The sequence below is a fragment of the Streptomyces clavifer genome (assembly GCF_036345975.1).
In the GTDB taxonomy this organism is placed as follows: Bacteria; Actinomycetota; Actinomycetes; order Streptomycetales; family Streptomycetaceae; genus Streptomyces; species Streptomyces clavifer.
The window spans coordinates 2289130-2345503 of sequence record NZ_CP107793.1; the positions used below are offsets into that span (position 1 = coordinate 2289130).

The 56374-nt window shown below is 70.7% G+C and carries 55 protein-coding genes and 2 pseudogenes (2 of these 57 running past the window's edge); 33 read left to right on the top strand and 24 right to left on the bottom strand.

The window, feature by feature from the left end; genetic code table 11:
* The 3 genes in view from OG927_RS09860 to OG927_RS09870 are tightly spaced (at most 8 nt apart) and all read right to left on the bottom strand, a layout consistent with a single transcriptional unit that may run on beyond the window.
* On the bottom strand, positions 1-665 hold the 5' portion of the coding sequence (locus OG927_RS09860; protein ID WP_330321308.1) for an HAD family hydrolase. Its footprint begins 193 nt before the window's first position; 665 of the gene's 858 nt are visible here — the first part of the coding sequence; it begins with the start codon at positions 663-665; its stop codon lies off the left edge, out of view.
* A gap of 8 nt (positions 666-673) precedes the next feature.
* Positions 674-3169 carry a phosphoribosyltransferase gene (locus tag OG927_RS09865; RefSeq protein ID WP_206431826.1) on the bottom strand — a complete coding sequence of 832 codons (2496 nt, stop codon included), beginning with the start codon at positions 3167-3169 and terminating at the stop codon, positions 674-676.
* Between the two features lie 7 nt (positions 3170-3176).
* Positions 3177-4337, bottom strand: a complete 1161-nt coding sequence (locus OG927_RS09870) for an HpcH/HpaI aldolase/citrate lyase family protein (RefSeq protein WP_056784943.1) — start codon at positions 4335-4337, stop codon at positions 3177-3179.
* Positions 4338-4548: 211 nt separating this feature from the next.
* Here OG927_RS09870 and OG927_RS09875 point away from each other — a divergent pair, with 211 nt between their 5' ends.
* Positions 4549-5445, top strand: coding sequence for a TerD family protein (locus tag OG927_RS09875; RefSeq protein ID WP_056784947.1), 897 nt, complete (start codon positions 4549-4551; stop codon positions 5443-5445).
* Between the two features lie 33 nt (positions 5446-5478).
* Here the strand turns inward: OG927_RS09875 and OG927_RS09880 are convergent, their stop codons facing one another.
* From OG927_RS09880 to OG927_RS09905, 6 genes are all read right to left on the bottom strand, one after another.
* Positions 5479-6213, bottom strand: coding sequence for a TerD family protein (locus OG927_RS09880; RefSeq protein ID WP_056784950.1), 735 nt, complete (start codon positions 6211-6213; stop codon positions 5479-5481).
* A gap of 150 nt (positions 6214-6363) precedes the next feature.
* A complete protein-coding gene (locus OG927_RS09885; protein ID WP_056784955.1) occupies positions 6364-7512 on the bottom strand; it encodes a DUF475 domain-containing protein in 1149 nt (382 codons plus the stop codon).
* A 70-nt stretch (positions 7513-7582) separates the two neighbouring features.
* Positions 7583-8158 (bottom strand): TerD family protein, encoded by a 576-nt coding sequence (locus OG927_RS09890; RefSeq protein ID WP_330320009.1) that lies wholly within the window; start codon positions 8156-8158, stop codon positions 7583-7585.
* A gap of 126 nt (positions 8159-8284) precedes the next feature.
* Positions 8285-8860 (bottom strand): TerD family protein, encoded by a 576-nt coding sequence (locus OG927_RS09895; RefSeq protein WP_056784961.1) that lies wholly within the window; start codon positions 8858-8860, stop codon positions 8285-8287.
* Between the two features lie 139 nt (positions 8861-8999).
* Positions 9000-9458: a peroxiredoxin gene (locus OG927_RS09900; RefSeq protein ID WP_056784964.1), complete on the bottom strand. Its 459-nt coding sequence runs from the start codon at positions 9456-9458 to the stop codon at positions 9000-9002.
* Between the two features lie 166 nt (positions 9459-9624).
* The gene (locus OG927_RS09905) at positions 9625-10062 is read right to left on the bottom strand and encodes a DUF3052 domain-containing protein (RefSeq protein WP_056784969.1); all 438 of its coding nucleotides are present in this window, start codon (positions 10060-10062) and stop codon (positions 9625-9627) included.
* A gap of 480 nt (positions 10063-10542) precedes the next feature.
* On the opposite strand from OG927_RS09905, the gene aceE reads away from it, so the two are divergent.
* Positions 10543-13284: a pyruvate dehydrogenase (acetyl-transferring), homodimeric type gene (gene aceE / locus OG927_RS09910; RefSeq protein ID WP_209470595.1), complete on the top strand. Its 2742-nt coding sequence runs from the start codon at positions 10543-10545 to the stop codon at positions 13282-13284.
* A gap of 115 nt (positions 13285-13399) precedes the next feature.
* Here aceE and OG927_RS09915 read toward each other — a convergent pair whose 3' ends face one another.
* Both OG927_RS09915 and OG927_RS09920 read right to left on the bottom strand, forming a co-directional pair.
* Positions 13400-13810: a peptidase inhibitor family I36 protein gene (locus OG927_RS09915; RefSeq protein WP_056784977.1), complete on the bottom strand. Its 411-nt coding sequence runs from the start codon at positions 13808-13810 to the stop codon at positions 13400-13402.
* 175 nt (positions 13811-13985) lie between these two features.
* Entirely contained in the window at positions 13986-15596 is a 1611-nt protein-coding gene (locus tag OG927_RS09920) for an MFS transporter (protein WP_124282483.1), read from the bottom strand.
* 116 nt (positions 15597-15712) lie between these two features.
* Between OG927_RS09920 and OG927_RS09925 the strand changes: the two are divergent.
* From OG927_RS09925 to OG927_RS09935, 3 genes and pseudogenes are all read left to right on the top strand, one after another.
* Positions 15713-16372, top strand: a pseudogene (locus OG927_RS09925) (TetR family transcriptional regulator); the annotation flags it as partial.
* Between the two features lie 233 nt (positions 16373-16605).
* Positions 16606-17814, top strand: coding sequence for an alpha/beta hydrolase (locus tag OG927_RS09930; RefSeq protein ID WP_330320010.1), 1209 nt, complete (start codon positions 16606-16608; stop codon positions 17812-17814).
* Between the two features lie 87 nt (positions 17815-17901).
* Positions 17902-18825 (top strand): DUF4429 domain-containing protein, encoded by a 924-nt coding sequence (locus OG927_RS09935; protein ID WP_124282481.1) that lies wholly within the window; start codon positions 17902-17904, stop codon positions 18823-18825.
* 104 nt (positions 18826-18929) lie between these two features.
* On the opposite strand, the gene OG927_RS09940 is transcribed toward OG927_RS09935, so the two are convergent.
* Entirely contained in the window at positions 18930-19946 is a 1017-nt protein-coding gene (locus OG927_RS09940) for an aldo/keto reductase (protein ID WP_319099826.1), read from the bottom strand.
* Entirely contained in the window at positions 19943-20407 is a 465-nt protein-coding gene (locus tag OG927_RS09945; RefSeq protein ID WP_319099825.1) for a MerR family transcriptional regulator, read from the bottom strand. The genes OG927_RS09940 and OG927_RS09945 overlap by 4 nt, the downstream gene beginning before the upstream one ends.
* Before the next feature lie 75 nt (positions 20408-20482).
* On the opposite strand from OG927_RS09945, the gene OG927_RS09950 reads away from it, so the two are divergent.
* A complete protein-coding gene (locus tag OG927_RS09950) occupies positions 20483-21304 on the top strand; it encodes a serine hydrolase domain-containing protein (RefSeq protein WP_124282479.1) in 822 nt (273 codons plus the stop codon).
* Positions 21305-21306: 2 nt separating this feature from the next.
* Here OG927_RS09950 and OG927_RS09955 read toward each other — a convergent pair.
* A pseudogene (locus OG927_RS09955) lies at positions 21307-21717 on the bottom strand (ATP-binding protein); the annotation flags it as partial.
* Between the two features lie 85 nt (positions 21718-21802).
* On the opposite strand from OG927_RS09955, the gene OG927_RS09960 reads away from it, so the two are divergent.
* Genes OG927_RS09960 through OG927_RS09980 form a run of 5 tightly spaced genes read left to right on the top strand, consistent with a single transcriptional unit; the run spans position 21803 to position 24396 of the window.
* Positions 21803-22651 carry a helix-turn-helix domain-containing protein gene (locus OG927_RS09960; RefSeq protein WP_209470590.1) on the top strand — a complete coding sequence of 283 codons (849 nt, stop codon included), beginning with the start codon at positions 21803-21805 and terminating at the stop codon, positions 22649-22651.
* On the top strand, positions 22611-22877 hold the full coding sequence (locus OG927_RS09965; RefSeq protein ID WP_015577034.1) for a DUF397 domain-containing protein: 267 nt from the start codon (positions 22611-22613) through the stop codon (positions 22875-22877). Before OG927_RS09960 ends, OG927_RS09965 begins: the two co-directional genes overlap by 41 nt.
* A 34-nt stretch (positions 22878-22911) precedes the next feature.
* Positions 22912-23400, top strand: a complete 489-nt coding sequence (locus tag OG927_RS09970; RefSeq protein WP_408058055.1) for a VOC family protein — start codon at positions 22912-22914, stop codon at positions 23398-23400.
* 19 nt (positions 23401-23419) lie between these two features.
* A complete protein-coding gene (locus OG927_RS09975) occupies positions 23420-23944 on the top strand; it encodes an HAD domain-containing protein (protein ID WP_330320011.1) in 525 nt (174 codons plus the stop codon).
* Between the two features lie 50 nt (positions 23945-23994).
* On the top strand, positions 23995-24396 hold the full coding sequence (locus tag OG927_RS09980) for a hypothetical protein (protein WP_330320012.1): 402 nt from the start codon (positions 23995-23997) through the stop codon (positions 24394-24396).
* A gap of 13 nt (positions 24397-24409) precedes the next feature.
* Here the strand turns inward: OG927_RS09980 and OG927_RS09985 are convergent, their stop codons facing one another.
* A complete protein-coding gene (locus OG927_RS09985; RefSeq protein WP_056785007.1) occupies positions 24410-24775 on the bottom strand; it encodes a DoxX family protein in 366 nt (121 codons plus the stop codon).
* 104 nt (positions 24776-24879) lie between these two features.
* Between OG927_RS09985 and OG927_RS09990 the strand changes: the two genes are divergently transcribed.
* Both OG927_RS09990 and OG927_RS09995 read left to right on the top strand, forming a co-directional pair.
* A complete protein-coding gene (locus OG927_RS09990; RefSeq protein WP_056785012.1) occupies positions 24880-25257 on the top strand; it encodes a winged helix-turn-helix transcriptional regulator in 378 nt (125 codons plus the stop codon).
* Positions 25258-25548: 291 nt separating this feature from the next.
* Positions 25549-25986 carry a hypothetical protein gene (locus tag OG927_RS09995; protein WP_124282475.1) on the top strand — a complete coding sequence of 146 codons (438 nt, stop codon included), beginning with the start codon at positions 25549-25551 and terminating at the stop codon, positions 25984-25986.
* A gap of 496 nt (positions 25987-26482) precedes the next feature.
* Here the strand turns inward: OG927_RS09995 and OG927_RS10000 are convergent, their stop codons facing one another.
* Entirely contained in the window at positions 26483-27151 is a 669-nt protein-coding gene (locus tag OG927_RS10000; RefSeq protein WP_408058128.1) for a pirin family protein, read from the bottom strand.
* A 130-nt stretch (positions 27152-27281) separates the two neighbouring features.
* Here OG927_RS10000 and OG927_RS10005 point away from each other — a divergent pair, with 130 nt between their 5' ends.
* The 5 genes from OG927_RS10005 (at position 27282) to fabF (ending at position 32093) form a co-directional block, all read left to right on the top strand.
* Entirely contained in the window at positions 27282-28421 is a 1140-nt protein-coding gene (locus OG927_RS10005) for a PucR family transcriptional regulator (protein WP_241191963.1), read from the top strand.
* 89 nt (positions 28422-28510) lie between these two features.
* Positions 28511-29425, top strand: coding sequence for an ACP S-malonyltransferase (locus tag OG927_RS10010; protein WP_056785025.1), 915 nt, complete (start codon positions 28511-28513; stop codon positions 29423-29425).
* 13 nt (positions 29426-29438) lie between these two features.
* A complete protein-coding gene (locus tag OG927_RS10015; protein WP_056785029.1) occupies positions 29439-30440 on the top strand; it encodes a ketoacyl-ACP synthase III in 1002 nt (333 codons plus the stop codon).
* A gap of 63 nt (positions 30441-30503) precedes the next feature.
* Positions 30504-30752, top strand: coding sequence for an acyl carrier protein (locus tag OG927_RS10020; RefSeq protein WP_014045780.1), 249 nt, complete (start codon positions 30504-30506; stop codon positions 30750-30752).
* Between the two features lie 78 nt (positions 30753-30830).
* A complete protein-coding gene (fabF, locus tag OG927_RS10025) occupies positions 30831-32093 on the top strand; it encodes a beta-ketoacyl-ACP synthase II (protein ID WP_056785038.1) in 1263 nt (420 codons plus the stop codon).
* A gap of 195 nt (positions 32094-32288) precedes the next feature.
* On the opposite strand, the gene OG927_RS10030 is transcribed toward fabF, so the two are convergent.
* Positions 32289-32783, bottom strand: coding sequence for a DUF3145 domain-containing protein (locus tag OG927_RS10030; protein WP_056785041.1), 495 nt, complete (start codon positions 32781-32783; stop codon positions 32289-32291).
* A gap of 361 nt (positions 32784-33144) precedes the next feature.
* On the opposite strand from OG927_RS10030, the gene OG927_RS10035 reads away from it, so the two are divergent.
* The 3 genes from OG927_RS10035 (at position 33145) to OG927_RS10045 (ending at position 37129) form a co-directional block, all read left to right on the top strand.
* The gene (locus OG927_RS10035; RefSeq protein ID WP_124282474.1) at positions 33145-34059 is read left to right on the top strand and encodes an SGNH/GDSL hydrolase family protein; all 915 of its coding nucleotides are present in this window, start codon (positions 33145-33147) and stop codon (positions 34057-34059) included.
* A 5-nt stretch (positions 34060-34064) separates the two neighbouring features.
* Positions 34065-35063, top strand: a complete 999-nt coding sequence (locus OG927_RS10040; RefSeq protein WP_274922841.1) for an aldose epimerase family protein — start codon at positions 34065-34067, stop codon at positions 35061-35063.
* A gap of 125 nt (positions 35064-35188) precedes the next feature.
* The gene (locus OG927_RS10045) at positions 35189-37129 is read left to right on the top strand and encodes a flavin monoamine oxidase family protein (RefSeq protein WP_056785968.1); all 1941 of its coding nucleotides are present in this window, start codon (positions 35189-35191) and stop codon (positions 37127-37129) included.
* 4 nt (positions 37130-37133) lie between these two features.
* On the opposite strand, the gene OG927_RS10050 is transcribed toward OG927_RS10045, so the two are convergent.
* Both OG927_RS10050 and OG927_RS10055 read right to left on the bottom strand, forming a co-directional pair.
* Positions 37134-37742: a LysE family translocator gene (locus OG927_RS10050; RefSeq protein ID WP_124282471.1), complete on the bottom strand. Its 609-nt coding sequence runs from the start codon at positions 37740-37742 to the stop codon at positions 37134-37136.
* Positions 37743-37755: 13 nt separating this feature from the next.
* A complete protein-coding gene (locus OG927_RS10055; protein WP_209470585.1) occupies positions 37756-38532 on the bottom strand; it encodes an EI24 domain-containing protein in 777 nt (258 codons plus the stop codon).
* 111 nt (positions 38533-38643) lie between these two features.
* On the opposite strand from OG927_RS10055, the gene OG927_RS10060 reads away from it, so the two are divergent.
* The 7 genes from OG927_RS10060 (at position 38644) to OG927_RS10090 (ending at position 47141) form a co-directional block, all read left to right on the top strand.
* The gene (locus OG927_RS10060) at positions 38644-39798 is read left to right on the top strand and encodes a mandelate racemase/muconate lactonizing enzyme family protein (protein ID WP_330320013.1); all 1155 of its coding nucleotides are present in this window, start codon (positions 38644-38646) and stop codon (positions 39796-39798) included.
* Positions 39795-40814 carry a zinc-dependent alcohol dehydrogenase gene (locus OG927_RS10065; protein WP_056785060.1) on the top strand — a complete coding sequence of 340 codons (1020 nt, stop codon included), beginning with the start codon at positions 39795-39797 and terminating at the stop codon, positions 40812-40814. The genes OG927_RS10060 and OG927_RS10065 overlap by 4 nt, the downstream gene beginning before the upstream one ends.
* Positions 40815-40908: 94 nt before the next feature.
* On the top strand, positions 40909-41889 hold the full coding sequence (locus OG927_RS10070) for a hypothetical protein (RefSeq protein ID WP_124282468.1): 981 nt from the start codon (positions 40909-40911) through the stop codon (positions 41887-41889).
* A gap of 139 nt (positions 41890-42028) precedes the next feature.
* Positions 42029-43138, top strand: coding sequence for a multiple monosaccharide ABC transporter substrate-binding protein (chvE, locus tag OG927_RS10075; RefSeq protein WP_056785067.1), 1110 nt, complete (start codon positions 42029-42031; stop codon positions 43136-43138).
* A 32-nt stretch (positions 43139-43170) separates the two neighbouring features.
* Positions 43171-44721: a multiple monosaccharide ABC transporter ATP-binding protein gene (gene mmsA, locus OG927_RS10080; RefSeq protein WP_056785070.1), complete on the top strand. Its 1551-nt coding sequence runs from the start codon at positions 43171-43173 to the stop codon at positions 44719-44721.
* On the top strand, positions 44718-45959 hold the full coding sequence (mmsB, locus tag OG927_RS10085; protein ID WP_209470581.1) for a multiple monosaccharide ABC transporter permease: 1242 nt from the start codon (positions 44718-44720) through the stop codon (positions 45957-45959). Before mmsA ends, mmsB begins: the two co-directional genes overlap by 4 nt.
* Before the next feature lie 27 nt (positions 45960-45986).
* On the top strand, positions 45987-47141 hold the full coding sequence (locus OG927_RS10090; RefSeq protein ID WP_056785077.1) for an aldose epimerase family protein: 1155 nt from the start codon (positions 45987-45989) through the stop codon (positions 47139-47141).
* Between the two features lie 58 nt (positions 47142-47199).
* Here OG927_RS10090 and arfA read toward each other — a convergent pair whose 3' ends face one another.
* Both arfA and OG927_RS10100 read right to left on the bottom strand, forming a co-directional pair.
* Positions 47200-48717 (bottom strand): arabinosylfuranosidase ArfA, encoded by a 1518-nt coding sequence (arfA, locus tag OG927_RS10095; protein WP_330320014.1) that lies wholly within the window; start codon positions 48715-48717, stop codon positions 47200-47202.
* A gap of 706 nt (positions 48718-49423) precedes the next feature.
* Positions 49424-49852, bottom strand: a complete 429-nt coding sequence (locus tag OG927_RS10100; protein ID WP_056785086.1) for an organic hydroperoxide resistance protein — start codon at positions 49850-49852, stop codon at positions 49424-49426.
* A 129-nt stretch (positions 49853-49981) separates the two neighbouring features.
* Between OG927_RS10100 and OG927_RS10105 the strand changes: the two genes are divergently transcribed.
* On the top strand, positions 49982-50452 hold the full coding sequence (locus tag OG927_RS10105) for an MSMEG_6728 family protein (RefSeq protein WP_330320015.1): 471 nt from the start codon (positions 49982-49984) through the stop codon (positions 50450-50452).
* Positions 50453-50586: 134 nt separating this feature from the next.
* Here the strand turns inward: OG927_RS10105 and OG927_RS10110 are convergent, their stop codons facing one another.
* Complete coding sequence (locus OG927_RS10110) at positions 50587-51609, bottom strand: NADP-dependent oxidoreductase (RefSeq protein ID WP_056785094.1); 1023 nt, start codon at positions 51607-51609, stop codon at positions 50587-50589.
* Between the two features lie 114 nt (positions 51610-51723).
* Here OG927_RS10110 and OG927_RS10115 point away from each other — a divergent pair, with 114 nt between their 5' ends.
* Positions 51724-52167 carry a MarR family winged helix-turn-helix transcriptional regulator gene (locus tag OG927_RS10115; RefSeq protein ID WP_056785097.1) on the top strand — a complete coding sequence of 148 codons (444 nt, stop codon included), beginning with the start codon at positions 51724-51726 and terminating at the stop codon, positions 52165-52167.
* Positions 52168-52198: 31 nt separating this feature from the next.
* Here OG927_RS10115 and OG927_RS10120 read toward each other — a convergent pair whose 3' ends face one another.
* Complete coding sequence (locus tag OG927_RS10120; RefSeq protein WP_330320016.1) at positions 52199-52909, bottom strand: SCO2400 family protein; 711 nt, start codon at positions 52907-52909, stop codon at positions 52199-52201.
* Between the two features lie 123 nt (positions 52910-53032).
* Between OG927_RS10120 and OG927_RS10125 the strand changes: the two genes are divergently transcribed.
* From OG927_RS10125 to OG927_RS10135, 3 genes are all read left to right on the top strand, one after another.
* The gene (locus OG927_RS10125; protein WP_056785101.1) at positions 53033-53605 is read left to right on the top strand and encodes a hypothetical protein; all 573 of its coding nucleotides are present in this window, start codon (positions 53033-53035) and stop codon (positions 53603-53605) included.
* 132 nt (positions 53606-53737) lie between these two features.
* A complete protein-coding gene (locus OG927_RS10130; protein WP_056785106.1) occupies positions 53738-54775 on the top strand; it encodes a rod shape-determining protein in 1038 nt (345 codons plus the stop codon).
* Between the two features lie 17 nt (positions 54776-54792).
* Positions 54793-56295, top strand: a complete 1503-nt coding sequence (locus OG927_RS10135; RefSeq protein ID WP_319103440.1) for a GAF domain-containing sensor histidine kinase — start codon at positions 54793-54795, stop codon at positions 56293-56295.
* Here the strand turns inward: OG927_RS10135 and OG927_RS10140 are convergent.
* A protein-coding gene (locus OG927_RS10140) for an Lrp/AsnC family transcriptional regulator (protein WP_056785116.1) crosses the window boundary here: on the bottom strand, positions 56273-56374 show its 3' portion. Its footprint extends 330 nt past the window's final position; the window shows 102 of its 432 coding nt (coding positions 331-432); its start codon lies beyond the right edge, outside the window — the gene reads right to left on this strand; the stop codon is at positions 56273-56275. The two genes, OG927_RS10135 and OG927_RS10140, sit on opposite strands and share 23 nt — an antisense overlap.

A 56374-nucleotide genomic window follows, 5' to 3' on the forward strand; every position in this document is an offset into this window, starting at 1 on the left:
CCGGCGGCGAGTGTCGTCGTGGCGCCGCAGCGGCGTGCCACCTCCGTCATCGCCGCGCTCTTGGTGAGCGGTTCGGGTACGGCGTAGATCTTGCGGCCCTGCAGGGACACGGTCCAGCCGCGGGGGCCCGCCCAGGCGGTGAGCTCCTTCACCCAGCCCTCGGGCAGGGCCTGGCGGTCGACGACGAGATACACGAAGACGTCCTCGGCCACCCTTTCCTTGAGCAGCCAGGCGGGATCGGCCGTGGCGAGGAGGTGCGCCCTCACCTCGGCGAGCGAGGCGCACTCGTCGGCGATCCGGCCGGCCACCCGGGCCTGCCAGTCCTGGTCGGAGACGCCGTCGACCAGGAGGTGGCCGCCGTTGGCGCAGATGGCGTACCGGGGCGCGGGGCCGGGCAGGTGTATCCGCCCGTACTGCTCCCGGGTGCGCGTGGTGGTGGGCACGAAGACCGTGGTGCGGGCCAGCTCGGCGAGCAGTTCGGCGGCCTTCTCGGTCATGTAGGAGAGCGGCTTCTGACCGTAGACCTCCACGCAGAGCAGCCGCGGGGCCTCCTCGTCCGGCATGGTCAGCTGGAGCGCGGCGGCCGAGTAGATGAGGGTGCGGTCGAGGTCGCTGGCCACCAGCGTCACGGGGGCCAGCGACCTCACGGCATCCCCGGGCGTCATGGTCGTGGTCACTTCGCCGCCACCGCCGTACCGTCCGCGCCGGTCGCGCCCCGGGTGAACTTCGGGTGGATGAGTCCGACGCAGGTGTACGGGAGCTCGTCGACCTCCTCGACGGGGACGCCGCGCTGTTCGGCGAGCAGCCGTACGTGGTCGAGGTCCGCGCCCGCGCCGCGCTTGGCGAGGATCTTCCAGGGCACGCGGCGCAGCAGTACCCGGGTCGTCTCGCCGACTCCGGGCTTCACGAGGTTCACGTCGTGGATCCCGTACTCCTCGCTGATCCGCTCCACGGCGGCCCAGCCCTCCCAGGTGGGGGCGCGGTCCCCGGACAGCAGTTCCTTGGCTTCGGCGGCCACGGCGTCGGCGACCTCGTCGAAGCGGGCTGCGACGGTGTCCAGGAAGAAGCCGGAGACGTCGGAGTCCGCGAGCTCCCGGTAGAACTTCGCACCGTGGAAGTCGTGCGGGCCGACGAGGTCGGCGCGCAGGACCGTACGGGAGATCAGGCCGGACACCGTGGAGTTGAGGCAGGCGGACGGGACGAGGAAGTCCTCGCGCGTCCCGTACGTCCTGACGCAGCCGCCCGGGTCGGCCAGCACGGCGATCTCCGGGTTGAAGCCGTCGAACTCCTCCAGGGCGACCGCGAGCTCGCGGGTGATGGCGCCCTTGCCGGTCCAGCCGTCGACGAAGACGACGTCCGCCGGGTCGTGGTGGGCGGCGAGCCAGCGCAGGGCGTTGGCGTCGATGCCGCGGCCCCGGACGATGGAGACGGCGTAGTGCGGCAGGTCGAGTCCGTGCCGGTGCTGTGCCCAGCGGCGCATGAGGACACCGACGGGGGTGCCGGCCCGTGCGAGGGAGACGAGGACGGGGCGGGGGCCGCGTTCCGCGAGGACCGTCTCGGTGACGGTGCCCACGGCACGGGCGATACGGGCCGCGGAGGTGGCCAGGGCCGCTTTGAAGAGCTCCTGGTACCGCGGGCTGGGCTGGTACTCGACGGGCAGCGATTCGGCGTAGTGCGCGCCACCGCTCTGTATCGCCTCCTCGCGCTCCTCGGTGGGGGCCTCCAGTGCCGTGTCCGAGAGGTCCTGGAGCAGCCAGCCGACGTCGTCCGCCGCGTAGGAGGAGAAGGCGGGGCCCCGGAGGGGTTCGGGCAGCATGGCGGCTTCCTGCCTGTGAGAGGTCGACGAGGGGACGTACGAGGGGACGACCGCGAGCAGGACCTGTCCGGTGTGCGCCGCGAGCCGGGCCAGCAGCCCGTCGGGGGCGTGCAGTGCGGGGGTGTCGGCGGTCGAGTCGACGACGGCGACGACCGCGTCGAAGCCGGCTCCCGCGACGTTGTAGGCGTACCGGTCGCCGGGCCCGTCGGCGGGGTCGTCGTGGGCCGGGAAGACCAGGCGGCTGCGTATGGCGTAGCCGGGGTCGTCGACGGCGAGCACGGGCGAGCGGGTGGTCGTGGAGTACCGCACGTCGGCAGTGGTGGCGTCCTCCAGGGCCGTTCCGAGCCTCAGCGGCGCGTACATCAGCTCCTCGAAGCCGAGGACGAGCACCTTGCGGGCGTCGCCCAGTGCTTCGGCGACCCGGGCGGCCAGACCCGGCAGGGCGGCTTCCAGCGCCGCGCGGTGGACGGGGGTGAAGCCGTGCCGTCCGCCGTCGGGGACACCGGCCGGCCAGTCCAGCTCGACCCGCACGGGCGCCGGGCGGGCACCGCGCCGGGCGGACGCCCCGGACGAGAGCGAGGACGGAGACGGGGGCGGGGCATCCTTCTCGTGGGCCGCGACGAGACTCCGGCCCTTCTCCAGGACCCCGTCCGGCAGCAGTACGGTGCCGGACGCGCGGGCCACCAGGTCCACACGGGCGCCGATCTCCTCGGCGAACTCCGCCAGCCGCCCCCGGTCGGCCCCGGAGCGCATGTCCACGAGGGCCACGATCACGTACCGGTCGCGGGGGTAGCGCTCGTGGAGGGCGCGGATGGTGTTGAGGACGGTGTTGCCGGTGGAGAACTCGTCGTCGACCAGCACCAGCGGGGCCCCCTGTCCCGCACTGCTCAGCAGGTCCGGGTCCTCGGGCAGCAGCAGGTGGGACGTGGCGTGCGAGTGCGCTTCCTCGAAACCGCCCGCCTGGGCGACACCGGCGACGGGCCGGCGGGTCGAGTGGAGGTACGGGGCCACCCCGAGCCCGTCGGCGACGGCGTGGCCGAGGCCGGTCGCCGTCTCGGCGTACCCGAGGACGACCGCGCGGCCGGCCTCGGTCTCGCCCAGCAGGTCCCGCACGCGTTCACCGAGCTCGAAGCCCGCCCCGTACACGACGGACGGCCGCTGGGGCACGTGCTTGCCGAGCACGTTCGACACGAGCAGATGGGCCCGCTTCGGGTTGCGGCGCAGGGCGAGGCCCAGCAGCTCCCGGAGTTCCCCGTCGCCGACGAGCTCGACTCCGAGCCGCTCCGCGACCCAGTTACCCGACCACTCCACGTCCACTGCCTCTTCCCTCGATGCCGATACGCACGCGCCCATGGCCCGCTCAGTCCGACAGTCCCGCGGCCAGGAGCTCCACGAAACCGACGTTCTCCCGCGCCACCCCGAAGACCTCGGCCCTCTGCAGGGTCCGCTCGGCCCAGGCGCGGTGCGGTTTCACTTCATTCATCTTGTTCGTATAGGCCGATCGCAGCACGCCGCCGCCGCCGCGCTCGGGGCGGAGGATGTCCTGGGCGTCGCTGTACTCCTCGTGGCTGACGACCGACAGCGCGTGCACGGGCTGCACGTGGGAGGGGTGGATGCACGTCTTGCCGAGCAGGCCGTTGGCCCGGTCGAGCTCGATCTCCCGCAGCAGTCCGTCCAGGTCGTGCTCGATGAGGGCGGTGCGCAGCTCCTCGGCCCGCCCCATGAAGGGGCTGCGGCGCAGCTGGGGCTTGAACATGCGTTCCTGGAGGCGGAAGTACTCCCACACGGGACCGGTGATGGTGAAACCGGTCCCGTCCGCGCGGCCCAGCACGTTGACCACGTCGCCGATGACGGCGCCGACGATCTGCACGTCGTACGCCGTCATGTCGGGGGCGCGGCGCAGACCGTACGCCGAGCAGAAGTCCGTGACGCCGAGCCGCAGCGCGAGGACGCGCTCACGGTGTTTGTCGACGGTGCGGGCGATGCCCTGGAGGGTTTCCGTCCTGCTTTCCAGGTGCAGCAGTTCGGGGGATTCGAGGACGGGCATCGCGAACAGCCGGTGTCCGCCGGCCGCCTCGGCGGCGGTGAGGGCCTCCAGGAACAGCTCGCCCCGCTCCTCCGTGAATTTCGGAAGTACAAATCCAGACAACAACCGGGCCGAGCTGCCGAGGCGCTCCACGAGGTCGGAGATCTGCTCCGGCTCACGGACCCTGATGAAGAGCAGGGGCACGTCGTCGGCGCGCGCCTCGAGTTCCTTGAACTGCCCGACCAGATTCGCCTCGGCGCCGACCACTTCCGCGTCGTCGATCGAATCCTCCAGGCAGAGGACCATGGAGACCACACCGCGCCCGGCCAGTTTGATCACGTCATCGGCCAGCCGGGGCCGGGTCGCGGGGCTGTAGAGAGTGGCTCCCAGGGCCACCGACAGCACGCGTGCGGAGGAGCTCGCGCTGAATTCGCACGGCTCCTTGTAGAACAGGCCCTCTCGGGCGACGGGCGAGATGTGCCCGAAATGACGCATGTGATTCCCCCGTACTGCCTGACAGGCCGGACATCGTATGGCCGGTAATAGTACGTTCGGACAGGTGTCGGCGGTTCCCCGCCCGTATGAACTTCGGGTAACCCGGACCTTTCTCACACGTCTGGCGGCGCGCCTCCGTGCCGCCCTCGAACGGCCCCTGGCCTACTGGTTCCGACCCCCGCGTTGTCCGGGCGGCCCCCCAGCAGGCAGGATGACCGGCATGACGCACGCGATGCTGAAGGGCTCGAACGTCCCTCTCGATGCCACGGCTGTCCGGGCCGTGCTGCGCTGGACCCCGGGCACCGGTGTCCCCGACGTGGACGCCTCCGCCCTGTTGCTCGGCGCCTCCGGCCGGGTGCGTTCCGACGAGGACTTCGTCTTCTACAACCAGCCCCGGCATCCCTCGGGCTCGGTACGCCGACTGCCCAAGCGCAGTGTCCCCGAAGGGCTCACGGACACGATCGAGGCGGACCTCACCGCGCTCGACCCCTCCGTGGACCAGGTGGTCATCGCCGCGTCCTGTGACGAAGCGGCCTTCGGAATGGTCCGGGACCTCCGCATATCGCTGTACGACGCCGCGTCCGCGGACGGTGATCCGCTCGCGGTCTTCGACGTGAGGGCGGAGACCGGCGAGGAGACCGCCATCATCTGCGGCGAGCTGTACCGGCGCGGCGAGGGCTGGAAGTTCCGTGCGGTGGCACAGGGGTACCCGACGGGCCTGATCGGACTGGCCACGGCCTTCGGTATCTCGGTCGACGACACCGAGGCCGCCGACGACCCGGAGGCCGAGGCAGCACCCGCCGCACCCGCACCGGAGCCCTCCGCGCCGGACCCGCACGCGACGGTCCAGCACCAGCAGCCCGCGTACGGCTATCCGCAGCCCACCACAGCGCCCGGGCCCACCTACGGCTATCCCCAGCCCTCCACGGCCCCCGGGCCCGCGTACGGCTACCCGCAGCCCACCACGGCCCCCCAGCCGGCCTACGGCTACCCCCAGCCCGCAGCCGCGCCCGCGTACGGCTATCCCCAGCCCGCGGCCGGGGCCGCGCCCGCCGCCGACCCGAACTTCGTACTCCCGCCGCAGGGCCCGCAGTTCCTCCGGTCCTGAGCCGTCCCCCCGGCGGCCCTTCACCGGGGGCACTCAGGCCCGCGTCTTGTAGCCACGTCCCCACTGCATCCCGAAGCCGTACATCCGGTCCAGCTCCGACTGGAAGCCGTACACGAACTTCACCTCGCGCCGCACGATCAGCTCGCCCTTGACGTTGTCCACGGTGAACACGGCGCAGGAGCGGGCCTGCGGGGCGCGTTCGTCCAGCTCGATCTCGATCCGCGGGCCGTTTCCCGGATAGAGCGTCACCTTCGCTTGCGTACGGTCGAAGGCCGGGGTCTGGTCGTAGATGTAGACGAAGAACAGCAGGCGCTTGATCTCGTCCCGCTTGTCGAGGTTCACATAGACCGTCTCGCCCGAGGGCGCCCCGAAGCGGTCGTCCCCGCTGAGCCTGATGTACGGCGCCGTGTTCAGGTCGCCGATGAGGTTGCCCAGCGGCTGCACCACGCCCTTCGTGCCGTCCGCGAGCTCGTACATGCAGCCCAGGTCCAGGTCGACGTTGACCATGCCCTGGGTGTGGGCCTGGACCACCTCGGGCTTGAAGAGCTTCAGGGGGCGCAGCAGCCGGCCGCTCTGCTGCGCCCTGCCCCCGATGTCCGACGTACGCATCCGCCACGACAGGTTGACGCGCAGGTTCCCCGACAGCGCCCCCTGCTTGTTCAGCGAGACCGTCGCGTTGCGCTTGGAGAGCACGATGGAGCTCGTCGCGGAGTTGCCCGATTCGAACTGTGCTGCCCGCCCCGGCCGCAGGCCGTCCCAGAAGGCCATCCCAACCCCCACATGTAGTCGCTACCGCCCCGGCCCGCGCACCCGCCCCGCACGTCGCTGCGGGGCGGCCACCGGGTCGGGTCCGGGTGTTCCCGGAGAACCGCCGCAGTGGCCGCCCCGCAGAGAGAGCGTTCCTCAATACCTGCCGGGTCACACCCCGGAGGAGACCTCCGCCTTGGAACCGGAGCCGCCGTCGCCGCCGCCTGCTGCGGCGAGTGCCTTGTTGCGGCGTACCGAGGACCAGAAGGACCAGCCGATCAGTACGACTCCGACGAGGCCGGTGATGATCTCGTTGATCTCGAACCGGATGGTGACGAGGAGGATGACGGACAGTGCGCCGATCGCGTAGTGCGCGCCGTGCTCCAGGTAGACGTAGTCGTCCAGGGTGCCCTGGCGGACCAGGTACACGGTGAGCGAACGGACGTACATGGCACCGATGCCGAGGCCGAGGGCCATCAGCACGATCTCGTTGGTGATGGCGAAGGCGCCGATGACGCCGTCGAACGAGAAGGACGCGTCGAGGACCTCGAGGTAGAGGAACATGAAGAACGCGGCCTTGCCGGCGAGGACGACCCCGGAGACCGGCTTGCCGGCCTTCCTGGCCTCTTCCTCGGCCTCGTGCTCGCGCTCCTCCTCCTCTTCCAGCTTGTTCTCGAAGAAGCCGGAGAGACCGCCCACGACCAGGTACGTGATCAGACCGGCGATGCCCGAGAGCATGACGGTCTCCGCCTTGTTCGCGTGGCCCCCACCGTGCTGGTGGGCCTGGGTCGCGAACGTCATGGCGGTGATCAGCAGGATGATCAGCGCGACGCAGACCGACAGCATGTCGACCTTGCCGAGCTTGGCGAGCGGACGCTCGAGCCAGCCGAGCCACTTGATGTCCCGGTCCTCGAAGATGAAGTCGAGGAAGATCATGAGCAGGAACATGCCACCGAAGGCGGCGATGGACGGATGGGCGTCCGTCACCAGTTCCTTGTACCGGTCAGGGTCGTTGAACGAGAGATCGATGGCCTCGATCGGCCCGAGCTGGGCGCTGATGGCCACGATCACCACGGGGAAGACCAGCCGCATACCGAAGACCGCGATGAGCACGCCGATGGTAAGGAAGATCTTCTGCCAGAAGGCACTCATCTTCTTCAGGATGCCGGCGTTGATCACCGCGTTGTCGAAGGACAGCGAGATCTCCAGGATCGACAGGATCGCGACGATGCCGAATGCCTGCCACCCCCCGTAGAACACCGCTGCGACCAGGCCGAGCGCGGTGACCGCGAACGACCAGCCGAAGGTTTTCAGAACCACTGGCTACCCCATCATGTGTGTAACGGGTCTCCCCCGATGCGTACGGGGCTCCCCCGCGCCGCGCGCGGTTTTACGAAACGTTGACCCCGAAGTCTAGAGCGATGCCCCGCAGCCCCGACGCGTACCCCTGTCCGACTGCACGGAATTTCCACTCCCCGCCGTAGCGGTACAGCTCTCCGAAGATCATCGCGGTCTCCGTCGAAGCGTCCTCGGTGAGGTCGTAGCGAGCCAGTTCCTGGCCGTCGGCCTGGTTCACCACGCGAATGAAGGCATTGCTGACCTGCCCGAAAGTCTGCCCACGATTGTCCGCGTCATGGATCGAGACCGGGAAAAGGATCTTGTCGCAGTGCGGAGGCACCTCGGTGAGGTTCACGATGACCGACTCGTCGTCGCCATCGCCCTCTCCCGTGAGGTTGTCGCCGGTGTGCTCGACGGAGCCTTCGGGGCTGGTGAGGTTGTTGTAGAACACGAACCATTCGTCACCGAGCACCCGGCCCGACTGGCACAGCAGTGCGCTGGCGTCGAGGTCGAAGTCGGCTCCCGTCGTGGATCGTGCGTCCCAGCCGAGCCCGACCAGCACCTGGGTGAGATTGGGTGCGGCCTTGGAGAGGGAGACATTGCCTCCCTTGGCGAGCGTGACGCCCATGGTGTGTCCTCCCCGAGTCGATGGACGGTCGTTCGAGCGCACGGCGCCGTCGGGCGCCGCACGCTCTGGTGAGCGCGTCCGGCGCCGCACAACGTGCGGCGCCGGACGTGGTGGTGCTGAGACGGCTCAGACGTTGACGCCGAAGTCCTGCGCGATGCCGCGCAGACCCGATGCATACCCCTGGCCGATGGCACGGAACTTCCACTCCGCGCCGTTGCGGTAGAGCTCGCCGAAGACCATGGCGGTCTCGGTCGAGGCGTCCTCGCTCAGGTCGTAGCGTGCGAGCTCGCTGTTGTCCGCCTGGTTGACCACGCGGATGTAGGCGTTGCGCACCTGACCGAAGCTCTGCTGACGGCTCTCGGCCTCGTAGATCGAGACCGGGAAGACGATCTTGTCGACATCGGCCGGGACACCGGCGAGGTTGACCTTGATGACCTCGTCGTCGCCCTCGCCCTCACCGGTGAGGTTGTCTCCGGTGTGCTCGACCGAGCCGTCGGGGCTCTTGAGGTTGTTGAAGAAGACGAAATTCCCGTCGCCTGCGACCTTGCCCTCGGTGTTCGTCAGCAGAGCGCTGGCGTCGAGGTCGAAGTCACCACCGGTGGTCGTACGGGCATCCCAGCCCAGACCGACGATGACCGCCGTCAGGTTGGGCGCGGCCTTGGTCAGCGAGACGTTGCCGCCCTTGCTGAGGCTGACTCCCACGAGTCCTCCAAATGTTTTGAGAGGGCCGGCAGACACCAGCGCCCCCGTCGTGCGTTGGCATCGGATCAACGATTGGATCCTAGTGACCGGTTCCCGGCCAAAACAGGCTTTTGGCCGGGCGCCGCCGGAGATCCCGGAATCAGATCGAGTCGAGGGCCTTGATGTAGTCGTTCAGGTCACGCGCGTCCGGCAGGGCGTTGACGACGGTCCAGCGGACCACGCCCGCCTTGTCGATGACGAAGGTGCCGCGCACCGCGCAGCCCTTCTCCTCGTCGAAGACGCCGTAGGCCCGCGAGGCCGCGCCGTGGGGCCAGAAGTCCGAGAGGAGCGGGTAGTCGAGCCCCTCCTGCTCCGCGAAGACGCGCAGGGTGTGGATCGAGTCGTTGGAGACGGCGAGCAGCTGGGTGTCGTCGTTCTCGAACTTCGGAAGCTCGTCACGGAGCGCGCAGAGCTCTCCCGTGCAGACACCGGTGAACGCGAACGGGTAGAAGAGCAGCACCACGTTCTTCTCACCGCGGAAGTCGGACAGCTTCACCGTCCGCCCGTGGTTGTCCTTCAGTTCGAAGTCCGGAGCCGGCGTGTCGACCTCGATCGCCATGAAACGTGTCCTCTCGCGTCGCCACCAATTCCCCGGCCTGGTCCGTCCGGGTGACCTCCCACCCTACGCAAAGCCCTCCTCCCGGCCCGCGCGGCCCCGTAAGGGCGCGTACGAAGGCCCCCGGCGGCGTAATGCCGACGGGGGCCTCGGTGTGATGAAAGGAGGTTCAGCGCTTGGCCTTGGCCCCCTTGGGAGTGACCAGACGGCTGCCCGTCCAGTCCTTGCCCGCGCTGATGCTCTTGGTCTGGGCGAGACCAGCTGTCTGGGCAGCCTCGTTGATGTCGCTCGGTTCGACGTAGCCGTCGCGGCCGGTCTTGGGCGTCAGCAGCCAGACCGCCCCACCGTCCTCGATCAGACCAATGGCATCCACCAGCGCGTCCGTAAGGTCGCCGTCCTCGTCGCGGAACCAGAGCAGGACGACGTCAGCGACGTCGTCGTAGTCCTCGTCGACGAGTTCCTGGCCGATTGTGGCCTCAATGCCCTCACGGAGCTCCTGCTCGACGTCGTCGTCGTAGCCGATCTCCTGGACCACCTGTCCGGGCTCGAACCCAAGCCTTGCGGCCGTGTTGGTCCGTTCCTCCGCGTGGTCCGCGGTCGCGCTCACGGGTTGCCTCCTGATCATGTTTCGGAAAATGCTTCAGCCACGCGCGTGCGCGGGGCATTGGCCGTAGTCCACACGGGCTCGGCGAATCGCGCAAGTACCCGGCGTCCGAGACCGCCTAAACGGTGACGTTCCCTGCCACGTCGCCGCAACGTCCGGCATGTCTCCTGCGGGGTCCGGAACACTGTCCGGACCCTTTACGTCCTTCCTCAGCTTATGCCGTTTCGATCCGCCATTCGGAGTCGAACAGCCTTTGGGAACGCTTGGCCGGGTTGGGCGTATGGTTGCGGTTTGGGCCGGAGCGCCCTCGTTCCGCCGGTACCCGGGCCCGGACCCGGCGTCCGGAACCTTGTGTTACCCCACAGTAGAGATGACGTTCAGGCCCTCGCGGTACACGATGGAGTCGGCGTACAGCCGACCTCCGGGGGTACGTTCCCCCGGGACAGGGCCCCGAAGAGCAGCACCGAGCAGCGAAGGAACAGCGTGGCTTCCGGATCCGATCGCAACCCGATCATCATTGGCGGCCTTCCGAGTCAGGTCCCGGACTTCGATCCAGAAGAGACCCAGGAATGGCTCGACTCACTCGACGCCGCCGTCGACGAGCGGGGCCGTGAGCGTGCCCGCTACCTGATGCTCCGGCTCATCGAGCGCGCGCGGGAGAAGCGCGTCGCCGTGCCCGAGATGCGCAGCACGGACTACGTGAACACGATCGCCACGAAGGACGAGCCGTTCTTCCCGGGCGACGAGGAGATCGAGCGCAAGGTCCTCAACGCGACCCGGTGGAACGCCGCGGTGATGGTCTCCCGCGCCCAGCGGCCCGGGATCGGGGTCGGCGGCCACATCGCCACCTTCGCCTCCTCCGCCTCGCTGTACGACGTGGGCTTCAACCACTTCTTCCGCGGCAAGGACCAGGGCGACGGCGGCGACCAGATCTTCTTCCAGGGGCACGCCTCCCCGGGCATCTACGCCCGCGCCTTCCTGCTCGACCGGCTGAGCGAGGGGCAGCTCGACGCCTTCCGCCAGGAGAAGTCGAAGGCCCCGAACGGCCTGTCCAGCTATCCGCACCCGCGGCTGATGCCGGACTTCTGGGAGTTCCCGACGGTCTCGATGGGCCTCGGCCCGCTCGGCGCGATCTACCAGGCGCGGATGAACCGCTACATGGAGGCGCGCGGCATCGCCGACACCTCCAAGTCACACGTGTGGGCCTATCTGGGCGACGGCGAGATGGACGAGCCCGAGTCGCTCGGCCAGCTCTCCATCGCCGCCCGCGAGGGTCTGGACAACCTGACCTTCGTGGTCAACTGCAACCTGCAGCGCCTGGACGGCCCGGTCCGCGGCAACGGCAAGATCATCCAGGAGCTGGAGTCGCAGTTCCGCGGCGCCGGCTGGAACGTCATCAAGCTGGTCTGGGACCGCACCTGGGACCCGCTGCTCGCGCAGGACCGCACCGGCATCCTGGTCAACAAGCTGAATACCACCCCGGACGGCCAGTTCCAGACGTACGCGACCGAGACGGGCTCGTACATCCGTGAGCACTTCTTCGGCGACGACCCGCGGCTCCGCGACATGGTCAAGGACATGTCCGACCACCAGATCCTGCACCTGGGCCGCGGCGGGCACGATCACCGCAAGGTCTACGCGGCCTACTCGGCGGCCAAGGCCCACAAGGGCCAGCCGACGGTGATCCTGGCGCAGACGGTCAAGGGCTGGACGCTCGGACCGAACTTCGAGGGCCGCAACGCGACCCACCAGATGAAGAAGCTCACGGTCGAGGACCTCAAGCGCTTCCGTGACCGGCTGCACATCCCGATCACGGACAAGCAGCTGGACGAGGGCCACCCTCCGTACTACCACCCGGGCCGGGACTCGGAAGAGATCCAGTACATGCACGACCGCCGGCAGGGTCTGGGCGGTTACGTCCCGACGCGTGTGGTGCGCGCGAAGCCGCTGCAGCTGCCGGACGAGAAGACGTACGCAGCCGCGAAGAAGGGTTCGGGTCAGCAGTCGATCGCCACGACCATGGCCTTCGTCCGCGTCCTGAAGGACCTCATGCGGGACAAGGAGATCGGCAAGCGTTTCGTGCTGATCGCACCCGACGAGTACCGCACCTTCGGCATGGACGCGTTCTTCCCGAGTGCGAAGATCTACAACCCGCTGGGTCAGCAGTACGAGGCGGTGGACCGCGATCTCCTCCTCGCGTACAAGGAGTCGCCGACGGGCCAGATGCTGCACGACGGCATCTCCGAGGCCGGCTGCACGGCCTCGCTGATCGCCGCGGGGTCGGCGTACGCCACGCACGGCGAGCCGCTGATCCCGGTGTACGTCTTCTACTCGATGTTCGGTTTCCAGCGCACCGGTGACCAGTTCTGGCAGATGGCCGACCAGCTCGCGCGCGGCTTCGTGCTGGGTGCGACCGCCGGACGTACGACGCTGACCGGTGAGGGGCTCCAGCACGCGGACGGCCACTCGCAGCTGCTCGCTTCGACGAACCCGGGCTGTGTCGCGTACGACCCGGCGTTCGGGTACGAGATCGCGCACATCGTCAAGGACGGTCTGCGCCGGATGTACGGCGGAACGCCCGAGGAGAACGAGGACGTCTTCTACTACCTCACCGTCTACAACGAGCCGATCCGGCACCCTGCCGAGCCCGCCGACGTGGATGTCGACGGCATCCTCAAGGGCGTGTACCGCTACAGCAGCGGCGAGAAGGGCCGGATCCCGGCCCAGATCATGGCGTCCGGGGTGGCGGTGCCGTGGGCGGTGGAGGCGCAGCGGATCCTCGCCGAGGAGTGGGACGTCAAGGCGGACGTCTGGTCGGCGACCTCCTGGAACGAGCTGCGCCGCGAGGCCGTGGACGTGGAGCGGTACAACCTGCTCCACCCGGAGGAGGAGCAGCGCGTCCCCTACGTGACGCGGAAGCTGTCCGGCTCCGAGGGCCCGTTCGTGGCGGTCTCGGACTGGATGCGTTCGGTGCCCGACCAGATCGCGCGCTGGGTGCCCGGTGCGTACCAGTCGCTGGGTGCGGACGGCTTCGGCTTCGCCGACACCCGCGGGGCGGCCCGCCGCTTCTTCCACATCGACGCGCAGTCGATCGTGCTCGCGGTGCTCACGGAGCTCGCGAAGGAGGGCCGGATCGACCGTTCGGCGCTGAAGACGGCGGTCGACCGGTACGACCTCCTGGACGTGGCCGCGGCCGACCCCGGCCCGGCCGGCGGCGACGCGTAGCGGTACGGGAGTACCTACGCCGCGCAGGTGTACGAAGGGCGACGAGACCTCGGGTCCCGTCGCCCTTCGGCGTTCCGCGGCCGGTCCCGGCCCGCCCGGTCGTGGACGACCGCGGTCAGTTCTCCCAGATCTTGAAGGCCCTCACGGTGTACGGAGACCGGGGCACCCAGGTACCGCCGCCCGGGTAGGTCTCGAACTCTCCGGTCTCCCCGCACTCGGCCGACTGATAGGTGGTGACGGGACGCCCGGTGCGGTTGACCAGGGACTGGGCGTGGCTGCCGGACGGCAGAGGCACACAGCTCTCGATGTCGACGGTGGACAGTTCATGGGTCTGGCCGGCCCCCGTGAAGCCGGTCTTGGCCCAGAGGCAGAGCTGCCCCGCCCCGCAGGGTGCGAGCCCTGCCGGGTGGGTGTGCGGGGCGCTGCGGACGGGGCCGTGGTGGGTGGCGGGCGCGGTGCCGGCCAGTGCCGTGGCCGGGACGAGCGCGGTGGCCGCCAGGGTGGCGGCGAGAACGGTCGTGCGCATGGTGGTTCAACCCCCGTGGTCGAGCGAATCGATGTCCGCACTCTGACCTGCGCGGGAGCACACCGGGAAGGGGCCCGGCGACGGACCACCCTGATAGGCGACAGCCCCGCCGGTACCGTCCGGCGGGGCTGTCGTACGCGCTGTGTTGACGCCTGGGTGCCCGGGGGCGTGCGGGTCAGATGTGACCGGCTCCCGCGCCGGCCTCGGCGTTCGCACCGCGTTTGGTGAGCGTGGCCACCAGTGCGGCGACCACCGCGACGATGCCGGCGACCATGAACGCGGAGCTCATGCCCGACACGAACGTGTCATGGGCGACCCCCGCGATCTTCGCCGCGACCTCCGGCGGGGTGCCGGGCGCCACCGGCGGCATCCCGACCTTGACGGCCGAGGACGCCTGCTCCAACTGCTCGGCGTTCACCGGCGGGAGTTCGGCGGCCTTCCAGTTGTCCTCCAGTCGCGCGTCGACCCGGGAGGCCATGACGGCGCCCAGGACGGCCGTGCCGAGGCTGCCGCCGACCTGCATCGCGGCCTGCTGCAGCCCGCCGGCCACGCCGGAGAGCTCCAGCGGGGCGTTGCCCACGATGACCTCGGTGGCGCCGACCATGACCGGGGCGAGGCCGAAGCCGAGCAGGGCGAACCAGAGCGACATGGTCAGGGTGCCGGTGCCGATCGTCAGCTGCGACATGCCGAACATGGCGACCGCGACGGACACCATGCCGCCGACGAGCGGGACCCGCGGGCCGAACCTGGTGATGGCGGCGCCGGCGAGCGGCGATCCGACGATCATCATTCCGGTCAGCGGCAGCAGGTGCAGACCGCTGTCGACCGGGCTCATGCCGTGGACGTTCTGCAGGTAGAAGGTCACGAAGAACAGGCCGCCCATGAAGGCGAAGGCCATCAGCACCATCAGGACCACACCGGCCGACAGGGGAACGGAGCGGAACATCGCCAGTGGGATGAGCGGCTCGCGGACGTTCTTCTGGGAGAGCGCGAACACGAGGAACAGGACGATCGCGGCGCCCAGGAAGCCAAGGGTCCTGGCATCGCCCCAGCCCCACTCGGAGCCCTTGATGAGCGACCAGACCAGGCAGAACATCGCCTGGGACAGCAGCACGATGCCGCCGATGTCGAAGGACCTGGGCGCGTTCTCGGCGCGGTGGTCCCTGAGGATCACCAGGCCGAAGACCAGCGCGAGCACGCCGACCGGCACGTTGATGAAGAACACGGACTGCCAGCTGACGTGCTCCACGAGGACGCCGCCGAGGATCGGGCCGCCCGCGGTCGAGGCGCCGATCACCATGCCCCAGATGCCGATCGCCATGTTCAGCTTCTCGGCGGGGAAGGTGGCACGGAGCAGGCCGAGCGCCGCCGGCATCAGCAGGGCGCCGAACAGGCCCTGCAGCACCCGGAAGACGATCACCAGCGTCACGCTGTCGGCCAGGCCGATGGCCGCCGAGGCGGCGGCGAATCCCGCGATGCCTATCAGGAAGGTCTGGCGGTGGCCGAAGCGGTCGCCGAGCTTGCCCGCGGTGATCAGGGAGACCGCGAGCGCGAGCATGTAGCCGTTGGTGATCCACTGGACGTCGGCGAGCGAGGCGCCGAGGTCCTGCTGGATGGCGGGGTTGGCGATCGCGACGATCGTGCCGTCGAGGGCCACCATCATCACGCCGATGGCCACGGCGAAGAGCGTCAGCCAGGGATGGCCCCGCAGCCCTTTCACCGGTGCGGGAACGCGGGTGCCTTCGGGCTCCCGCGGCGCCTTCTCGACAGTGGTCTGACTAGTCATGCGCTGGAGATTAGTGTCAGTGACTGACAGTCGACCAACCATTTCACAAGACGGTAACTGTCATGTAGCTCACAGGTAGGCTGAGTCGGACGAAGCGGCGGAAAGAGGTCCCCCACGTGACGTGCAGGCAGACAACCGGGGCCCCTGCGCCGGGCGCCCCGGCCGGTTTGCGTGAACGCAGGAAGCAGCGCACCCGTGAGGCCCTGCTGCACACCGCTCTCGAACTCTTCACCACCCAGGGCTACGACCGGACGACGGTCGACGAGATCGTCGAGGCGGTCGAGGTGTCCCAGCGCACCTTCTTCCGCTATTTCGCCACCAAGGAGGCGGCCGCCTTCGCCACCCGGGAGGCGGTCGAGCTGAGCTTCCTCGCGGAGCTGCGCCGGCGTCCCGCGGCGGAGCCCCCCTTCGAGGCCATGCGCCGTGCCGCACTGAGCGCCTGGGACAGCATCGCCGACACCCCCGGGGGCACCATCACGGTCGCGCTCCGGATGCGGACGTACCGGATGATCGAGTCCACCCCCGCACTGCTCGCGGCCGACATACGGCGCAGCATCGAGCTGGAGCGCCAGGTCACCCAGGTGGTGGCGGAGCGTGAAGGGCTGGACCCGGAGACGGATCTGCGGCCCCGGGTGGCCGTCGCCGCGTTCTCCGGGGTGATGCGGCTGGCCGGACAGCGGTGGGGACAGCGCCGGGACGCAGACGTGGAAGCGCTGCACCGTCTGACCGAAGTCCACCTGGACCACCTCGGGCCTGCGCTCTCCGGGAGCTGGCGCACCGTTCCGGCGGACCGCGCGGCTGTGCCGCACGCCTCACCCGCCGGCCATGGCCGAACTCACAGCACCTCCGCTTCGAAGCACGTTTCCCGTACCGAACGGGCTCTCGACGCGCCGGAGCGTGCGCGGAACGGCCACGGATCGTGACGATTTCGCGCCCAATTCCCCGCGCTCGGGTGATCCGGGTCACCCCCGCACCGCCGGCCTGAACGCGTCTCCTAGGGTGGGGCGCAGTGACCTCCTTCGATTCCTCTCCCACACTCACCGCTTGGCGCGCCCTGCTCGCCGTGGCGGTCGTGTTCGTCATGCTCGCGACCACCGGGTGGACCGCCGTTCGTCATCAGCAGTCCGCAGCGCCGCGCGAGATCGCGCTCGCCGCCTGGGCGAGGGACCGGATAGCCGGCCACTCGCTCCCGGACACCGACGCTCCGGCCTACCGCCTGGCGCACTTCTTCGCGACGCTCACCGCGGGCCAGCAGGTCGCACTCGCCGACAAGTACCCGCTCGTGGTGGGGAATCTGAACGGGGTCCCGGTCACCCTGCGGTACCGCGCCAACCGCCACGCCCTGGCGCTGGCAACGACCGCCGAACAGCAGCGCGCGCAGGACGTCGGACTCTCGCCCGACGGCCGCCACCAGGCACTGCTCCGCCTCGAACGCTTCAGATCGCTGCTCGCCGGTGACCGGCAGATCCTCGCCTTCGACCCGTCGGGCAGGGGTCACGCGGCCGAGGTCTTCGGCGACCTCGACCGGGCCCGGAGGGTCTCGGTCGTCGTCCCCGGGGTCGACACGAGTCTGCTCACGATGGAGCGCACCGGCCGAAAGAAGAACACGGCACCGGTGGGCATGGCGCAGTCGCTGTACGCCGCCGAGCGCGCGGTCGCCGGATCCCGTACGGCGGTCATCGCCTGGGCCGACTACACGGCGCCCGCCGGGATCGGCATGGACGCCGCTCTGGGCAGGCTCGCGGCGGAAGGAGCGGTGCGGCTGAACTCGCTGGTGGGCTCGTTGCCCGGCACCTCGTCCGTCTCGCTGTTCTGCCACAGCTACGGTTCCGTGCTGTGCGGCGTGGCGGCCCGTGAGCTGCCGTCGCGGGTGTCCGACATCGCGGTCGCGGGCAGTCCGGGCATGCGGGCGGACAGTGCGGCGGGACTGCACACCCGGGCCCGGGTGTGGGCGATGCGGGACGGTGACGACTGGATCGAGGACGTGCCGAACATGGCGGTCGGCGGCCTCGGTCACGGTGCCGATCCGGTCGAGCCCGGCTTCGGCGCGCGGATCGTGTCGGCGAGCGGCGCGGTCGGGCACAGCGGTTACTTCGAGCCGGGGACGACAAGCCTCAGCAACTTCGCCGCCATCGGCGTGGGGGCCTACGACTCGGTCAGCTGCTCGAGCGCCGACCACGCGTGCCACCGCGACATCTCCGGCGAGCCGGGTGCCTGACGCGCGTAGAGGGCCGCGGAGGGGATTGCCGGTTTCCGACCGTACCGAGGGGGGACGCGCGGACCTGTGCCGCATACGATGAGGCACATGGGTGATGTGCTGGCGGGAATTCATGCCACCTGGGAGTTCGACACCGACTCCGTGCTCATCCGCTTCGAACGGGGGATCCGCACGCCGAGGCTCTTTCTGAGCCTGCGTGAACGCCGCATTCCGTACGCGGCGTTGTCATCGGTGGCGCTGACCCCGGGCAAGCGGGGCACGGTGGTCCTGCACGCGGTGCCGAGACCCGGTGCCGATCCGCTGCTGGAGGCCGCGGCCGGGCAGCTGAAGGAGGGCTGCGATCCGTACCGCCTGGTCCTGCCGACGGAGCGCGGGACGCTCGCCGGGCACTACGCCGACGAGCTGGGGGGCGTGCTCGGACCCGACGCGTCCCTGCCCGCCGAGCGTTTCCTGGTCACGGCTCCCGAGGCACCGATGCATTTCAAGGCCTACGACGGACGGGCCGGCTTCGACGGGCGCAGGGTCTCCTTCCGGTGGTCCCGGACAGGGGCGTCGAGCGCCAAGTGGAAGGCGGGCGACCAGACGTTTCCCGTGACGGAGCTGGCCGGGATCGAGTGGCGCTCCCCCGATGCCCCGGAGGGGTACCTCCGGCTGCTGCCGCGCGGCGGCGCGTCGGACTCCGAGGTCGGCGGTCCCGCCCCGGACCCGGCACCCGGTGCGGGGCAGACCCTGGCGCGCGCCCGGCCGGACCAGGATCCGGCCGCTGTCGTGTTCGGGCTCGGCTACGGGCCGGTGCACGAGTCACTGCCGTTCGCCGCCGCGGTCCTGGAGTCCGTCCGCCGGACCCAGTCGGTGCCCGTGGCGAGCGTTCCCGTACCGGTGGGCGGCGCGCGGCGCGACCCGGCGGACATCGCCGAACGTATCCGGCACCTCGGCGACCTGCGCGAGGCCGGCCTGGTGACGGACGACGAGTTCAGCGCGAAGAAGGCGGAGCTGCTCGCCGAGCTGTGAAGCGACGGCTGCGGGCGCCCGGCCCCCTACCCCGGTACGGGGCCGGGGGCCGTGGTCCACCCCCGGGTATGACACCGCCGGTCACGTGACGGGCCTCCGGGCCCCTACTCGCGCGCGGTGGCCGTGCTGCTCATGTCCGGGTAGCGGTCGCCCGCCACCCGCGCCGCGATGGGCTCCAGCGACCGAAGTTCCTGCTCGGTCAGCGTCAGCCGGGTCGCGCCCACGTTCTCCAGCAGGCGGCTGCGCCTGCGCGTGCCCGGGATCGGTACCACGGTCAGGCCGTGCACCTGCGACCGCTGCTGCACCCAGGCCAGGGCGACCTGCGCGGCCGTCGCCCCGTGCGCCGCCGCGATCTTGTGCACCGGCTCCAGCAGGGCGGCGTTGGTCTTCGCGTTCTCGCCGGTGAAGCGGGGCTGGTGCGCACGGAAGTCGTCCTTCGCCAGGTCCTTCGCCGCGTCCGCGAACGCACCGGTGAGGAACCCGCGGCCGAGCGGGGAGTACGGCACGAGCGTCACCCCGAGCTCGGCGGCGGCGGGCACGGCACTGCGCTCCACGTCCCGGCTGAAGAGCGACCACTCGGACTGCAGGGCCGCGATCGGGTGCACGGCGTGCGCCTCACGGAGCTCGGCCCCGGTCACCTCGCTCAGCCCGAGCTGCCTGACCTTGCCCTGCCGCACCAGCTCGGCCATCGCTCCCACCGATTCGGCGAACGGGACGAGCGGGTCGCGGCGGTGCATGTAGTAGAGGTCGATGACGTCGGTGCCCAGCCGGCGCAGACTGGCCTCGACGGCCGCGCGGATGTACGCGGGATCGTTGCGTACGCCGCGGTAGTGCGGGTCGTCGGTCCGCTCGATGGCGAACTTCGTCGCCAGCGTGATCTGGTCGCGGTGCGCGCCCACGAACGGTGCGAGGAACGACTCGTTGGCGCCGCGGCCGTAGACGTCGGCGGTGTCGAAGAGGGTGACACCCGCTTCCAGCGCCGCCTCCAGGGTGTCCCGGGCGGCCGCCTCGTCGGTGTCCCCGTAGAACTCGCTGATTCCCATGCAGCCGAGCCCCTGCACGCCGACCTGCGGGCCTCCGGTGCCGAGCTCCGCTGTCGCGATCTTTCCGGTGTCGCTCATGGCGTCAGGCCCTTTCCGGCGCCGGGCGGGCGCCGTCCATAAAAGTCGATCTTGTGGTCGAGCACGGCCAGGGTCCCTTGGAGTTCGGCGATCCGTGTCTTCACGTCGCGCCGGGTGGTCTCCAGCAGTTCCTGCCGTTCCCCGTAGGTGTGGTCGCCCTCGCGGAGCAGTTCGGCGTACCTGACCATGTCGGCGACCGGCATTCCGGTCAGCCTCAGCTTCCCGACGAAGGCCAGCCAGTCCAGGTCGCGGTTGCTGAACCGCCGCTGACCCGTGTGGGAGCGGTCGATGTGCGGCATCAGCCCGATCCGCTCGTACCAGCGCAGCGTGTGGGCGGTGAGTCCGCTGAACGCGACGACCTCGCTGATGGTGTAGCGGTCCTGCCCCTCGGGGCGCGGATGCGCCTTCTGCGCAGAGGCGCAGGTATCCGTCCGTGCGGAAGTGCTCTCCATCACCGTCATCCCTCCACGCTAGAACCTTGGAGTGCACTCGAAGCAAGCGCGAACGGGTGGCGTTCTCGGTTTAGGCTCGTACGCATGCAGAGCCTGGCGATGATCGAGAACTGGCCCGTCCCCACCGCGGCAGCCGCCGTCGTCACCGCGGACGGCACGCTCCTGGGTGCCCATGGTCCCACCGCGTACCGCTTCCCGCTGGCCTCGGTGACCAAGCCGCTCGCCGCCTACGCGGCGCTGGTCGCCTACGAGGAGGGCGCCGTCGAGCTGGACGAACCGGCAGGCCCCGAGGGCTCGACCGTCCGCCACCTCCTCGCGCACACCAGTGGTCTCGCCTTCGACGAGCACCGGGTCACGGCGCCTGCCGGCACCCGCAGGCTGTACTCCAACGCGGGCTTCGAGGTGCTGGGCGACCACATCGCGAAGGCCACGGAGATCCCGTTCCCCGAATACGTCCGCCAAGCGGTCCTCGAGCCCCTGGGCATGACCTCGACGGCGCTGGAGGGCTCACCGGCCAAGGACGGCGTCTCCACCGTGGACGATCTGGTGCGCTTCGCCGCGGAGGTACAGGCCCCGCGGCTCCTCGACCCGCGTACGGTCCTGGAGGCCCAGACCGTCGTCCACCCGGGGCTCAAGGGCGTGCTCCCCGGCTACGGTCACCAGAACCCCAACGACTGGGGGCTCGGCTTCGAGATCCGTGACTCCAAGTCGCCGCACTGGACGGGGCTTTCGTCCTCCCCCGCCACCTTCGGCCACTTCGGCCAGTCCGGCACGTTCCTGTGGATCGACCCGGCGGCGGGCGCGGCCTGCGTCGCGTTGACGGACCGGGCCTTCGGACCGTGGGCGGCCGAGGTCTGGACGCCTTTCACCGACGCGGTACTGGCGGAGCTCGGCGCCTCCCGCTGACCGCACTCGAACCAGACCGTCTTCCCCCGGCCGTCACCACGCACCTCGACACCCCAGCCGTCGGTGACGGCCTCCACCAGCAGTAGTCCCCGCCCGCCCTCATCGAGCGCGTCCCCCGCGACCGCACGGGGCAGGCGGGGCGACGCGTCGGAGATCTCGACCCGCACACCCCGGCCCGGGAGCCGGATGATCAGCGTCTGGCAGCGGCGGCCGGGCACATGCCGTACGACATTGGCGACGAGCTCGGTGAGGGCCAGCTCCGCCGCGTCCGCCACGTCGAGCATGCCCCAGCCGGTGAGGTAGAGCCGCAGGATGCGCCGCAGATGGCGGGCGGAGTGCTCCCCCAGCGCGAACTCGGCACGGTAGGCCGCGCCCTCGGCGTCACCGGTCCGGGTATCGGATACGTGATTCATGTCACCAGAGTGCAGTGCGCTGATTACTCTCGGCCACGACCTGAAACGAACGCCGCCAGGCGTTGAAGCGAGAGGCACTCCCGCCGTGGCCAACGTGCAGTCACTCGACCCCAGCGCCTCCCCACTGGACTACTACGGCTGGGAACTGCGCCGCCAGCGGGAGGCCCACGGCCTGCGGCAGGGCCAGCTCGGCGAGATCATCTTCTGTACGGGCTCACTGATCGGCCAGATCGAGACGACGAAGAAGGTCCCGACCCGCGACTTCTCGGAGCGCCTGGACGCGGCGCTCGGCACGGACGGGGTCTTCTCCCGGCTGGTCGGCCTGGTCCTGCGGAGCCAACTGCCGACGTGGTTCCAGGCGTACGCGGACATGGAGGCGCGGGCGACGTACATCTCCACTTACCAGGCGCAGTTGGTGTACGGGCTGCTGCAGACGGAGGAGTACGCGCGGGCGGTGCTGGCCACGGGTATGCCGGACGACCTGGAAGGGCTCGTCGCGGCTCGGATGGAGCGCCAGCGCATCCTGGAGCGCGAACAGCCACCGCTGGCCTGGGCGATCCTGGACGAGGCGGTGCTGCACCGGCCGATCGGCGGCCGCGAGGTCATGCGGAACCAACTGGCCCGTCTGTTGGAGTTCACGAGGCACCGGTGGATGCGGATTCAGGTGCTGCCGTTCATGGCTGGTGAACACTCAAGCCTGGATGGACCGTTCAACCTGCTGCGCTTCGACAACGACCCGGACCTGATTTACACGGAAGACCTCATCTCCGGCCACATGACCGCGAACCCCGAGACCATCAGGGAGGCCGCCCGCCGCTACGCTCATTTGCAGGCCGCAGCCCTCTCCGTCGAGGACTCCGCGGCACTGATCACCCGTGTGATGGAGGAGCGTTATGGCGACCGGTCCGAACCTGAAGAGCGCGGTGTGGCGTAAGTCCAGCTACAGCGGGAGTACCGGCGGCGACTGCGTCGAGTGCACCGTCACCGGCAGCGCGACCTGGCGCAAGTCCTCGTACAGCGGAAACACCGGCGGCGACTGTGTCGAGGTAGCCGACGGCTGTGCCGCCTCCGTCCCCGTCCGGGACAGCAAGGACCCGGCCGGCCCCGTTCTCGTCATGAGCGCGGGCGCCTGGCAGGCCTTCGTGGACGGGCTCCGCTGACCACCAGGCCCCACTAGGACAGAAACAGACCTGCATGCGGGGCACTCTCCTCCCGACGACACCGATCGACGAAGCAGCACCCGTGCTGCGAGGTCTCACCACCGTCAGGTTCCACGCCTCGGACCTGTCGGCCGCCAAGCGGTGGTACATCGAACTGCTGGGCGTGGAGCCATACTTCGAACGCCCTGGTTACGTGGAGTTCCGCATCGGGGACTACCGGCACGAACTGGGCCTGGTCGACAGCGCCTTTGTCCAGAACCTGGGGAAGCACGGCGGGACCGGCGCCGGTCCGTCCGGTGCCGTCGTGTACTGGCATGTCGATGACGTCCACGCGGCGGTGGAGCGGGCGACGGGCCTCGGGGCCGAGATCAACGAAACGGTAAGGGAGTTCGGCGAGGGTTTCGTCGGCGCCTCGGTCCTGGATCCTTTCGGGAACGTCCTCGGGCTCATGCAGAACCAGCACTACCTGGAGGTCCTCGCCACACGGACGACCGAGGCCGTTCCGCACGGCGCACAGGGCTGAGCGGCGTTACCGTGCAGGCGTGACCGGTTCTCCTCAGCCCCTCCTCTTCCTCGACGTCGACGGCCCGCTCATCCCCTTCGGCGCGACCCGGGAGCAGCTCCCGGACGGCTATCCGGTCTTCGGCGCGGGGCGCGGGCCCGGAGGCGCCGAAGCGAACCCGCTGGTCACCAGGGCCGACCCGGCCCATGGGCCCCGGCTGCTGGCGTTGCCGTGCGAGCTCGTGTGGGCCACGACGTGGATGTCGGAAGCGAACGCCTACCTCACACCGTGGCTCGGGCTGCCGGAGCTGCCGGTGGTGAGCTGGCCGGATCCGCCTCTCGTCGAGGGCCCGCGCGGGCTGCACTGGAAGACCCCGGGAATCGTCGGGTGGGCCTGCGGGCGCCCCTTCGTCTGGGTCGACGACGAGATCACGGACATGGACCGGCACTGGGTGGAAGCACACCACCCGGAGCCGGCGCTCCTCCATCGCGTCGAGGGGTGGCGGGGGCTCACCGGGGCGGACTTCGCCGTCCTGGACGCGTGGCTGCGGCGCTTCGCATCCTGATCCCGCCCGGCAGACCCCGCGGGGATCGGGCACCTATAGATTCGGCCGCTATGCGCTCACGAGAGTTCGAACTCGACTTCCGCGACAAGGCCACGAAGACCCGCACCTGGGGCGTCGTCCTTCTGTCGCTGGCCGCCGTCCTCTGGGTCTGGTGCGCCGTGCTGCTGACGACGTCGTACCAGGCGGACAGGAAGCCGGACGACAAGTATCCGGACGACTGCGAGTCCCGGCTGTTCACGGACCGCGGCACCGCCAACGAGGGTGAACTGCACGGAGATTACTGCGCGCAGGAACGGGACTGGCCGGAGGTCCTGGCCGTGCTCGGGATGTCCGTCCCGGTCTCGGTGGCCGGCGGGACTCTCTTCGCCATGGGCACCGTGTCGCGCCGGATCAGTTCGTACGGTCAGGCGATACGCGAACTGGACAGGCGGGGGGAACGCCCGAAGGCCTGAGGCACCGGCGCGGTCAGAGCCAGACCGTGGCCAGCCATGTGGTCGCCGCGGCCCACACCAGCAGGACGACGTTGAGCCCGATCACCCGCGCCTCGCCGCGGGACAGGTGCAGGGCCAGGCCGCCGATCTGCACCAGTGCCAGGCCGATCGCGGCGGCGACGGCGAGCACGACCGCGATGCCGGTGAGCGGCGGCAGGACGAGACCCAGCGCACCGAGGACCTCGACGACCCCGATCGCCCTGACCAGCGGCATGGGCGTCCGGTCGACCCAGCCCATCATGGGCCGGAGCTGGTCCTGGCTCCGCAGGACCTTCATGCCGCCCGAGTAGACGTAGAACAGGGCCAGGAGTCCGGCGACGATCCAGTACGCGAGTTGCATGGGGATACCTCCATTGGTTACGAACCGTAAGTTGCCTCATCATGGGTGACCGTCGGGAGGCCTACAAAAGGCACACGGTTGTGAGCTACGCACAAGGAGCTGTCGTGGAGCAGTACGAACACACCTGCATGATCCGGGGGGACGGCGGCAGGGCGATCCGGGCGATCCTGGACCGGATCTGCGACAAGTGGACGATGCTGATCGTGGCGACGCTGGAGCAGGGGCGCATGCGCTTCTCCCACCTGCAGCAGCACATCCCGGGCATCTCGCAGCGGATGCTCACGCTGACCCTGCGCAACCTCGAACGGGACGGGCTGGTCTCCCGCACGGTCTACGCGGAGGTCCCGCCCCGCGTCGAGTACGCGCTCACGCCCCAGGGGGAGAGCCTGATCCCGCCCGCTCTGACACTCGCCCGCTGGGCCATCGAGCACAACGGCGAGATCCAGGCCAGCAGGGACGCGTACGACGCCCGGAGCAAGTGATCCAGTAGCAGGCCGGCCCCGCACCGCCGGAACGGGCCTCGGGGATCCGAAGTCGGTCATGCCGGACCGACGGAAGGACGGGAGGACGGGAGGAGCGGCCCCTCCACCGCCCTCCGTCCCGGCCCTCACCGCCCGCTGCCTCCCCGTCCCGGATGACGTCGCGTCGCCGAATCCGCGCCCGGCCGCGTCCGTCGGGCATCGGATCGTGGGTGACCGTCCGTAGTTCCCTCATTTGCCGTGCCTGGCCGGGTGATTCCTGGCAGCATCCGCACGACCGAACAAGGGGGCTACATGCATATCCGTGTCCGTTTACTCGCCACCGCCGTCGTCACCGGGGTGCTGCTCGTCGGCTGTGGCTCGTCCCCGGGCGAAGATCTGGAGGGCTGGTACTCCTCCGGGGGCGAGAAGAGCATCAGGGCACTCTCCGACACCTCCGGCCGCGTCAACGAGGTGAGTGTGCGCCCGATGGACGTCTGGGGCGCCGCCTGCAAGGAGCTGCTGACGAAGGTGGGCGAGGCCCAGGAGCTCGACGCCATCCCGAGCGAGAACGCCAAGGGATTCTGGAAGGAAGCCCTGACGGCCTTCGAGGACGGAGGCAACGAATGCGTCGCCGGAGCCGACGCGGACAACCAGCCCCGGGCCTCCGCGGGCATACGCGAGGTACAGAAGGGGATCAGCCGCCTGGCTTCCACGACGTCCATGATCGCGAGCGACCTGAAGGCCGGGTGACCCGGCCGGGAAGGCCGTCGTCGGGCGGCCTTCCCGGCGGGGTCCCATGAGTACTACGCGAGGGCCGGGCGGGCCGCAGCGGCGGCCGGCTCGTGCGGAGGGGGCCACCACGGCGTGAGAGGCGGCCGAGAGGGCTCCTGCCACGGCGAGCAGCGGCCAGTCCGTGGCCGGCGCGGCGGCGAAGGCGAGCGTGAGCGTGGCGACCGCCATGGTGACGCCGGTCGTCGGGCCGGCCCGGACGACCATCAGGGGCAGCCGCCGGGCCAGTACACCGGTGGCCGCCGCCGTCGAAGCGGCCGGCAGCGCGGCGACGACGGCCACGCCTGCCAGGCACACCGCGAACAACTGGGCCACACGGTCCAGTTGCCGGACCGGGCCGACGGAACCGGACGTCCGGGCCGGCTACCAGCAGGAGGGCAGGAAGGGCGCCGCGAGGACGACCGCCGAACCGGCTGCCCACGACTCGCGCCCCGGACGCGCGCCCCCGCCGGACACCTCACACCGCGCCGAGCTCCCACATCAGGACTTCGGCGTCCCGCAGGGCCAGCAGCTCCAGGCCGTCGGCCTCCGTGATCCGGGCCGAGTCCCCCTCCCCCAGCAGTTCCCCGTCGAGCCGCACCTCGCCCCGCACGACGTGGACGTAGACGCCCGCGGCGTCCGGCACCGCGGTGCGTTCCCCCGCGGCCTGCCGGCGGACGTGGAGCATCGCGCCCGCCTCCGGAAGGGCGTACGGCGTGGAGTCGGCGATCCCCGCGACGTGCGTGTACGAGGGCTCGCCGCCGGGCGTCAGCGGGGCCAGCCACATCTGAATGAACGTCAGCGGGTGCTCGCCGTCGTTCCTTTCGACATGCCGTACCCCCGCCGCCGAGCCGAGGTGCTGGACGTCCCCGGCGCGCACGACGGTGGCGTGGCCCGCCGAGTCCCGGTGGGTGAGCTCGCCCTCGACCACCCAGGTGACGATCTCGGTGTGGCTGTGCGGATGCTCGTCGAAACCGGCGCCCGGGGCGAGACGCTCCTCGTTGCAGGCCAGGACCGGCCCGAAGCGCAGATTGCCGGGGTCGTAGAAGCGACCGAAGGAGAATGCGTGCAGCGTCTCGATGCCCGCGGAGACACCCGGGGCCGGGTCTCCACCGCGGAAGCGGTCGCCGGAGCGGCGTACGTCCATCACAGGTCCACGGTAGCCCCGTCCGCCCCTCCCCTCCGTGCACCTGCCCCGATAAGGCAGTCTTGTCTCCGTGCCCCGACCCGATCCTGAGCAGTCCGCCTCGAACGCCGCCCACCTCCACGCCGCGACCATGAAGAGGCTGGAGCAGTCCTCCGGCCGTCTGGCCGCGAACGCCATCGCCCGCATGGACGAGACGCTGTCGTGGTACCGGGCGATGCCACCGGAGAACCGGTCCTGGATCGGCCTGGTGGCCCAGGCCGGTATCGCCGCGTTCACCGAGTGGTTCCGGCATCCGGAGACCCCGCAGGCCATCTCCACCGATGTGTTCGGTACGGCTCCGCGCGAGCTGACCCGGGCCATCACCCTGCGGCAGACCGTGGAGATGGTGCGCACCACGATCGAGGTCATGGAAGCCGCCATCGACGAGGTGGCGGCCCCCGGTGACGAATCGGTGCTGCGCGAGGCTCTGCTCGTCTACGCCCGCGAGATCGCCTTCGCGACCGCCCAGGTCTACGCCCAGGCAGCCGAGGCCCGCGGGGCGTGGGACGCGCGGCTGGAGTCCCTCGTGGTGAACGCGGTGCTGTCCGGCGAGGCGGACGAGGGTGCCGTGTCACGGGCCGCGGCGCTCGGCTGGAACTCTCCCGAACACGTGTGCGTCGTCCTCGGCACCGCTCCGGACGGTGACAGCGAGCTCACCGTCGAGGCGATCCGGCGGGCGGCCAGGCACGCGAAGCTCCAGGTGCTGACCGGGGTGCTCGGCCACCGGCTGGTCGTCATCGCCGGCGGCAGCGACAACCCGCTGAACGTGGCGAAGTCCCTGATCGGCCCGTACGCCGCCGGTCCCGTCGTCGCCGGGCCGGTGGTCCCCGACCTGCTGGCGGCCACCCGCTCCGCACAGGCCGCCGCGGCCGGGCTCAAGGCGTGCTCGGCGTGGCAGGACGCTCCGCGCCCCGTCCTGTCGGACGATCTCCTTCCGGAACGTGCGATGGCCGGAGACCCAGCCGCGCGCGACCAACTGGTGGAGGAGATCTACAGACCGCTCGAAGAAGCCGGTTCGGCACTGCTGGAGACGCTGAGTGTCTATCTGGAACAGGCGAGCAGCCTGGAGGGCGCGGCCCGGATGCTGTTCGTGCACCCCAATACCGTGCGCTACCGGCTGCGACGTGTGACCGACGTCACCGGCTGGTCACCCTCCGATGTCCGCTCCGCGTTCACCCTGCGGATCGCCCTCATCCTGGGGCGCTTGGCTGCCGGAGATACTCAGTCCTAGACTTTTGTCGGACTTCAACAATTCCCCTGACGGTTCTTCGTCCCTGTCCCCACGGGCGTACGGAGCCGTCCACAAGAGAGAGTGTGAGGGTGCTCGTACTCGTCGCTCCCGGCCAAGGCGCTCAGACGCCCGGCTTCCTGACTCCCTGGCTCGAACTCCCCGGCGCCGCCGACCGCATCGCCGGCTGGTCCGACGCCATCGGGCTCGACCTTGCCCACTACGGCACGAAGGCCGACGCGGACGAGATCCGCGACACGGCGGTGGCCCAGCCGCTGCTGGTCGCCGCAGGTCTCCTGTCGGCCGCCGCCCTGGACGCCTCGCCCGGCGTCGTCGCGGGCCACAGCGTCGGTGAGATCACCGCCGCAGCGCTCGCCGGCGTCATCGACGACGAAGCGGCACTCCGTTTCGTCCGCACCCGGGGGCTCGGCATGGCCGAGGCCGCCGCGGTCACCGAGACGGGTATGGCCGCGCTCCTCGGCGGGGACCCCGACGTCACGGTCGCCCACCTGGAGAAGCTGGGGCTCACCCCGGCCAACGTCAACGGCGGCGGCCAGATCGTCGCCGCGGGCACCGCGGAGCAGATCGCCGCGCTGACCGAGGACATGCCCGAGGGCGTGCGCCGTGTCGTGGCACTCAAGGTGGCGGGCGCGTTCCACACGCACCACATGGCTCCGGCCGTGGAGAAGCTGCGTACCGCGGCCGCCGGCCTGACGGTCGCCGACCCCGCGGTGACGTACGTGTCGAACGCCGACGGCAGGACGGTCGCCACCGGCGCCGAGGTCATCTCGCGGCTCGTCGGCCAGGTCGCCAACCCGGTCCGCTGGGACCTGTGCATGGAGACCTTCAAGGAGCTCGGGGTCACGGCCATCGTCGAGGCCGCCCCCGGCGGGACACTGGTGGGGCTCGCCAAGCGCGCGCTGCCCGGTGTGAAGACCCTCGCGCTCAAGACCCCCGACGACCTCGACGCCGCCCGCGCGCTCATCTCCGAGCACGCCGGCGCCTAAGGAGCCCGAGAGCATGTCGAAGATCAAGCCCAGCAAGGGCGCCCCGTACGCGCGGATCATGGGTGTCGGCGGCTACCGCCCGACCCGTGTCGTGCCGAACGAGGTGATCCTCGAGACGATCGACTCGTCCGACGAGTGGATCCGCTCCCGCTCCGGCATCGCCACGCGTCACTGGGCCTCCGACGAGGAGACCGTGTCGGCGATGTCCGTGGAGGCCGCAGGCAAGGCGATCGCGGACGCCGGGATCACTCCCGAGCAGATCGGCGGAGTGATCGTCGCCACCGTCTCGCACTTCCAGCAGACCCCGGCCGTCGCGACCGACATCGCCCACCGGATCGGTGCGGGCAAGCCCGCAGCCTTCGACATCTCGGCCGGCTGCGCGGGCTTCGGCTACGGCCTCACGCTCGCCAAGGGCATGGTCGTCGAGGGTTCCGCGGAGTACGTCCTCGTCATCGGCGTCGAGCGCCTCAGCGACCTCACCGACCTGGAGGACCGCGCGACGGCCTTCCTGTTCGGCGACGGTGCGGGCGCGGTCGTGGTCGGCCCCGCGAAGGAGCCGGCCATCGGCCCCACGGTGTGGGGCTCCGAGGGCGACAAGTCCGGCACGATCAAGCAGACCGTGGCGTGGGACGTCTTCCACGCCGACCGGCCGGAGAAGTTCCCGGCCATCACACAGGAGGGCCAGGCGGTCTTCCGCTGGGCCGTCTTCGAGATGGCCAAGGTCGCCCAGCAGGCGCTGGAGGCGGCCGGGATCTCCCCGGAGGACCTGGACGTCTTCATTCCGCACCAGGCCAACATGCGGATCATCGACTCGATGGTGAAGACACTCAAGCTGCCGGAGCACGTCACGGTCGCCCGTGACGTGGAAACCACCGGCAACACGTCGGCCGCCTCGATTCCGCTCGCAATGGAGCGGCTCCTGGCGACCGGTCAGGCCAAGAGCGGCGACACGGCGCTCATCATCGGCTTCGGGGCGGGTCTCGTCTACGCCGCGACGGTCGTTACCCTCCCCTAGGCACACCGGACCTTTCGGTCCGTACGCCCGAACCCTGCAGAATCACATCGAAGGAGCGCCAACATGGCCGCCACTCAGGAAGAGATCGTCACCGGTCTCGCCGAGATCGTCAACGAGATCGCCGGTATCCCGGTCGAGGACGTCCAGCTGGACAAGTCCTTCACCGACGACCTGGACGTCGACTCGCTGTCCATGGTCGAGGTCGTCGTCGCCGCCGAGGAGCGCTTCGACGTCAAGATCCCCGACGAGGACGTCAAGAACCTCAAGACGGTCGGCGACGCTGCCGACTACATCCTGAAGCACCAGGGCTGATCCCAGCCCGCTCGTGTGTCGCCACCCGGCGGTGGCGCCGCTGATTCACGACCCTCTACACGTGGAGAAGATTTTCCAGTGAGCCCGACCAATCGCACCGTGGTCGTCACCGGTATCGGCGCAACCACTCCGCTGGGTGGCGACTCCGCATCGACCTGGGAAGGTCTGATGGCGGGCCGCTCCGGCGTCAAGCCCCTCGAGGGCGAACGTTTCGCCGAACTGCCCGTCCGGATCGCGGCCCTCGCGGCCGTGGACCCGAGCGAGGTCCTTCCTCGCCCGCTCGCCCGCAAGCTGGACCGGTCGGCGCAGTTCGCGCTGATCGCGGCCCGCGAGGCGTGGGGGGACGCCGGCTTCACCGGCAAGGCCGGTGAGGACGAGAAGATCCGGCCCGAGCGTCTGGGTTCCGTCATCGCCTCCGGCATCGGCGGCGTGATCACCCTGCTCGACCAGTACGACGTGCTGAAGGAGAAGGGCGTACGCCGCGTCTCCCCGCACACCGTTCCCATGCTCATGCCCAACGGCCCGGCGGCCAACGTCGGCCTGGAGATCAACGCCCAGGCCGGTGTCCACACCCCGGTCTCCGCCTGCGCGTCGGGCGCCGAGGCCATCGGGTACGCCGTCGAGATGATCCGTACCGGCCGTGCCGACGTGGTCGTCGCCGGTGGCACCGAGGCGGCCATCCACCCGCTGCCGATCGCCGCGTTCGCCAACATGATGGCGATGTCGAAGAGCAACGACGAGCCCGAGAAGGCCTCACGTCCGTACGACACGGCCCGTGACGGCTTCGTCCTCGGCGAGGGGGCCGGCGTCGTCGTCCTGGAGTCCGCGGAGCACGCGGCCGCACGGGGCGCCAGGGTCTACTGCGAGGTGCTGGGCCAGGGCCTGTCCGCGGACTCCCACCACATCGCTCAGCCCGAGCCCACCGGGCGCGGGATCGCCGCCGCGATGCAGAACCTGCTGGACTCGACGGATCTCAAGCCGTCGGAGGTCGTGCACCTGAACGCGCACGCCACGTCCACCCCGCAGGGCGACGTGGCCGAGCTCAAGGCACTGCGCAAGGTCCTGGGCGACGACCTGGACCACGTCGCGATCTCCGCCACGAAGTCCATGACCGGTCACCTGCTGGGTGGCGCGGGCGGCATCGAGACGGTGGCGACGGTGCTGGCGCTGCACCACCGGCTGGCACCCCCGACCATCAACATCGACAACCTCGACGACGCGGTGGAGGCGAACGTCGTGCGCGACAAGCCGCAGCCGCTGCCCGAGGGGCCCATCGCCGCGATCAACAACTCGTTCGGTTTCGGCGGCCACAACGTGGTGCTGGCGTTCCGCTCGGTCTGACCGCGCCCGCTCGCGAGGCCCGCTTCCCCTCGGGGAGGCGGGCCTCCGGCATGCCGTGCCCGCACGCCCGGCGTGCGGGGGCGGGGCGTGGGCGGACGACAGCGCCGCGGCCGCCCGGCGAGGCCGAGCAAACGTTTCAGCGGCCCGGGCGTGGACGCCGGGGCCGGACGGCGGCCGGGAGCCGGGTGGCGCCCCTCACACGACCTGGTGGAGCCACCGCACGGGTGCCCCCTCGCCGGCGTGCCGGAAGGACTCCAGCTCGTCGTCCCACGGCTTGCCCAGGAGCTTGGCGACCTCGGCCTCCAGGTCCGTCTCCCCGCGCACGGAGCGCGCCAGTGCGGCCCGCAGCCGGTCCTCGGGGACCAGGATGTCGCCGTGCATGCCGGTGACCGCGTGGAAGATGCCGAGGCCGGGCGTGGAGCTGTAGCGCTCCCCCTCGGCCGTCGGGCACGGCTCGGCCGTCACCTCGAAGCGCAGCATGTCCCAGCCGCGGAGTGCGGAGGCGAGCTCCGACGCGGTGCCGACACGGCCCTTCCAGGAGAATTCGGACCGCCACGTACTGGGCGCGGCCGGCTGTCTGATCCAGTCGAGCTGGACCCGCACCCCGAGTACGTTCGCCACGGCCCACTCGATGTGCGGGCACAGCGCGCGCGGTGCGGAGTGGACGTACAGGACTCCACGTGTCGTCACCGGGACCTCCAGTGTGGGACGAGGTTCGCCTTCCCCAGCGGCCTTGTGTCCGTGCCGTCTCTTTCCGGCCGGCTCCCGAGGTTGTCATCAGTAAACAGCATCGGGAGTTAATCTCCATAAAAGGGACAGTATGTGACGTCAGGTAATTTACCGGAGCCACCCGTTCGTCGGATGGGCGGGCAACCGTCACTGGTTCGACGGGGAAAAGCTACCGTGCGCCGGGGCCGGGTGTGTGACGTACCGTCGGTCCCGGGGCCATGATTCGCCGAGCATTCACCCGCGGGGGCGCGCGGGCCCGCCACCTGGGGCTGCGGGGGTGTGCCAGGGGCACAATCACCTGTACGACCGGAGGGGAACAGGGATGCCTGAGCGTTCGTCGCGCCGCCGTATCCGCACTGCCATCGCCACGCTGACGGCGGCCGTGTGCGCCGGCGCCGCCGTGCTGACGGGCTGCACGGGCGGACCGGACGGGGGCACGGGGGGTGCGGCCGGGCCGGGGAGCCCGTCACCGTCCCCGACCCCGGTGTGGGACGTGAGCCCGGCCTCCGTGGCCGCCGTGGGGGACTCCATCACCCGGGGCTTCGACGCCTGCTCGGTGCTGGCCGACTGCCCGGAGGTGTCGTGGGCCACGGGCACCGACGACGGGGTCCGCAGTCTCGCGGTGCGGCTCCTCGGGGCGTCCGGAGCGGCCTCGCACAGCTGGAACCACGCCGTGTCGGGCGCCCGGATGGCGCAGCTGCCGGAGCAGATGGCGCTGGCCGGCAAGGAGAAGCCGGAGCTGGTGGCGGTGATGATCGGCGCGAACGACGCCTGCCGCGACTCGGTCGACATCATGACTCCGGTGGCGGACTTCCGGGCGGCCTTCGAGGCGTCGATGCGGCAGCTGCGCGGCGCGGCGCCCGAGGCCCAGGTGTACGTGTCGAGCGTGCCGGACCTGAAGCGGCTCTGGTCGACCGGGCGCGAGAACCCGCTGGGCAAGCAGATCTGGAAGCTGGGGATCTGCCGCTCGATGCTGGGCGACGCGGACGACATGGGCGCGGCGGCCGTCGCGCGGCGGAACACGGTGCAGGAGCGCGTCGTCGCGTACAACGGCGCCCTGCGGGACGTGTGCGCCGAGGACCCGCTCTGCCGGTACGACGGCGGGGCGGTGTTCGACTACCGGTTCACCGGTGAGCAGCTGAGTCAGTGGGACTGGTTCCACCCCGGCCGCAACGGCCAGGCGCGGCTGGCGGAAATCGCTTACCGCAATGTCACGGCGTCCGGGCCCCCCGCGTAAAGTCCATGATCATGACGACGGGTACAGCGGTACACAGCGAAGACTTCACCCCGCTCGCGGACGGCACCGCCGTGCGGCGCTGGACCCTGGAGCGCGACGGTACGCGGGTGCGGGTGCTGACGTACGGCGCCGTGGTGCAGTCGGTCGAGGTGCCCGGCCGGGACGGCACCCGGGCCGGTGTGGCCCTGGGTCTGCCGGACACCGCGGGGTACGAGACGTACGCGGGTCCGTACTTCGGCGCCCTGGTCGGGCGGTACGCGAACCGGATCGGCGGGGCTTCGTTCGTCCTCGACGGACGGACGCACCAGGTGACGCCCAACGAGGGCCGCAACCACGTGCACGGCGGGACGCGGGGCTTCGACAAGCGGGTGTGGGACGCCGAGGAGGTGCCGGACGGGGTGCGGCTCTCCCTGGTCGCGGAGGACGGCGAGGAGGGCTTCCCGGGGCGCCTGGAGGTCTCGGTGGCGTACACCCTGGACGCGGGCGGGGCGCTGCGGATCGGCTACCGGGCGACGACGGACGCACCGACCGTGCTGAACCTGACGAACCACACCTACTGGAATCTGGCCGGCGCGGACAGCGGGAGTGCGCTCGGGCACGAACTGCGGCTCGCCGGCTCGCGGATCACTCCGGCGGACGCGGAGTCGATTCCGACGGGTGAGTTCGCGCCGGTGGACGGGACCCGGTTCGACTTCCGGGAGCCGAAGCCCGTGGGGCCGGGGTACGACACCAACTACGTGCTCGACGAGACCGGCGACGCACCCGCCGCCGAGCTGTACGACGCCGCGTCCGGACGGGTCCTGACGGTCACGACGACGGAGCCGGGACTGCAGCTGTACACCGCCGACCACTTCGAGGGCCGGCCCTTCGTGCCGTGTGCCGGGATCGCGCTGGAGACGCAGCACTTCCCCGACTCCCCGAACCGCCCGGAGTTCCCGAGCACGGTGCTGCGGCCGGGCGAGGAGTTCGTGTCCACGACGGTGTACGGGTTCTCGGTGCGCTGACGCCCAACTCCCCCCGCACCGGCCGGTGTCAACACACGACGAGCACGATCACCGGCGGGTGAACCGTGGGGCCGGGGGCGCGTCCGCGACGGTGCCGCCCGGTGCGGCACCGCATGGTGATCGACATGACCTCACCAGCTGATGACTCGCCCGCCGCCCTGCCTTCCCGCCGGTCCCTGATCGCGGGAGCCACCGCGGGTGCCGCGGCCCTGGCCGTGGCCGCCGCCGCGCCCGCGGGCGCGGCTTCCCGGGCCGCCGTCGCGGCGCCCGGAGCGGCCCCGGCCGCCGCACCCGGCGCCGACCGGGAGACCTGTCTCACCGTCGCCCGCGCCATCCTCGTGCGCGACGGGGACGACCGTGACCTGGTGCCCCGCTACCGCGAGGTCCTGCTCGGCAAGGGGCTCCCCCGCACGCGTGCCGCACGTAAGAAGGTGCTGGTCATCGGCGCGGGGCCGGCCGGGCTCGCCGCGGCGCGGCTGCTCCACGAGGCCGGCCACACCGTCACCGTGATCGAGGCCAACGGCAACCGTGTCGGCGGCCGCATCAAGACCTTCCGGGCCGGCGGCCACGAGAAGTCGGACCCGCCCTTCGCGGACCCGAAGCAGTACGCCGAGGCCGGCGCGATGCGCATCCCGGACAGCCACCCGCTGGTCACCGGGCTCATGGACGGCTACGAGCTCAAGCGCCGCCGCTTCCACCTGGTCGACGTGGACGGCGAGGGCCGTCCCGCCAACCGCACCTGGATCCACGTCAACGGCGTCCGGGTCCGCCGCGCGGACTACGCCGAGAAGCCGCAGACGGTCAACCGCTCCTTCGGCGTGCCCGCGGCCTACGAGAACACGCCCGCCTCGAAGATCGTCCGGGACGCGCTCGCCCCCGTGCGCGAGGAGATCGAGGGCAAGGAGGGGACCGCGCTGGTCGAGGGCTGGGCGACGGTCCTCCAGCGGTACGGGCACTGGTCGATGTACCGGTATCTGACCGAGGCGGCCGAGCTCGACGAGCGCACCGTCGACCTCATCGGCACCGTCGAGAACATGACCTCGCGGCTCCACCTCGCCTTCCTGCACAGCTTCATCGGAGCCTCGCTGATCAGCCCGGCCACCTCCTTCTTCGAGCTGCCGGACGGCACCGCCACCCTGGTCGACGCGATGTACGCGCAGGTCAAGGATCTGGTGCACCTGGACCGGCGGGCCACCCGGATCAGCCGCACCAGGGACGGGGTCACCGTCGAGACGGTCTCCGAGGGCCGGGGCGGGCCCGTCGTCCGGGAGACGTTCACCGGCGACCGGGCCATCATCACGGTCCCCTTCTCCGGGCTGCGGCACATCCCGGTCACGCCCGCGCTCTCGTACGGCAAGCGGCGTGCGATCACCGAGATCCACTACGACACCGCGACCAAGGTGCTGCTCGAATTCAGCCGCCGCTGGTGGGAGTTCGACGAGGCGGACTGGAAGCGGGAGCTGGAGACGGTGCGTCCCGGCCTGTACGAGGCCTACCGGACGGGCAGGGCCCCGGCCGACGGCTCACTGCTGGGCGCGCACGGCTCGGTGCCGCCCGGCCACGTCCCCCCGAACCAGCGGGTGCACTACGCGGCCTGCCGGGCCTCGGCCCGCGACCAGCCCGAGGCGGCGCACGTCATCGGCGGCGGCTCGGTGACCGACAACGCCAACCGGTTCATCTACCAGCCCTCACACCCGGTCGAGGGCAGCCGGGGCGGGGTCCTCCTCGCCTCGTACAGCTGGGCCGACGACGCCCTGAAGTGGGACTCGCTGGAGGAGGACGAGCGCTACCCGCGCACCCTGGGCGGTGTCCAGGACGTGTACGGGCAGCGCGTCGAGGTGTTCTACACGGGGGTGGGCCGCACCCAGTCCTGGATGCGCGACCCGTACGCGTACGGCGAGGCGTCCGTGCTCCTGCCGGGCCAGCACACCGAGCTCTTCCCCGACGTCCGTACCCCGGAGGGGACGCTGCACTTCGCCGGCTGCCACACGTCGGTCAAGCCGGCGTGGATCGAGGGTGCGCTGGAGTCGGCCGTCAGGACGGCGCTGGAGGTGCACGGGGGCTGACGCCTCAGCGGGCGAGGCCCAGGGTGACGCCGAGGCCGACCAGGACCGAGCCGATCGTCCGGTTGAGGACCTTCTGCCTGCGCAGCATCGCGGTGCGCAGGTGGGAGTGGGAGAAGAACAGGGCCACCAGGCCGAACCAGCCCAGATGGGCCAGGGACATGAACAATCCGTAGCCCGCCTGCTGCCACAGGCCCGTGTCCGGGCCGACGACCTGGGTGAAGGTGGACACGACGAAGAGCGTGGTCTTGGGGTTCAGCGCGTTGGTCAGGAAGCCGGTGCGCAGCGCCCCGAGCCTGCTCAGCCCGGGCCTGGACCCGAGGTCGACGTCGAGGTCGGCGCGGGCGAGGAAGGTGCGTACGCCGATGTAGACGAGGTAGCACGCGCCGGCCAGCTTGATCACGGTGAACAGCGTGGTGGACGAGGCGATCAGCAGGCCGACGCCGAGCATCGTGTAGGTGACGTGGACGAGGACGCCCGCCGCGACCCCGGCCGCCGCGACGAGTCCGGTCGTACGGCCGTAGAGGTAGCTGTTGCGCACGATCATCGCGAAGTCGGCCCCCGGGCTGACGACCGCGAGGACGGTGATGAGCGCGACGGCGAGCAGTTCGGTCACGGCGGGTTCCGTCTCAGCCCTTGTTCAGGGTGTACGGCTCCGGGGCCGGAACCGGGGCCGCCGTGAGATCACGGACCAGCAGGGTGGCACCGGCGACCGCTCCCGGCATCAGGAAGACGGCGACGAAGGGCACGAGGAAGGAGAGCGCGAGCGGCACGCCGAAGCCGAGGACCATCATGCGGCGTCCGCGCAGCAGGACGAGCCGGTCCTTGAGGACCAGGCCCCGGCGCTGGAGGGCGACGGCGGTGAGCTCCTCGGCGAGGAAGTAGCCGGAGACGCAGAAGCCCAGGGCGGGGACCACCGTCTGCCCGAGGACGGGGACGAACCCGAGGGCGAAGAGCAGCACCCCGTACAGCGCCACCCGCACCAGGATGCGGACGGAGTCGCGGGCGGAGATCCACAGCTCCTGCCAGAGCGGCAGGTCCGACTCGGGGACCTCGCCGCCCTCGCTGCGGTCGACCTCCTCGGAGAGCGACTCGTAGAACGGCTGGCCGACCAGCAGGGTGACGGCGGTGAAGGTGATCACCGCGAGGAACAGTCCGAGGACGAAGACGAGGACGACGAGCGTGTTGCGCAGGAGCCCCGACCAGGGCGAGGACCAGTCGTCGGCGAACGGGGTGGACCAGGCGACGAAGTCGTCGGCGCCGTAGCCCAGTCCGACCAGCGCGCCGGCGTAGACGACCAGGGTGATGAGCCCGGGCAGCAGGCCGAAACCGAACCACCGGCCGTGCCCGAAGGCCCAGCGCTGGCCCTTGATCAAGTAACCGAAACCCGCCCCGAGATCACTCATGGCGTCAGCGTACTTGCGCGAACCATTGACACGTCCCCTGGCCCGTCATTAACGTCACGCCAGCATTTCGAACGAGTGACGAAATATCGAACATGTGGAAAGGCAACACCCGTGCGCATCACCGGAATCAGTACGCACGTCGTCGGCACGCCGTGGCGCAACCTCACCTACGTCCAGGTTCACACCGATGAGGGCCTCACCGGTGTCGGCGAGACGCGGATGCTGGGGCGCACGGACGCGCTGCTCGGCTATCTGCGGGAGGCGTCGGCCAATCACGTCGCCGGCTCCGACCCGTTCGCGATCGAGGACCTCGTCCGCCGCATGAAGTACGGCGACTACGGGCGGGCCGGCGAGATCGTGATGTCCGGCATCGCGGTCATCGAGATGGCCTGCTGGGACATCAAGGGCAAGGCACTCGGCGTCCCCGTCTGGCAGCTGCTCGGCGGGAAGGTGACCGACCGGGTGAAGGCGTACGCGAACGGCTGGTACACCACCGAGCGCACCCCGGAGGCGTACCACAAGGCGGCGCAGGGGGTCGTCGAGCGTGGGTACCGGGCGCTGAAGATCGACCCCTTCGGTACGGGGCACTTCGAGCTGGGCCAGGAGGAGACCCGTTACGCGGTGTCCCTGATCGAGGCCGTGCGGGACGCCATCGGCCCCGACACCGAGCTGATGCTGGAGATGCACGGGCGGTTCAGCCCGTCGACGGCGGTGCGGATCGCCCGCGAGATGGCGCCCTTCAAGCCGGCCTGGCTGGAGGAGCCGGTTCCCCCGGAGAACCTCAAGGCGCTCAGCAAGGTCGCGGAGAAGGTCGACATGCCGATCGCCACGGGAGAGCGCATCCACGACCGGATCGAGTTCCGCGAGCTCTTCGAGTCGCAGGCCGCCGACATCATCCAGCCCGACGTCGGCCACATCGGCGGCATCCTGGAGACCCGCAAGCTCGCGGCGACCGCGGAGACGCACTACACGCTGATCGCCCCGCACAACGTGGGCGGCTCGGTGCTGACCGCCGCGAGTCTCCAGGTCGCCGGCTGCACCCCCAACTTCAAGATCCTGGAACACTTCAACGACTTCGCGGACGCGGACATCAAGAAGGTCGTCAAGGGCGCCCCTGCCGTCGACCCCGCCACCGGCTGCTTCGAGCTCTCCGACGCCCCCGGGCTCGGCGTGGAGCTGGACGTGGACGCCGCCGCGGAATTCCCGCAGCAGCAGGCCCGGTTCGACCTGTGGGCGGACGGCTGGGAGAGGAGGCAGCCCAAGTGAGCACACGCTCGCGCTCGCTGACCATCGAGCGGCCCGGCAGCCACACACTGACCGAGGGTCCGCTCCCGGAGCCGGGCCCCGGTGAGGTCAGGGTGCGGGTCGCCGCGGCCGGAATCTGCATGAGCGACCGCGAGGTGTACGACGGCCACCGCGACCCCGCCTACGTGCGCTACCCCGTGGTGCCCGGTCACGAGTGGTCGGGGACCGTCGACGCCGTGGGCGAGGGCGTCGATCCCGCGCTGACCGGGCGGCGCACGGTCGCCGAGGGCTTCCGGGCCTGCGGGCGCTGCGAACGGTGCCGGTACGGGGAGACCTCCCTGTGCACGGCGGGGTACGACGAGACGGGATTCACCCGGCCCGGGGCCTTCGCCGACCACCTGGTGGTCCCGGCGCGGCTGCTGCACCCGCTGGCCGACGACGCCGATCTGCGGGCCGCCGCCCTGCTGGAGCCCGCCGCGGTGATCGCGGCGGCCGTGCGGGCCGGGGCGCCCGAGCCCGGCGAGCGAATCGCCGTGGTGGGGGCGGGGACGCTGGGGCTGCTCGCGGTCCAGCTGCTGGCGGCGGTGTCGCCGGCGGAGCTGACCGTGATCGACCCGCGGACGGAACGGGCCTCACTGGCCCTGGACTTCGGCGCGGGTGAGACCCGCACCCCGAAGGAGGCCGACGAGGTACGGGGCCGCTACGACCTGGTCGTGGAGACGGCCGGCGCCCCGTCCACCGCGGCCGACGCGTGCCTGCTGGCGCGGCGCGGCGGCCGGGTGGTGCTCACCGGGATGTTCACCCCGGGGGCGGTGGGAATCGATCCGGTGCACCTGTCGCTGAGCCAGCTCACCGTGCGCAGCGTCTTCGGGGCGCCGTCGGCCGCCTGGTCGTACGCGGTACGGGCGTTCACGGCCGGGCTGCTCGATCCGGCGCCGCTGATCACGCACGAGTTCCCGCTGGAGGGGTTCGCCGAGGCGGTGGCGCTGGTCGGCGCCGGGGACCCGGGGACCGGGAAGGTGCTGCTGCGCCCGTGACGGGCCCGCCCCGAGACTCCCGTACCGGTGTGCGTGCCGTGCCGCACCTCATGATCCGAACTTCGTCCGAAATACCGAACGTGAAGGACCAGCTGTGAAAGACACCCCTGTCCCCGCCCCCGGCGCCGGTCCCCGCCGCCCCGGTGCCGCGGCGCTCACCGCGCTCGGCCTCGGTGCGGCGCCCCTCTCCCCCGCCGACGCCTCCCCGCACTCCTTCCCCGACGGCGGCAGCTGGCGCACCGAGGTGCCGTCCGTGGAGGGTCCGGAGGCCCTCGGCGTCGTACTGAAGGAGTCCGCCAGGCTCGACGTACCCGTGCACCGCGTCAGTCAGGGCAGCGGTGTCTGGATGCTGAGCGACGCGGAGATCACCGAGATGGTGGAGGGCTGCGCCGAACGCGACATCGAGCTCTGCCTGTTCACGGGACCGCGCGGCACCTGGGACACCGGCGCCTCGGTCCGGACGGACTCGGGCGGCGCCGGGCTGCGCTCCCGGGGCCACGACGCCCTGGCCGGCTGCGTCGAGGACGCGCTGCGCGCCACCGGGCTGGGGGTGAAGTGCCTGCTCGTGGCGGACGAGGGGGTGCTGTGGACCCTGCACCGGCTGCGCGGGCAGGGTGTCCTGCCCGCGGACACCACCTTCAAGGTGTCGGCGCTGATCGGGCCGGTGAACCCGGCCTCGTACGCGGTGTTCGAACAGCTGGGCGCCGACTCGATCAACATCCCCTCCGACCTGACGCTCGCCCAGTTCACCGAGATCCGCCGGGTCTCCCGGGCCCCGATGGACCTCTACATCGAGGCGCCGGACGACCTCGGCGGCTTCGTACGGATGTACGAGGTCGCCGAGCTGATCCGGCGGGGCGCGCCGCTGTACCTGAAGTTCGGCCTCTCCAGGGCACCCGGGATCTATCCGTACGGCCAGCACCTGCGGGAACTGGCCCTGGCCACCGCCAAGGAGCGCGTGCGGCGCGGCCGGCTCGCGCTCGACCTGCTCGCGCGCCACGGGGCGGACGGGGGCATGGCCGCGCTCGGCACCCGGCTGCCGGGCCCGCTCAACCGGTTCGAGATCTCGTCATAACGTTCCGGAAACACAGTCCCCAAAAGAAGACACAGCCGCGCACAATCCCACACACCTGTTCTCGGTCGCTCTGCCCTCAGCTTTCCGGGCGTGCCGGCACCACCGGACCGAGGCCTGACCCACATCAAGGATGATGACCATGCGTAACCGCAGAGCCGCACTCGCCGCCATAGCCTCCACCGCCTCGCTCGCCCTGGCCCTGACCGCCTGCGGCCAGAACAGCGAGGGCGGCGGCGAGGAGAAGAAGGACGGCGCCGCCAACGCCACCATCGGCATCGCGATGCCGACCAAGTCCTCCGAGCGCTGGATATCCGACGGCGCCAACGTCGTGAAGGAACTGAAGGGCAAGGGCTACGAGACCAAGCTCGTCTACGGCGAGGACGACCCGGACCAGCAGGTCTCGCAGATCGAGAACATGATCACGCAGGGCGTGGACGCCCTGATCGTCGCCGCGATCGACAACAAGTCCCTCAACAACGTGCTGCAGCAGGCCAAGGAAGCCGACATCCCGGTGATCTCCTACGACCGGCTGATCCTCGGCACGGAGAACGTCGACTACTACGCCTCGTTCGACAACGAGAAGGTCGGCGAGCTGCAGGGCACGTACATCGTGGACAAGCTCGGCCTGGGGGACGGCAAGAAGGGCCCCTTCAGCATCGAGCTGTTCGCCGGCTCCAACGACGACAACAACACCAAGTACTTCTTCCAGGGCGCGATGAACGTCCTCAAGCCCTTCGTCGACAAGGGCGAGCTGGTCGTCAGGTCCAAGCAGACCGCCCTCAACCAGGTCACCACCCTGCGCTGGGACGGCGGCACCGCGCAGAAGCGCATGGACGACCTGCTGACGTCCAGCTACCGCAGCACCCGGGTCGACGCCGTGCTCTCGCCCTACGACGGCATCTCCGTCGGCATCCTCTCCGCCCTGAAGTCGGACGGCTACGGCACCAAGGCCAAGCCCATGCCGGTGGTCACGGGTCAGGACGCGGAGCTCGCCTCCGTGAAGTCGATCATCGCGGGTGAGCAGACGCAGACCGTCTACAAGGACCTGCGCAAGCTCGCCGAGGTCGCTTCGAACATGGTCGACGCCGCCCTGAACGACAAGAAGCCCGAGGTCAACGACACCAAGTCCTACGACAACGGTGTCAAGGTCGTCCCCGCCTTCCTGCTGCAGCCGGTCAGCGTCGACAAGACCAACTACAAGGAAGCCCTCGTGGACGACGGCTACTACACCGAGAACGACCTCAAGTAACCGGGCTCCCTCAAGGATTGGAAGGCAAGACCATGGCGGGACCCGTCCTGGAAATGCGCTCGATCGTCAAGACCTTTCCCGGCGTCAAAGCGCTGTCGGACGTCACGCTGACTGTCCGCCAGGGCGAGGTCCACGCCATCTGCGGAGAGAACGGCGCCGGCAAGTCGACCCTGATGAAGGTGCTCTCCGGAGTGCATCCGCACGGCAGCTACGAAGGGGACGTCCTCTTCGAGGAGGAGACCTGCCGGTTCAAGGACATCCGGGCGAGCGAACAGCACGGCATCGTGATCATCCACCAGGAGCTGGCGCTGGTGCCGTACCTGTCCATCGCGGAGAACATCTTCCTCGGCAACGAGCACGCCAAGCGCGGACTGATCAACTGGAACGAGACCCTCAGGCACGCCACCGAACTGCTCCGCCGGGTCGGCCTCGCCGAGAACCCGGAGACCCGCGTCGCCGACATCGGCGTGGGCAAGCAGCAGCTGGTGGAGATCGCCAAGGCGCTGTCGAAGAAGGTGAAGCTGCTCATCCTCGACGAGCCGACGGCGGCGCTCAACGACGAGGACAGCGGCAAACTCCTCGACCTGATCCTTTCGCTGAAGGACCAGGGCATGACCTCGATCATCATCTCGCACAAGCTGAACGAGATCCGCCGGGTCGCCGACTCGGTCACGATCATCCGCGACGGGCACTCCATCGAGACACTCGACGTGAAGGCCCCGGAGACGACCGAGGACCGGATCATCAGCGGGATGGTCGGCCGCGACCTGGAGAACCGTTTCCCGGAGCGGACCCCGCACCACCCGGAGGAGGGGACCGCGCCCGCCCTGGAGATCCGCAACTGGACCGTGCACCACCCCATCGACCAGCAGCGCAAGGTGGTCGACGACGTCTCGATCGAGGTGCGGCGCGGCGAGATCGTCGGTATCGCCGGACTCATGGGCGCCGGCCGCACCGAGCTGGCGATGAGCGTCTTCGGCCGCTCCTACGGCCGGTACGCCGGCGGCACCGTCCTCAGGGACGGCACCGAGATCCGTACGAAGTCCGTCCCCGAGGCGGTCGGGCACGGCATCGCGTACGCCACCGAGGACCGCAAGCACTACGGCCTCAACCTCATCGACACCATCAACCGGAACATCTCGCTGACCGCGCTGGGCAAGGTCGCGAAGCGGGGTGTGGTCGACGAGCACGGGGAGCGGCAGGTCGCCGAGGGCTTCCGGAAGTCCATGAACATCAAGGCGCCGACCGTCTTCGAGCCGGTGGGCAAGCTGTCCGGCGGCAACCAGCAGAAGGTCGTCCTCAGCAAGTGGATCTTCGCGGGTCCCGAGGTGCTGATCCTGGACGAGCCCACGCGCGGCATCGACGTGGGTGCCAAGTACGAGATCTACACGGTCATCGACCAACTGGCCGCCCAGGGCAAGGCGGTCGTCTTCATATCCTCCGAACTGCCGGAGCTGCTCGGCATGTGCGACCGGATCTACACGATGGCAGCGGGACGGCTGACGGGTGAGTTCTCGCGGGCCGAGGCCTCGCAGGAAGCGCTGATGCGTCAGATGACGAAGGACAAAGAGGTAACCCGATGAGCACGGACTCGACCGCGAAGACCCCGGCCCCCGCGCCGCCCGGCAGCAAGAACGCCTCCGGTGAGGGCCTGCTGCAGCTGATGCTGGACGGCATGCGCCGCAACATGCGCCAGTACGGCATGCTGATGGCCCTCGGCCTGATCGTGGTGCTGTTCGCGGTGTGGACGGAAGGCGACCTGCTGCTGCCGCGCAACGTCTCCAACCTGGTGCTGCAGAACAGCTACATCCTGATCCTCGCGATCGGCATGATGCTCGTCATCATCTCGGGCCACATCGACCTCTCGGTCGGCTCACTGACCGCGTTCATCGGCGCGATGTCCGCCGTACTGATGGTCGAACACGATCTCCCCTGGCCGCTCGCGGTCGTGCTGTGCCTGGCCATCGGCGCCGTCGCGGGCTCGGCGCAGGGCTTCTTCATCGCCTACCTCGGCATACCGTCGTTCATCGTGACCCTCGCGGGCATGCTGGTCTTCCGCGGTCTGACGGAGATCTTCCTGAAGGGCCAGACCCTCGGCCCCTTCCCGAAGGGCCTGCAGAAGATTGCCAACGGGTTCCTGCCCGAGGTCGGCCCCGAGACGAACTACCACAACCTCACCCTGCTGCTGGGCTTCGCCCTGATCGCCTTCGTGGTCTTCCAGGAGGTCCGCGACCGCAAGCGGCAGCAGGAGTTCGCCCTCGACGTGCCGCCGTTCAAGCTGTTCCTGCTGAAGCTGGTCGCACTGGTCTCGGCCGTCCTCGTCGTCACGCTGCTGCTCGCCAGCTACAAGGGCGCCCCGGTCGTGCTGCTGATCCTCGGCGTGCTGGTCGTCGGCTTCGGCTACCTGATGCGCAACGCGATCATCGGCCGCCACATCTACGCCATCGGCGGCAACCTGCCCGCGGCCAAGCTGTCGGGCGTGAAGGACAAGAAGGTCACCTTCCTGGTCTTCCTCAACATGGGCATGCTCGCGGCCCTGGCCGGTCTGGTCTTCGCCGCCCGCTTCAACGCGGCCTCGCCCAAGGCGGGCCTCAACTTCGAACTGGAGGCCATCGCGGCCGCGTTCATCGGCGGCGCGTCGATGAGCGGCGGCGTCGGCACGGTCCTGGGCGCGATCGTCGGCGGTCTGGTCCTGGGCGTGCTGAACAACGGCATGAACCTCGTCGGCATCGGCACCGACTACCAGCAGGTCATCAAGGGCCTCGTCCTGCTGGCCGCGGTCGGCTTCGACGTCTGGAACAAGCGCAAGGTCGGTTCGTAACACCCCTCTTCCAGAAGGAGTTGTTCCATGACCCGCACCAGCAGACGCACCGTCCTGGCGGCCACGGCGGCCGCCGGGCTGGCCGTGGCGGCGGGCGCCCCTGCGCACGCCGCGGCAGGCGGACGCACCCCGTCCAAGGAGCTGTTCGGCACCCTCGCCGACGGGACGAAGGTGTACCGCTGGACGCTCGCCAACGGCGGGACCCGGCTCAAGGTCCTCTCGTACGGCGGGATCGTCCAGTCACTGGAGACCCCCGACCGGCACGGCCGGACGGCGAACGTCTCGCTGGGCTTCGGCGGCCTGCCGGACTACGTGGCGAAGTCCCCGTACTTCGGCGGGCTGATCGGGCGGTACGGGAACCGCATCGCGGAGGGCCGCTTCACCCTCGACGGGGTGACGCACCGGCTGCCGGTCAACGACGGTCCCAACAGCCTGCACGGCGGCGACCGGGGCTTCGACAAGCGGGTCTGGGACATCGAGCCGTTCACCGGGCGCGGCGAGGTCGGCCTGGCGCTGACCCGGACCTCGCCGGACGGTGAGGCGGGCTATCCGGGGGCGCTGGCCGTCCGCGTCGTCTACACGCTCACGGCACGCGGCGAGTGGCGCATCGACTACACGGCCACCACCGACCGGGCCACTGTCCTCAACCTCACCAGCCACACCTACTTCAACCTGGCGGGCGAGGGCAGCGGCAGCGTCGACGGGCACCTGCTGGAGCTGGCCGCCTCGCGCTACACCCCCGTCGGCGCGACCCTCATCCCGACCGGGGAGCTCGCGAAGGTGGCGCGCACGCCGTTCGACTTCAGGCGGGCGAGGGCCATCGGGGAGGCCGTCCGCACCCCGCACGAGCAGATCGGTCACGGCCAGGGCGTCGACCACAACTTCGTCCTGGACAAGGGGATCACGTCCCGCCCCGAGTACGCGCTGACGGTCGCCGACCCCGGTTCGGGCCGGGTGATGAAGATGTACACGACCGAGCCCGGCATGCAGGTCTACACCGGGAACTTCCTGGACGGCACCCTGACCGGGACCTCCGGCCGGGTGTATCGGCAGGGCGACGCGTTCTGCCTGGAGTCCCAGCACTTCCCGGACTCCCCCAACCAGCCGTCGTTCCCCTCGACGGTGCTGCGCCCCGGTGACACCTACCGGTCGACGACGGTGCACGCGTTCTCGTCGCGCTGACCCCGAGCAGGCCGTGGACGGCTCCCCCTCCGTGCGGAGGGGGAGCCGTCCTGCGTCGTCAGACCAGCCGGATCATGTTCCAGGACATCGGTTCCAGGGTCGCGGTCAGCGTGCCGCCGGCCAGGACGGTGCCCTCGGCCGGGTGCGGTGCGACCCGCTCGGGCTCGGCGAGGGTGTTGCGGGCCTCTGGGTCGGCGTCGGCGATCACCTGGTGTTCGGCCACCTCGCTCAGTTCGAGCCCGTGCAGGGCGACTTCGAGGGGCAGTGCGGTGGACTGGCTGCGGTTGACCGCGAAGACGGTGACCGCCCCGGACCCGGGGTCGCGCACGGCGGTGGCGTGCAGCAGGTCCGCCTCGCCGTACTTGGCCGTCCCGTACGTGGGCGAGTCCACCCGTACGTCCAGGACCTGGCCCCGCCCGTACCGCGCGGCCTGCGCGAACGGGAAGAAGGTCGTCTGGCGCCAGGCGGGACCGCCGGGCTCGGTCATGATCGGCGCGATCACGTTGACCAGCTGGGCGAGGCAGGCGACGGTGACCCGGTCGGCGTGGCGCAGCAGCGCGATGAGGAGGCTGCCGAAGACGACGGCGTCCGTGACGCTGTAGTTGTCCTCCAGCAGCCGCGGGGCCTCGGGCCAGTCGAGCGGGTTCTCCACCGAGTCGTGGTGGTAGCGGGCCATGTACCAGACGTTCCACTCGTCGAAGGAGAGATTGATCTTCTTCGTCGACTTGAGCCGGGCACCGATGTGGTCGCAGGTGGCGACGACGCTCTCGATGAAGGACTCCATGTCCACGGCCGAGGCCAGGAAGGAGTCGCGGTCGCCGTCGGTCTCCTCGTAGTAGGCGTGCAGGGAGATGTGGTCGACGACGTCGTACGCCTCGGCGAGGACCGTCGCCTCCCAGGCGGCGAAGGTCCGCATGGAGCGGCTGGAGGAACCGCAGGCGACGAGCTCGACGGACGGGTCGATCTGGCGCATCGCGCGCGCCGTGGCGGCGGCGAGGCGCCCGTACTCCTCGGCGGTCTTGTGGCCGGTCTGCCAGGGGCCGTCCATCTCGTTGCCCAGGCACCACAGCTTGATCCCGAAGGGGTCCTTGTCGCCGTGGGCGACACGGCGGTCGGACAGCTCGGTGCCGGACGGGTGGTTGGCGTACTCCTGGAGCTCGATGGCTTCCTGGACGCCGCGGGTGCCGAGGTTGACGGCGAGCATCGGCTCGGCCTGCGGGCCGGTCTTCCGGAGGAAGTCCATGAACTCGGAGAGGCCGAAGCGGTTCGTCTCGGTGGAGCGCCAGGCCAGATCGAGGCGGCGGGGGCGCTCGTCGGCGGGGCCGACGCTGTCCTCCCAGCGGTACCCGGAGACGAAGTTGCCGCCGGGGTAGCGGATGGCGGTGACGCCGAGTTCGCGGACGAGGTCCAGGACGTCGGTGCGCAGTCCCGCCTCGTCGGCGGACGGGTGGCCGGGCTCGAAGATGCCGTCGTAGACGCAGCGGCCGAGGTGTTCGACGAAGGATCCGAAGAGCCGGGGGTTCACCTCGCCGACGGTGAAGGCGGGGTCGAGGGTGAAGCGCGCGGTGCGGGTCATGGCTTCCTTACTCGTTCGGTATATCGAATGCTGCTCGTAGCATCGAACGGGACCGTAGGGTTCACCATCCGCGGGCGTCAATGCCCTTGCGCGCGCTTTCGCGGAGCCTGCAGCGCCATGGACCGGTACACGGGGCCGGGTCCGATCACCGGAACCACCAGCCGGATCGCCGGACGGCCGGCCCGGGTGCCCGCGCCGGACGTCCGGCCCGGTTCCCGTCAGGCGGTGCCGGGCCCGGCCTGCCACGCCGCGTCGCGGGCGGCCGGGGCGGCACACGGCGTCAGCTGGTCGACACCCAGGGAGGCCGGCAACGCCACGGCAGTACGAGGCGCTCGGCCTTGGGCGCGGCCGTCGTCCGGGCACCCGCGGCGATGGACTGGATCGATGGCCGCTTCGCGGGCAGGACCGCCCCGTCCGACCGCGTCCGCATCCCCCCGGGCAACTCGCCGGCACCGGAGGGGCCGGTGCCGGCGTCCCGACCGCCCGCACACTCCGAGGCCCCGCCGCGCCCGGACCCGCGCCGCGGGGCCTCGTCCCGGACCGGGCCGAAACTTCTCGGCGGCCGTTCACGCAGGACGCCCGGCCGGGAACCCCGGCCGGGCGTCTGCTCGGACTCGTTCACCGCGGCACGCATGTGATCACGCGCCGCGGCCACATCTGGTATCCGCCTGGCGGAACGCCGCCCCCGGATGCGAGGGGGGCGGGATCAGGCGACCGACAGCGCGACCTCGATGTTGCCTCGAGTGGCGTTCGAGTAGGGGCACACCTGGTGCGCCTGCTCGACGAGCGACTGCGCGGTGGCGCGGTCGACGTTCGGGATGGTGGCGGTGATCGCCACCTCCAGGCCGAATCCGCCGGCCTCGGTCTTGCCGATGGAGACCGCCGCGGTCACCGTCGAACCGGTGATGTCGGCCTTCGCCCTGCGGGCGACGACGCCGAGCGCCCCCTGGAAGCAGGCGCTGTAGCCGGCCGCGAAGAGCTGCTCGGGGTTGGTGCCCGCACCGCTCCCGCCCATCGCCTTCGGCGGGTTGACGACGACGTCGAGGTTGCCGTCGTCGGAGGAGACGCGGCCGTCCCGGCCGTTCGAAGCGGTGGCGACGGCGGTGTAGGCCACGTCTATGTGCTGGATGGTCATACCGGTGATTCCTCCTGCTGATGCGTCGCGGCTCGCGCCCACGGACCGCGACGGCCTGAGCCGAGCCTAACGGGTGACCGGCGCGGCACCCGGATCGCCCGTCACTCGGAACTCCGATAGGCAGGGGGCATGCAGACCTTCCTTCCGTACGCCGACTTCCGCCGGAGCGCCCTCACGCTGGACCTGCGGCGGCTCGGCAAGCAGCGGGTGGAGACGCTCCAGGTCCTGCGAGGACTCACCGTCCCCGGCTACGGCTGGCGGCACCACCCCGCGGTCCGCATGTGGACCGGGTACGAGGAGGCTCTCGTGCGCTACGGACTGCACATGTGCGCCGTGTGGACCGCCGGGGGCAGAGCGGACACCTGTGCGGCGACCCTCCGCGCGGACCTCTCGGCGTCGCTCGGGCGCACCACCGTCCGGTCGGCCGCCGAACTCGCGGCGGCGGCCGAACTGCCCCCGTGGCTGGGTGATGAGACGTTCCATCGGAGCCACCGTTCCACGCTCGTGCGCAAGGACCCGGAGTACTATCGCCCGCTCTTCCCGGACGTGCCGCCCGACGCTCCGTACGTGTGGCCGCCCTCGGACCGCGGAGGCCGGTGACGGGTGCGGCGGCGGACACCGGGCGTGCGCCTGCCACCCGGCGGCCCGTGGCTCCGGTTCGCCCGTGGTCGTCGCAGGTGCGGCGTCCCCGCACGCACCCGGACGACGATCACGGGCTCACGGCCGGCGACGGGTCAGGCGTCGAGCGAGACGATCATCTTGCCGGTGTTCTCGCCGCGCAGCAGGCCGAGGAAGGCGGCGAAGCCGTTCTCGATGCCTTCGGCCTTCGTCTCGTTGTACTTGAGCTCGCCGGAGGCCAGCCATCCGGCCACGTCCTGGACGAACTGCGGCTGGAGCGCGGCGTGGTCGCCGACCAGCATGCCCTGGAGGCGCAGCCGCTTGCCGATGACCAGGGCGAGGTTGCGCGGGGCCGGGCTGGGCTCCGTGGCGTTGTACTGCGCGATCATTCCGCAGATGGTGGCGCGGCCGTGCAGGTTGAACGAGGAGATCGCGGCCTCCAGGTGCTCGCCGCCGACGTTGTCGAAGTAGACGTCGATGCCGTCCGGGGCGGCCTCGCGGAGCTGGTCCCTGACGGGGCCCTTCTTGTAGTTGAAGGCGGCGTCGAAGCCGTACTCCTCGACGAGGAGCTTGACCTTCTCGTCGGAGCCGGCCGAGCCGATGACCCGGGAGGCGCCCTTGATCTTCGCCATCTGGCCGACCTGGCTGCCGACCGCGCCGGCCGCGCCGGAGACGAAGACGGCGTCGCCCTCCTTGAAGGAGGCGACGTCGAACAGGCCCGCGTAGGCGGTGAGGCCGGTCATGCCGAGCACGCCGAGGTAGGCGGAGAGCGGGGCGAGCGAGGCGTCGACCTTCACCGCGTGCTTGGCGGGGACGTCGGCGTACTCGCGCCAGCCGAGGCCGTGCAGCACGTGGTCGCCCACGGCGAAGCCGTCGGCCCCGGACGCGACGACCTCGCCGACCGCGCCGCCCTCCATGGGGTGATCGAGCTTGAAGGGCGGGGTGTACGACTTCACGTCGTTCATCCGGCCGCGCATGTAGGGGTCGACCGAGAAGTGCAGGTTGCGGACGAGTACGCGACCCTCGCCGGGAGCGGTCACCGGCACCTCACGCAGCGCGAAGTCGGAGGCCTCGGGCCAGCCCTGCGGACGGGCGACGAGGTGCCATTCACGGCTGGAGGCGGGGAGTGCTGCAGACATGGGCTCGGGTTCTCCTTGATGGCTCACGGGGGGAAGCGAAAAATGCTTCATGACGTGAAACAACCATGCGCCCGAATATTTCACCTTGTCAAGTAATTGGGTAAGCTGAGTGTCATGGCCACCTCGCGCTCGGACCCACTGACCCTCGACGTCATAGAACTCATCGGCGGCGTCGTGGCGCGCTACCACGAGGAGTACGACCGGGCCGCGGCCGCGCACGCCCTGACCGGCGCCCAGGCCCGGGTGCTCGGACTGCTCTCCCTCGAACCGATGCCCATGCGCAAGGTTGCCCGGAAGCTCAAGTGCGAACCGTCGAACATCACGGGGATAGTCGACCGCCTGGAGCTCCGCGGCCTGGTGGAGCGCCGCCCCGACCCCGCCGACCGTCGGGTGAAACTGGCCGCCCCGACCCAGGAGGGCATCCGGACGGCCCGGCAGCTGCGGGATGCGCTGGACTTCGCCCGCGAGCCGCTCGCGGAGCTGTCCGAGGCCGAACGGACGGTGCTGCGCGACCTGCTCCGCCGGATGCTCGGCACGGAGGCGGACGACGACTCCTAGAGCCGCGTCGAGCACCCCGCCCGGTGGGGTCTCAGGTGCAGAACCAGAGCCAGCGGGTGCAGGTCTCGCTCGGTGACGGAGTCGGTACGGGATCCTTCGGAGGCTCCGGCTGCGTCGGCTCCCCGGTCGGCCCCTCGGGGCTCGACGAACCGGTGGGCGAATCGGAGCCGTCCGGCTCCGACGGCGTGGACGCGGAGGGCGGAGCGTCCTCGGAGGCGGGGGCGGAGGAGGCCGACGCGGCCGGCCCGGGCTCCCCCGGCTCCGCGGAGCCGGACGGCTCCCCGCCCGCGGAACGGGAAGCGCCGACCGGAGTCGTGGTTGGTGGGTCCACCGGCCCCGGAGCGTCGTCGGACACGGTGCTCGACGAGGGGACGGGGGCCGCTTCGGCGGAGGCCGAGGACTCGCTCACGTACTCCGCGGCGCCGTCGTCGCCCCCGGGCTCGATGGCCAGCTCGGCCAGGCTCAGCGCGCCGACGGCCAGCAGCACACCCAGCGCCGCCAGCAGTACCCCGCGCCCGCGGCGCCGGTGCGTCCGGCGGCCACGTCCCCGGGTGTCGGCGGCCCGGGCACGCCGACGCTGCCCTCCGGCCCCGGAGGGCTCGAGGGTTTCGCCCGGCCGTTCCGGCTCGTGACCGGAGTGCGCCGGGTCGGCGTAAGGGACCAGCGCGTCGGCGGGGGTTCCACAACCGGCGCAGGCCAGGGCGCCGTTGAGGTGCCGTTGGCACGGGTGGCAGTAATCCATGGCGCCCGCAGACTAGACGGGCGGGGAAGGGCCGAGGAAGGCGCCCAGGTGAGGATCTTGTGTGGAATCCCGGATTCCGAAGCGCGGCGCCCGATACGCGTGAGAAGCGGCAGGATGGGCACCATGACCGCTCCCGCCCCGTTCGGGCCGCTCCAGTTCCAGCTCGTCCTGCTGCGACGGATGGCCGACCACCAGCCGGATCTGGTGGAGGACGCCCGGCACGAGCTGAGTGCCTCGCTCGCCGAGATGCGGGAGGCGAACCGCCGCTGGCAGGCCATGCTGCGCGCCCCGCGCGGCCGGGGGGCACTGCGCCGCTACCGCTCCGTGCTCGGCGAGCCGGAGAGCTCGGTACGCCGCAGGGTCGGCGACCTGGAGTGCGACGCACTGCGGTGGCCGCTGCCGCTCTGGCCCGGTCTGCGGTTCGAGGTGATGGCCGGCCCCGGCGGCGCCGTGTGGAACGAATGGCTGGTCCGCGCACCCGGAGCGCCCGGCCCGGAGTTGGGCGGCGTCCGGGACCTGCGCCCGTGGTCCTGCACCGTGGACGAGGTCGCCAGGGCCTTCGCCCCCGTCCGGCCGATGGAGGGCAGCGCGCCGACCCGCTGGGCGCTGGCCCTCAGCGACCCGGCCGACCACCGGCCGTACGTCGCCGAATTCACCTGGGGCCTGTTCCAGCGGCTGCTTCCCGGCACCCTCTGACATCTGGCACCCCGTCAGCCCGGTTCCCCCCTACGGCTCACCCAGCGCGCGCCGCCCCTCCCCCGGCGGGACGATGCCAGGAGAGCCGGCTGCCGCCGGCGCCCCCGCCAGCGCCTCTCGGGAGAACCTGCCGTGACCGTCAGTCTCGAACAGTTGCGCCGTTGCCACGTCGCCGTCGACCTCGGGGCCGCGAGGACCCGCGTGTACGTCAAGGGAGTGGGACTCGTCGTCGACGAGCCCAGTGTCGCCGCCGTGAACACCCGTACCGGCTCGCTCATCGCCGTCGGCGCCCTCGCCGAACAGATGACCGGCCGCACGCCCGCGTACATCCGGGTGGTCCGCCCGGTCTCCGGCGGGACCGTCGTCGACATCGACATGGCCCAGCGCATGCTGCGCCATCTGCTCGGCGAGAAGCTCCGCCGCCAGCTGCGCCGCAAGCCCCGGCTCCGCGCCGCCGCCTGCACGCCGCACGACAGCGATCCACTGGCCCAGCGGGCCACCGTCGAGACCCTCGTCGGGCTCGGTGCGCGCCGGGTGGAGCTGGTCGACACCCTGATCGCGGCGGCCGTCGGCTGCGGGCTGCCGGTGGAACAGCCCACCGCGACCATGATCATGGTGTGCGGGGCCGCCACCACCCAGATCGCGGTGCTCTCCCTCGGCTCGATCGTGACGGCCGTCCGTATCCCGATCGGCGGCGAGGCCATCGACCAGGCGGTCATCCAGCACCTGCGCCAGCACCACGAACTGATGCTGCCCAGCCAGTCCGTACGCCCTCTGCAACTGGCGCTCCGCGGCAACGGTCTGACGCTCGGCGGGCCTGCGGTGACGGAGATCCACGGCCGCGACGTGGCCACCGGCCTGGCGCGTTCGGTGCAGGTCGACACGGCGGCCGTGCGGCAGGCGATCCACACCCCGCTGACCGCCGTGCTCGACGGCCTGGGCAAGGTGCTGCGCGACTGCCCGCCCGATCTGGTGGCCGACATCGCGGACTCCGGAATCATGATGGTCGGCGGCAGCGCCCTGCTGCCGGGGTTCGACCAGATGCTGCGTGACGCGACGGGCGTGCCGGTGCACATCGCCGAGCGGCCCGATGTCTGCTCCGTGCTCGGGCTCGGCGCCATGCTGGACGGCATGGTCCAGCCGCTGGTCCTCAACCCGCTCGCCGGCTGAGACCTCCGGGGCTCCCTGTGGCCGGGACGCTCGAACTGCGGGCGACGCTCCAGCACCTCGTGGACACCGCCACGGCGCTCACCGGCGCACGCTACGGCGCCCTGACCCTCGCCGACCAGGACGACGGCCATGTCACCGACCTGTTCACCACCGGCCTGACCGACGCCGAGCGCCGCCGCATCGGCCGCCTCCCGGACGGCCGCACAGGTGTCCTCGGGGCCCTCGTCGACGACCCGGAGCCGCTGCGCCTCGACGATCTGACCACCGACCCCCGCTCCTGCGGCATGCCGCCCGGCCACCCCCCGATGCACTCCTTCCTCGGCTCCTCGATCCGGGTGCGCACCGAGGTGCTCGGCAGCCTCTTCGTCACCGGGAAGAGCTCGGGGCACTTCACCGACACCGACACGGCACTGCTGCGACTGCTCGCCTCCCAGGCCGGGGCGGCGATCGGCGGTGCCCACCTGTACGAGGCGGCGCGGCAGCGGGAGCAGTGGATCGAGGGGGCCGCGGCCGTCACCAGGGCGCTGCTGACCGGCACCGGTACGACGGACGCCCTGATGACCGTCGCCGAGCGGGCCAGGGTGCTCGCCGGCGCGGTGGCCGGGGTGATCCTCCAGCCGACCGCGGACGGCGGGATGGAGATCGTCGCCGCCTCCACCCACGAGGACCCGGCGGGCATCGTCGGCACGGTCATCGAGCCGGGCTCGCCCGTCCTCGTCCAGCTCCTGGGCGGCGAGGAGGTGTTCGTCGAGGACTCGGCCACCGACCCCCGGATGACGACGCACGTACGCTCCCGGTTCGGCCCCAGCATGATGCTGCCGCTGCAGAGCGGCGGCCGGCTCATCGGCACCCTCGCCCTGCCCCGGCGGCGCGGCGGCCCCCCGTACACGGCGGTGGACCGGCTGCTGGCCTCGCAGTTCGCCTCCCAGGCCGCGCTGGCCCTGCTGCTGGCGGACGCCCAGCACTACCGGGAGCAGCTCGCGGTCTACGAGGACCGCGACCGGATCGCCCGCGATCTGCACGACCTCGTCGTACAGCGGCTCTTCGCGACGGAGATGATGCTCGAGTCGACCCGTCGCAAGGACCTGTCGGGCGACATCGAGACCGCCGAGCTGCTGGCGAAGGCCGTCGACGAGCTGGACTCCACGATCCAGGAGGTCCGGACGGCGATCTTCGCGCTGCAGCAGCCGCCGGCCGATGCCCCCACCACGTTCCGCGGCCGGGTGCTGCGCGAGACGGGCGGCGCCGCGGCGGTGCTCGGCTTCCAGCCGTCGGTGCACTTCACCGGGGCGGTGGACGCCCTGGTGCCGGAGCCGGTCGACGGGCAGTTGCTCGGTGTGCTGCGCGGGGCGCTCGCCACCGCGCACCGCCGGACGGGGGTGTCGGCCATCGAGGTGGAGGTGGACGCGACGGCACGTCTGCCCGACGGGCGCGCGGCGGTGCGTCTGGTGGTCGCCGACGACGGGCGCACGGAGAGTGGCACCCGGTCGCCGACCGTCATCTGGCAGGCGCCGCTCTGAGCGCCACGCGGGTGTTGGAGTGGGCGACACCGGCGTCCCGCTTCAGCCGGCGCAGCAGGGCGTCCAGGGAGCCGGGGTC

Bases quoted from the DNA above. Each gene is read 5' to 3' on its own strand.
- OG927_RS09980 (WP_330320012.1), top strand. From the start codon at position 23,995: ATGCGCTCACGAGAGTTCGAACTCGACTTCCGCGACAAGGCCACGAAG.
- arfA (WP_330320014.1), bottom strand. From the start codon at position 48,717: ATGACCCGCACCGCGCGCTTCACCCTCGACCCCGCCTTCACCGTCGGC.
- OG927_RS09995 (WP_124282475.1), top strand. From the start codon at position 25,549: ATGCATATCCGTGTCCGTTTACTCGCCACCGCCGTCGTCACCGGGGTG.
- OG927_RS10035 (WP_124282474.1), top strand. From the start codon at position 33,145: ATGCCTGAGCGTTCGTCGCGCCGCCGTATCCGCACTGCCATCGCCACG.
- OG927_RS09890 (WP_330320009.1), bottom strand. From the start codon at position 8,158: ATGGGCGTCACGCTCGCCAAGGGAGGCAATGTCTCCCTCTCCAAGGCC.
- OG927_RS09900 (WP_056784964.1), bottom strand. From the start codon at position 9,458: ATGGCGATCGAGGTCGACACGCCGGCTCCGGACTTCGAACTGAAGGAC.
- OG927_RS10055 (WP_209470585.1), bottom strand. From the start codon at position 38,532: ATGAGTGATCTCGGGGCGGGTTTCGGTTACTTGATCAAGGGCCAGCGC.
- OG927_RS10000 (WP_408058128.1), bottom strand. From the start codon at position 27,151: ATGGACGTACGCCGCTCCGGCGACCGCTTCCGCGGTGGAGACCCGGCC.
- OG927_RS09940 (WP_319099826.1), bottom strand. From the start codon at position 19,946: ATGAGCGACACCGGAAAGATCGCGACAGCGGAGCTCGGCACCGGAGGC.
- OG927_RS10045 (WP_056785968.1), top strand. From the start codon at position 35,189: ATGACCTCACCAGCTGATGACTCGCCCGCCGCCCTGCCTTCCCGCCGG.
- OG927_RS09985 (WP_056785007.1), bottom strand. From the start codon at position 24,775: ATGCAACTCGCGTACTGGATCGTCGCCGGACTCCTGGCCCTGTTCTAC.
- OG927_RS09935 (WP_124282481.1), top strand. From the start codon at position 17,902: ATGGGTGATGTGCTGGCGGGAATTCATGCCACCTGGGAGTTCGACACC.
- OG927_RS10020 (WP_014045780.1), top strand. From the start codon at position 30,504: ATGGCCGCCACTCAGGAAGAGATCGTCACCGGTCTCGCCGAGATCGTC.
- OG927_RS10040 (WP_274922841.1), top strand. From the start codon at position 34,065: ATGATCATGACGACGGGTACAGCGGTACACAGCGAAGACTTCACCCCG.
- OG927_RS09970 (WP_408058055.1), top strand. From the start codon at position 22,912: ATGCGGGGCACTCTCCTCCCGACGACACCGATCGACGAAGCAGCACCC.
- OG927_RS09915 (WP_056784977.1), bottom strand. From the start codon at position 13,810: ATGCGCACGACCGTTCTCGCCGCCACCCTGGCGGCCACCGCGCTCGTC.
- OG927_RS09875 (WP_056784947.1), top strand. From the start codon at position 4,549: ATGACCGGCATGACGCACGCGATGCTGAAGGGCTCGAACGTCCCTCTC.
- OG927_RS09950 (WP_124282479.1), top strand. From the start codon at position 20,483: ATGCAGAGCCTGGCGATGATCGAGAACTGGCCCGTCCCCACCGCGGCA.
- OG927_RS10005 (WP_241191963.1), top strand. From the start codon at position 27,282: ATGAAGAGGCTGGAGCAGTCCTCCGGCCGTCTGGCCGCGAACGCCATC.
- chvE (WP_056785067.1), top strand. From the start codon at position 42,029: ATGCGTAACCGCAGAGCCGCACTCGCCGCCATAGCCTCCACCGCCTCG.
- OG927_RS10115 (WP_056785097.1), top strand. From the start codon at position 51,724: ATGGCCACCTCGCGCTCGGACCCACTGACCCTCGACGTCATAGAACTC.
- OG927_RS10110 (WP_056785094.1), bottom strand. From the start codon at position 51,609: ATGTCTGCAGCACTCCCCGCCTCCAGCCGTGAATGGCACCTCGTCGCC.
- OG927_RS10090 (WP_056785077.1), top strand. From the start codon at position 45,987: ATGACCCGCACCAGCAGACGCACCGTCCTGGCGGCCACGGCGGCCGCC.
- OG927_RS10100 (WP_056785086.1), bottom strand. From the start codon at position 49,852: ATGACCATCCAGCACATAGACGTGGCCTACACCGCCGTCGCCACCGCT.
- OG927_RS09965 (WP_015577034.1), top strand. From the start codon at position 22,611: ATGGCGACCGGTCCGAACCTGAAGAGCGCGGTGTGGCGTAAGTCCAGC.
- OG927_RS09865 (WP_206431826.1), bottom strand. From the start codon at position 3,169: ATGGGCGCGTGCGTATCGGCATCGAGGGAAGAGGCAGTGGACGTGGAG.
- OG927_RS09880 (WP_056784950.1), bottom strand. From the start codon at position 6,213: ATGGCCTTCTGGGACGGCCTGCGGCCGGGGCGGGCAGCACAGTTCGAA.
- OG927_RS09870 (WP_056784943.1), bottom strand. From the start codon at position 4,337: ATGCGTCATTTCGGGCACATCTCGCCCGTCGCCCGAGAGGGCCTGTTC.
- OG927_RS10120 (WP_330320016.1), bottom strand. From the start codon at position 52,909: ATGGATTACTGCCACCCGTGCCAACGGCACCTCAACGGCGCCCTGGCC.
- OG927_RS10125 (WP_056785101.1), top strand. From the start codon at position 53,033: ATGACCGCTCCCGCCCCGTTCGGGCCGCTCCAGTTCCAGCTCGTCCTG.
- OG927_RS10105 (WP_330320015.1), top strand. From the start codon at position 49,982: ATGCAGACCTTCCTTCCGTACGCCGACTTCCGCCGGAGCGCCCTCACG.
- OG927_RS09920 (WP_124282483.1), bottom strand. From the start codon at position 15,596: ATGACTAGTCAGACCACTGTCGAGAAGGCGCCGCGGGAGCCCGAAGGC.
- OG927_RS10015 (WP_056785029.1), top strand. From the start codon at position 29,439: ATGTCGAAGATCAAGCCCAGCAAGGGCGCCCCGTACGCGCGGATCATG.
- mmsA (WP_056785070.1), top strand. From the start codon at position 43,171: ATGGCGGGACCCGTCCTGGAAATGCGCTCGATCGTCAAGACCTTTCCC.
- OG927_RS09945 (WP_319099825.1), bottom strand. From the start codon at position 20,407: ATGACGGTGATGGAGAGCACTTCCGCACGGACGGATACCTGCGCCTCT.
- mmsB (WP_209470581.1), top strand. From the start codon at position 44,718: ATGAGCACGGACTCGACCGCGAAGACCCCGGCCCCCGCGCCGCCCGGC.